We start from the raw sequence: 57,671 nt of genomic DNA, 5'->3' as shown, positions 1-57,671 counted from the left end.
AAAGCGTGCGCTCGATCTTCTGAAGCAGGTGCAGATCCCCGATCCGGAAGCGCGGCTGAAACAATATCCACACCAGCTCTCGGGTGGACAGCGGCAACGCGTGATGATCGCCATGGCGCTCGCGAACGATCCGGACGTGCTGATTGCCGACGAGCCGACGACGGCGCTCGATGTAACCGTGCAGGCGCAGATCCTGAACCTGATACGCGACCTGCAAAAGCAGCTCGGCATGGCGGTCATCCTGATCACCCACGACCTGACGGTCGTGCGCCAGTTCTCCGATTACGTCTATGTGATGCAGCATGGCGAGATGCGCGAGCACAATACGACCGAAGCACTGTTTGCCAATCCGCAGCATCCCTACACGCGGCATCTCCTGACGTCGGAGCCGCGCGGGCACGCAAAGCCGCTGCCGCCGAATTGCGACACGGTGCTCGAAGGCAAGTCCGTCAAGGTAGCCTTCATGCTGCGTCACGGCAGCTTCTTCAAACCCGACATGCGCGAACTCGTCGCCGTCGGCGGACTCAGTCTTCAGCTGCGCCGCCATGAGACGCTCGGCCTTGTCGGTGAATCCGGCTCGGGTAAGACCACCTTCGGCCAGGCGCTGCTGCGCTTGATCGATACCGATGGCGGCGAGATTTTCTTCGACGGGCAGCCGATCCACGGCCGGTCGCGCGCCCAAATGCGCCCCTTGCGCTCGCGCATGCAGATCGTCTTTCAGGATCCTTTCTCGTCGCTCAATCCGCGCATGACCATCGGCCAGATCATTTGCGAGGGGCTGATTGTCAACAATCTCGGCGCCAACAAGGCCGAGCGCCTGGACCGCGTCAAGGAAGCGCTCGTCAGTGCCGGCATGCCGGCCAATATTCTCTCGCGCTTCCCGCACGAGTTTTCCGGTGGCCAGCGCCAGCGCATCGCGATTGCCCGCGCCATCGCGCTCGAGCCGGAATTCATTCTGCTCGACGAGCCGACTTCGGCCCTCGACCTTTCCGTCCAGGCCCAGATCATCGACCTCCTGCGCAAGCTGCAGGACGAGCGGGGTCTGAGCTATCTCTTCATTTCCCACGACCTCAAGGTCGTCCGCGCCCTTTGCCATCGTGTGATCGTCATGCAGCACGGCAAGATCATGGAGGAAGGGCCGGTCGAAGAAGTCCTATCGCATCCCAAGACGGCCTACACCGAACGCCTTGTCAGAGCGGCGTTCGAGGTGGCTTCATAGCATTCAGGAGAATTTGACATGACAGGCACTCCCAAGATCACATTTATCGGAGCCGGTTCGACCGTCTTCATGAAGAATATCATCGGCGACGTCTTGCAGCGCCCGGCCCTGGCAGGAGCCAGGATCGCGCTGATGGACATCAATCCGCAGCGGCTGGATGAAAGCGCCATCGTTGCCCGCAAGCTCGCCTCGACGCTTGGCGCTCCGGCCACGGTCGAGACCTTTACCGATCAGCGCAAGGCGCTTGACGGTGCACATTTCGTCGTCGTCGCCTTCCAGATTGGCGGCTACGAGCCCTGCACGGTCACCGATTTCGAGGTTCCGAAGAAATATGGCCTGCGCCAGACGATCGCCGACACGCTCGGCGTCGGCGGCATCATGCGCGGCCTGCGCACGGTTCCGCATCTGTGGAAGATCTGCGAGGATATGCTTGCGGTCTGCCCGAATGCGATCATGCTGCAATATGTGAACCCGATGGCGATCAACACCTGGGCGATCGGCGAGAAGTACCCAACGATCAAGCAGGTCGGCCTTTGCCACTCCGTGCAGGGCACGGCGATGGAGCTGGCTCACGATCTCGACATTCCGTATGACGAGATCCGCTATCGTTCCGCCGGCATCAACCACATGGCCTTCTATCTCGAATTCGAGCACCGCCAGGCGGATGGTTCCTACCGCAATCTCTATCCGGATCTCGTGCGTGCCTATCGCGAAGGACGCGCACCGAAGCCCGGCTGGAACCCGCGCTGCCCGAACAAGGTGCGCTACGAGATGTTGACCCGGCTCGGCTACTTCGTCACCGAAAGCTCCGAGCATTTCGCTGAGTATACGCCCTACTTCATCAAGGAAGGCCGCGAGGACCTGATCGAGAAATTCGGTATTCCGCTCGACGAATATCCGAAGCGCTGCATCGAGCAGGTGGCGCGCTGGAAGAACCAGGCCGAGGAATATCGCACGGCGGAAAAGATCGAGGTCAAGCAGTCGAAGGAATATGCCTCTTCGATCATCAATTCGGTCTGGACCGGCGAACCCTCTGTCATCTACGGCAATGTCCGCAACAATGGCTGCATCACCTCGCTGCCTTATAATTGCGCAGCCGAAGTCGCCTGCCTGGTCGACGCCTCCGGCATCCAGCCGACCTATGTCGGCGACCTGCCGCCACAGCTGACGGCCTTGATCCGCACCAACATCAACGTGCAGGAACTGACGGTAAAGGCTCTGATGACAGAGAACCGCGAGCACATCTATCACGCCGCGATGATGGACCCACATACGGCAGCAGAACTCGATCTCGATCAGATCTGGTCGCTCGTCGACGAATTGCTGGCGGCCCATGGCGATTGGCTGCCGGAATGGGCACGCAGCAATCGCAAGGTTCAGGCCGCCTGAAGCCACTCTCCCGGCTTGCGGCTCAAAGGCCTCGCGGTGCTGCCGCGGGGCCTTCCATTTTTACCGCACCGGAGAAAATGAAAATCCAAAACGCAGGCGAATATTGCCCCCGATAACGGATGGCAAAGCACATTCGCCTGGGTTAGAAAACACACGCAGTTTGGAGGAGACGAACGACATGGCGAGCTCAGATACATTCACCACCGGAACCTTTGTCGGCCGCATCTGGCGCCCGGATGTGGAAGGTCCTGCCCTCGTCACCCTTCGCGATGGCACGCTCTATGACATCACCTCGAACGACGCGCCGACCATGCGCGACCTGCTGGAGAAGGACGATCCGGTCGCTTTCGTGCGCGCGCAAAAAGGCGAGGCCGGCGCAAAGCTTGATGATTTGCTGACTGCCAGAGCTGATGCCGCATCCGTCCATCTTCTCGCCCCCATCGATCTGCAGGCGATCAAGGCCTGCGGCGTGACCTTCGCCCGCTCGATGCTGGAGCGCGTCATCGAAGAGCGCGCAGCCGGCAATCCGGACCTTGCCGAAGCGATCCGCGGCAAGGTGACGGCGCTGATCGGCGACAGCCTGCGCAACTTGAAGGCGGGTTCGCCGGAGGCCGCCAAGGTCAAGGCAGCGCTGATCGAGGAAGGTGTCTGGTCGCAATATCTCGAAGTCGGCATTGGGCCGGATGCGGAAGTCTTTTCCAAATCGCAGGTCATGTCCTCCGTCGGGCAAGGTGCGGATGTCGGCCTGCATCCGATCTCCAAATGGAACAATCCCGAGCCGGAAATCGTGCTTGCCGTCGATAGCCAGGGCCGGGTCAAGGGCGCCACCCTCGGCAACGACGTCAACCTGCGCGACGTGGAAGGCCGTTCCGCCCTACTTCTCGGCAAGGCCAAGGACAACAACGCCTCCTGCTCGATCGGGCCTTTCATCCGCCTGTTCGATGAGACTTACTCTCTCGATGACGTTCGCAACGCCGATCTCGACCTCAAGGTCGAAGGTGAGGACGGCTATGTGCTGCATGGTCGCTCGTCGATGAAGGAGATCAGCCGTGATCCGCTAGATCTCGTCTCCCAGACGATCGGCCGTCATCACCAGTATCCCGATGGCTTCGTGCTCTTTATGGGAACGCTTTTCGCCCCTGTCGAGGATCGCGACACGCCCGGTCAGGGCTTTACCCACAAGGTCGGAGACATCGTTACTATCTCCAACGACAAGCTCGGAGCGCTGCGCAACCGCGTGCTGCTGTCGACTGAATGCGCGCCATGGACGTTCGGCGCCTCGCATCTGATGCGCAATCTCGCGCGGCGCGCATTGATTTGAAACGCCAGCCACCGAACGCGAGACTGGAAATATGCAGTTTCGCGTTCAACTCTGCGGCACCGATGGGTTCGCGATATTAAAATGAGGCGCCCACTGTTCGAAAGCAAGAGCACCTGGCCCCTCAATCTCAATGAGTGGACATCGACTGCGGCTGGTCGAGGCGGCTGCGAACGGCGGTCAGTTCCGAGGTCGTGTGGTTGAGGCGATCAGCGAGCACGCGCATGATCTCGACGGCCATTTCCGGGAAATCGCTGAGCAGCTTCAGGAAATGTTCCTTGCTGATTTTCAGCGCTTCAAGCCTTGAGGTCGCCTTCACAGTAGCAGTACGGGAGACATCGCAAAGGATTGCGATTTCCCCAACGATGGAGTTGATGTCGACTTCGGCAACCTTGATCTCGCCGGCTGGGCTATCGACGAGAATATCAGCAGTCCCTGAAAGAACAACATAGGCCGCGTCACCTTGATCGCCCTGATGAAACAGGGTTTGGCCAGCATTGTAGCTGACACGATCGGACGTGAACGCCAAAAGTTTCAATTTCGCGGGTGCGATGCGCGAAAAAATCGGCACCCGCTTCAGCATTTCAACTTCATCCTTCAGAAGCATGAGCTTCAATACCCCCAGTGTTCGGCCCCAGACGCCACTGTCGAGATAGGATATTACGATAACAGTTCTTTGAACATACCGTTTTTCTCTAAAAGATCAGTGGTGGAGCCGTTTTCAACGAGACTGCCGTGATCGAAAACCAGCACACGGTCGAACAATTCGGCAAAACTGGGATTGGAAAGAACCCAGATAATCGCCGGCGCATAGTCGCCGCTATGGAGTTCGCCCAAAATGGCCCTGGCAATCTGATCCTGAACACGATGGTCGAGCGCCGGCAGCGGGCGATTGCAGATGATGTAATCGGCACGTTTCAAAAGGGCGCGACCCAGATTGAGTTTCTGGCGCTGCACGTTTGTCAGGCGCTTGCCGCCCGAGCCGACGTCGAAATCCAGCCCGATCGACAGAACGCCGTCATGCATGCCGAGACGCCCGAACACATCATACATGATCTGGTGGATGCGCTCCGGCGCATTCGCCTGCTGATGCGCGATGCGACCGAACAGCACGTTATCCATCAGGGTCGCCGACGCAGTGAAGCGCTCCGGATCGTAGCGCTCGATGACCTTGGCAAGATCGGCTGGAATATTCTCGTAGAACTTCGCGCGCGCCTGCACGATCTTTTCCATGAGCACCTGCGTCAGAAGACCGAAGCGGTGACGCGGTTCGATATAGGAGAAGCTCAGGCGGATGATGGCCGCACGCTCGTCGTCGGTAGCTGCCTCATAGCCCTTGCCGTTCAGCTTCTGCAGCAGCGCCTCATAGGTCGGGATGTCCTCCGCCGTCATGAAGGTCAGCTGCTGGAAGAACGGATGGTCCGGCGGCAGGTCCGTGAAGAGTTCGACTGCGTTTTCGGCAATCTCCAGGCCCATATCGTACAAATCGGATACCAGACCGGTTTCGGCGAATATCTGCCGGAAATAGGGATGAGCCGCCAGCTTGCGATTGGTCATCTGCGGCCGTTTCAACGTACCGAAAAGCAGATTTTCACCGACCGTCGCCTGCGGATTGTAAGCATCGAACTCGAAGGGAACCACGAGATCCTCGAGCTTTTCCTCCTCAAGCCGGGACCGCAATGCCTGCCGCAGTTCGACGATGCGCGACGTCAGATCCTGGTGTGTGGCCGCATCGACATTCGAGCGCAAGGCCATGTCGAAAATATCCTGCGACATGGCGACGGCATCGAGAACCGGACGGATTGCGGAATAGATATCATCCGGCCCCGTTGCACCGGCGGCGGCATAATCCACCCAGTCGCTATTGAGATCAAATTCCGGATTGGCCGCACGACGCGCCTCGGCCATGCTCCATTTGACCTTTGCCGCCTCATCCTCGCTGTAGACGGGGGCAGCGAGCGGCGCATGCTTGAGACCATAGAGCAGATTGCTGCGCAAGGTACCGTGAAAGAAGAACGTTTCGGAGGAGGCGTAGGCGATGCGTCGCCCGATGAGGGATTCCGGCAGTTCCAGAATATCGTGGCCGTCGATCGAGATGCGGCCACTATCCGGCCAGGTCAGGCGACCGAATGCCTCTGCAAGATATTCGCCGCCCGCACCGCTGTCGCCAACGATCGCCACCCTTTCGCCGGGATGAATTTCAACCGAAACGTGATCCAGCACGCGCGCACCGCTGTCATCGACGATGGTGACGTTGGTTGCGACGAGAGAATGGGTTATGCGGGCCGCGGGTGCGGGCGAAACCGCCTGGATTTTCGGATCGATCAGATGGTCGACGCTGAACTGTTCGACCACCTGATTGTATTTTACCTGAACGTCCTGACGCGACTGATCCCAGTCGATCAGCTCCTTCAGCGGCCCTGGCAGATCCTTATAGGCATTGATGACGGCGACGAGCTGACCGATGTCCAGGCGACCCTGCAGTGCCAGGAAACCGCCGATCAGATAGAACAGAAACGGCGTCACCTGAGCAAGGAAGTTATTGATGAATTTGACCAGGAACTTCCACTGATAGAGATCGTAGCGGATCGAGAAGATCAATCCGAGCCGGTGCGCAATATCGGCGCGCTCCAGGTTTGTCGTATCGTTGGCATGGATGGTGCCGATGCCATCGACGATTTCGCCGACACGGCCGGAAAGCTCGCGTGCCGTCAGCTGCCGCTGGCGCCCGAGTTCCAGAAGCCGCTTGCGCATGCGCGGAATGACGATCGCCTGTACGGCGACAATTGCCGCGGCGATCATGCCGAGCCAGAAATTCTGCATGATGATGAAGACGAGCGCCGTCACCGCCTGGCCGCCGAGAAGCGCCGGCTGCACGAAGGCATCGCCGGTGAAGCCGCCCATCGGCTCCACCTCATCCTTGATCATGGTTGCGATTTCGGCGGGCTTGACCCGCTTGAAATGGGACGGCGGAAACCGCAACACGCGGTCGATCAGCTCGAATCGGATACGGCGGAGCATGCGCTCGCCGAGCCGCCCCTTGTAGGTATTGATATAGAGCTTGAAGAGGCCGTTGAGCACGACGAGTGCCAGAAATACCATGCTCAGTGCAACGAGCATCGACATGCGCGTCAGCTGCACGCCCTGAAAAATTTCGACATGGCCGATGAGCGGCACATTGAAGGCGATGTGCATGAAGGTCTGCGTGTCGCCGGGATGTTCGAAACCCTTGCCCTGGATAGGCCCGTTGACGATCTGCTTCGGCAAGTCGAAGGACAGGAAGTATGGGATCATCGAGGCCGCGACGACGAGCAGTATCCAGATCTGCTCCAGCCGAGTATTCGACCAAATGTAGCGTGCTAGGCTTTTTTCCATTGCTTACTGCAGGCTTTCAAATTCAACGCCCAGCACCGGCGTGATGCCGGCACCAATGTTGCAGAGATGCGGGAAGGTTTCGTTACGGATACGTGGCCCCATATGTGAAAAGGGACGCCGCCCGGTCCTTCGTCCACGCTCCTCCCGATTCATCTATTTTTCGATTTATATCACAAGATTGCGGGAATCCAGGAAGATAAAACGACAGGAGTCTCCAATATCAGCCGCACAGGTGTCTACCTGCCCTCACGCAGAATGGCAGATGTTCTGGCGGCACCGCCGAGATCTATATCCGGGTTGCCTGGCTTGGGGCACGATAGCGCCGTCTTCACGGCGTCGACCAGCATATCCGTCGTCAATCCTGCCTCCGGCAGAGCCAAGGCCAGCCCCAATCTCTCCAGCCGTTCGGCCCTGACGGACTGCTCCGTCTCGCCGCCGGCGGTGAAAGGAACCAGAATGGCGCGGCAGCCGGCCACCAGAAGATCACCGACCGTATTATAACCTGCCTGCGAAATCGAAAGCTCGGCGCCACGCAAAAGGGAGGGAAAATCCTTGCGGAAGCGAACGAGCTCGACATTGCCAGGCGCATCCATGGCGAGATCGGCGTAATCCTGCTCCGGCAGGTTCGGCCCGGCGATCAAGAGCCAGCGGCGATCTCTCGCCACGCGGCTTGCCGCTTCCAACGAGGCGCGGATGAGATCACGCCCGACAGCACCGCCGCCGGCCGAAACGACGATGTCGAAGGTTTCGACCGGTTTCGGCGGCAAAGCGGGTGCGACAAGACCTGTATAGATGATCTTGTCGGCGATTGCCTCGGTCAGGGGAAAGGTCTCCTCCAGCCGGACAAAATGCGGATCGCCGTGAACGAGCACGCCATCGAAGTGATCCCGCAGGAGGCCGACCGTCTCTTCGTCGCGCCCCGGTTTCTTCTGCTGCTGCAAGATATCGCGCACCGAGGTGTAGAGCCTCGGCTTCGGATCGGCTTCAGAAATGGCATCGAGCAGCGGCAGGAGCTCGAAACGCATCTGCCTGCGGCCGAAGGGAAAGGCCTCGATAACAACGACATCGGGTGCAGCCTTCCGGAAGGCCTCGAGAAGAAGATCCCGCCGGCGGGACAGAAACTCTTCGCCGACCGGGTTGCCTGACTGATCGGCGAGGCCGGAAAAACCGGCGCTACTGGCAACCACGGCAGGCAATGTCACCGAGGTAACATCCGCGCCGGGAAATCCGTTGACCGGCACGCCGCCTGTGACCACCGTCACCTGGCAGCCGTCTTTCGCCAGCGCGCTGGCAATGCGGCTGGCCCGCGCCAGATGGCCAATACCGAGCAGATGCTGAACGTAGAAAAAGACCCGCAAGGGCAGGCTATGCGAGGCTGTCACGCGGATTTCCGCCATTGATCTTCTTTCTGCCATTGCGCCTCGAACAGCCCGGTCAGCTGCCGGATGCTGGCGTGATAGTCGAAATGCTCGCGCACCCGCCTTTCGGCCGCCTCACCCAGCCTGTGGCGCTGCGCGGGGTTGCGAATGGCGGATTCCAGCGCCACGGCAAGTGCCTGCGGGTCCTCCGGGGGAACAACGAGACCGTTCATACCATCTTCGAGTAGTTCGGGGACGCCGGAAATATTGGTGGAGACGCAGACAAGACGCTGGCTCGAGGCCTCGACGAGCACGTTCGGCAGCCCGTCGCGATCGCCGTCGGCGGCCACTCGACAGGCGAGCGCGAAGATATCGGCCTGACGATAATGGGCGAGCACCTCTTCCTGTGCCAACGCGCCCTTCCAGGTGATGCGATCGGCAATCCCGAGCGTATCGGCCAAGGCTTTCAATTTCGTCAGACCGTCACCGCCGCCGATATGAGAGAAACGCCAGTTGAGGTCGTCGGGAAGCAATGCCAGCGCCTTCAGCAGCACGTCGTATCCCTTCTTCTCGACTGCACGACCGACACTGAGAAGGAAAGCGGGATCGGAAGCGTCGCTGCCATCGCGGCCAGAACGTTCGCCGGCGAAAGGATCGAAGCGATCGAGATCCAGACCGTGATAGCTCAGATAAACCTTGTCGCCCGCCCCGATCAGATCGTGCATATGCTCGAAACCGGTCCGCGTGCAGGTCACAGTCCAGCGGGCGCGGCCGAGTTTTTCCGAAAGCTCCCAGTCGGGCGACGTCCAGATGTCCTTGGCATGCGCCGAACACGTCCAGGGGATACCGGTCATGATGCTGGCATAGGATGTTACCGAGGCCGGCGTGTGGATAAAGTGCGCATGCAGCCATTCACCGCCGTCAGGCCATTCATGCGCCAGCACCAAGGCCTGACCGAAACGCCGCACTCGGTTCGGTGTGATATCCCGTTTGAGATCGGCCCAGAACTGCTTCAGGAGCGGCTTGAACCCGGGCTTGCCGATGCCGGCAAAGAAGGCGCGAAGCACTCTCAGCGGTTCGTCGTGCAGATATTCCGGCAGATAGACGACGCGCGCCTTGATCTCGTCATGGACAGGATGGCGCTTCTTATCAGTGGGTTTGCGCATCGAGATCAGCGTCAGGTCGAAGCCAGCCTTCTCCAGGCCGAGCAACTCCTGCGCGATGAAGGTTTCCGACAGGCGGGGATAGCCTTTCAGGACCACCAGTATTTTCTTCCGCATCGACAGGTTCCGGTGATCTACTCGGCAACGATCGATAGCGGCGTGTAGCGCTCGCGGTCATCGAACCATTCGCCGATGGTGTGCGAGATGTGCACGAGCCCCTCGAGGCGCATATTGCTGTTGCTCGCCGAGGGCGGCGCCCGGTTCGGCAGGCGCTTCAAGGCAGCTGCAAGCTGCTTCGGGTCGGCCGATTCTTCCGGCAGCAGCATGTCGACGAGGCCGAGCTCGCTTGCCCGCTGCGCGCGGATGAGCTGCTCCTCGCGTGGCCGCGTGCGCGGAATGATCAGCGCCGGCTTGTCGAAGGACAGAATTTCGCAGTAGGTGTTGTAACCACCCATAGCCACGACCGCCTTGGCACCGGCAATCAGCTCTTCCATCTTGTTGTCGAACTCGATGACCTGCAGACAGTTGATCTTGCTGGCGCGCTCCAAAAGCTGGCTGCGCTCCTTGGCCGGCATATAGGGGCCAAGCACGATCAACGTCTTCTGCGTGAGAGAACTGTCCTCCTCGAAAGCGGCGATGACGTCGCTCACGAGATCGGCGCCGTCGCCGCCGCCGCCTGTTGTCACCAGGATATAATCCTCGTCAGGCACATGTTCCGACTTCGTGCCCAGCGTGGAGACGCTGCGCTGCAGGAAGCCGACGAATTCCATCTTCCGGCGCACGCCGGAGGGAACATCGAGGCCGACGAGCGGATCGTGAAAATCCGGCGGACCATAGACCCAGACGCGATCGTAGAATTGATCGATCTTCTGCAGGACGTTGTTCTTCTTCCATTCGGCTTCCAGCAGGTGTGGCGCATCCATCACATCGCGCATGCCGAGAACAAGCGTGGTGCCCCGCGCCTTCAGATAGGTAAGCGTCTCTTCGACCTCGCCTTTCAGCCCCAACGGCTCCTTGTCGACAATGAAAACGTCGGGCTGGAAGGTTTCGGCCGTATGGCGAATGATCGATTGCCGCATCTTCAGCGTTTCCTGCAGCGCGACATGGCTCGCCATAGACGTGTATTCACCGTCGCGCAGCTTGATGACGCTCGGCACTTTGACGAAATCGACACGGGCGCGATAATCGAATGCCCCGGCGATCGTTGCGCCGGATATGATCAGCACGTTCAGGCCGCGATAGTCCTCAACAAGCGCATGGGCAATCGTTCTGCACCGCCTCAGATGGCCGAGACCGAACGTGTCATGGCTATACATGAGGATTCGAGCATCTTCTAAGCGCCGCTTCATAGGCAAAACCTCTGGGGGTGAAAGTTATACGCGGTATGTCGACAAAGGACATCCGCGGGCCGCTTCTCGAATTGCAATCCTGTCTTCGCCGTTCACCCTGCTATTTGTAGGGATCGGCGGCATCGCGCAAGCCGTCTCCTAAAAAGTTGAACGCCAGAATGATCAAAATCACCGGGATCATAGGAAAAAGGAGCCATGGATAGAAGGCGATGACGCTGACGCTCCTTGCCTCGGTCAGCAAAATACCCCAGCTCGTGATTGGCGGTCGAAGCCCCAACCCAAGGAAGCTAAGTGCGGTTTCGCCGAGAATCATGCTCGGAACGGAGATCGTTGCCGAAGCAATGAGATGCGACATGAAGCCGGGAACGAGATGCCGGCCGATGATGCGCGGCGTGCTGGCGCCCATCAATTGCGCAGCGAGAACATAATCCTCCTCGCGCAAGGACAAAAGCTTAGAGCGCACGGCGCGCGCAAGACCGGTCCAGTCGAGAATGCCGAGAATGATGGTGATACCGAAATAGACAATGATCGGGCTCCAGCTCACGGGCATGATCGCCGCCAGCGCCATCCACAACGGCAGGCTCGGTAGCGATTGCAGCACCTCGATCACGCGCTGGACGAGGAGATCGAAGAGGCCGCCGTGATAGCCCGCCAGACCGCCGATGACGATGCCGAGCACGAAGCTGACCGCAATGCCGATCAGCCCGATGGTCAGGGATATGCGTGCGCCATAGATGATGCGCGACAGCACGTCGCGGCCCAAACGGTCCGTCCCAAGCAGGTACATTTGTCCGCCGACCGCAGGACAGACCAGATGGACGTTCGAATCCACCAGGCCCCAGAAGCGATAGGCGTCGCCCCGACAGAAGAAGCGGATCGGCTGTACATCCGAGGGATTATCGGTATAGACCCGGCGGAGCGTATCAATATCGAGCGTCATCTTGCGGCCGTACACAAACGGTCCGACAAACTCTCCGTTGTTGAAGAAGTGCACCGCCTGCGGCGGCGAATGGATGTAATCGACGTTGCGGGTATGCAGCCCGTAGGGGGCGAGGAACTCGGCAATGACGATCATGCCGTAGGCCAGCAGCAGGAAAATGCCTGATGCAAGCGCAAGCTTGTGCTTCTTGAACTTCCACCACATCAGCTTCTTTTGCGAAGCCATATAATAGCGCTGCTGGCCGGCCGACATGGCCTCGAACTGATCCGGATCGAAATCCGCGCTCGAGACATAATGCTCCAGGGGGGCGCCGGGTTTTGGCAGGGATACGCTCACTTTGTGCTCCTGCCTTGCAAGCGGATGCGGGGGTCGAGAAAGCCAAGAGCGATGTCCGAGATCAGCACGCCGATGACGTTGAGGAAGGCGAGGAACATCAAGAACGAGCCGGCGAGATACATGTCCTGGCTCTGCAGTGCGCGGATCAACATCGGACCGGTCGTCTCCAGCGACAGTACGATTGCCGTGATCTCGGCGCCCGAAATGATCGACGGCAGGATGGAGCCAATATCGGCAACGAAAAAGTTCAGCGCCATGCGCAGCGGATATTTCACCAGCGCCTTCAGGGGATGCAGCCCCTTGGCCCGCGCAGTGACGACATATTGCTTCTGCATCTCGTCGAGCAGATTGGCGCGGAGGCGGCGGATCATGCCGGCCGTTCCGGCTGTGCCGACGATGATGACCGGGATCCAAAGGTGCGACAGGATCGAACGCGCCTTTTCCCAGCTCATCGGTTGCGAAAGATACTTTTGATCCATCAGATGCCCGATCGACACGCCGAACCAGACATTGGCGAAATACATCAGGATCAGTGCCAGCATGAAATTCGGAATGGCAATACCGAGCAGACCGAGGAAAGTCAGGCCGTAATCGCCCCAGCTATATTGATGGGTTGCCGAATAGATGCCGATCGGAAAAGCGATTAGCCAGGTCAAAAGGATTGTTGTCATCGACACGAGGATTGTCAGCCAGAGCCGGTCGCCGACGACATCGGATACCGGGAGCTGATATTCGAAGGAATAGCCGAAATCGCCATGCAGCATGCCCCCGGCCCAGTGCAGGTATTGAAGCGGCAACGGCTGGTCGAGCCCGTATTCGTGGCGAAGATTCTCCATATCCTGGAGATTGGCGGTGTCTCCCTGAGCGCGCAGTTCGGCGATCTGGCTGTCGAAGAAGTCTCCCGGCGGCAGCTGGATGATGGTGAAGACCAACATGGAGATGATGACCAGGGTCGGGATCATCACGGCGGTGCGCCAGAGGATATATTTAAGCATTCCGGCGATCCTCCTTCATCCAGAAGGTGTCCGGCATGTACACGCCGAGCAGGCAGGTCGGGTCGAAGCCGTACAACGCCTTTTCCGGTACATTCTGCATGCTGGCCGAATGCGCGATCGGCTGCAAAGTCGCGTTGACCAGACCGATGGAGAAGACTTGATCCGTATAGACCTTCAGCATCTTGTGCCAGATTTCGGCACGCTCGAAGGAGGAGGCGGCCTCTTCCCATTCGCCCAGCAGCTTGATCAGCTCGACGGCTTCCGGCACATCGGGAGCCACCCCCTGCGTCTGGCGCGAAAGATAATACATGCCCCAAAGCGGCCATTGCATCTGGTCGCTGGTCGTCGGCGCCAATTCGCCCGGATTCATGTCGGCCGTCGCCACGCCATTATCGAGGCCGTACCATAACGACATCAAAATGCGGCCGCCCATGGCGCGACTGCGGAAAACATCACGTTGGGATACGCGGATGAAAAGCGCGATGCCAATCTTGCGCCAGTGATCGGTCACCAACTCGAGCACGTCGGAATCGAGCGTACTTTCGCCAGGGGTCTCAACGGTAATCTCCATTCGCCGACCATCCGACAGCAAACGGACACCGTCTTCGTCCCGCTTGTCCAGGCCGACAGCATCCAACAGAGCGTTGGCCTGATCCGGATCGTGCTCGATCCAGGCGGAGGCATATTCAGGTTTGAAAAGCGGGCTGTCGGGCAACACCGTGTTGGCGCTTGCCGTGCCGAGACCGTAGAACACGGCCATGTTGATCTCGTGACGATCGATCGCAAGCGACAGCGCTCTGCGCACCCGAACATCGCGCAAGAGATCGCGCCAGACTGCATCGGCGCTATTCAGATTGGGGTACAGCGCAACGCGCGATCCGCGCGCCGCCTTCCAGAGATCGACCTTGATCTTGCTCGGATCGCGCCTTTCCGCCTCCTTCAGGAACGTATAGTCGTTGAAGTCTATGCCGGTCGCTTGAAGATCGCTTTCCCCCGCGCCGGTTTTGGCAGCGATGATCGCCGAAGAACTGATGTTCAGGATCATGCGGTCGATATAGGGCAGCTGCCGCCCGTTCTCGTCAACGCGATGGAAATAGGGGTTGCGTTCGAATACGAACTGCTCGGCCGGCGGCGCTGTCGTGTTTTTCCATGGGTCGAGTACCGGCAGTTTGGGATTTTCAGGCCTGTAGGAGCGACCCATCTTGATATGCAGATCCTGCCATTTCTTCACGCGGCTTTCCTTCATCAGCGAGGAAAGGCGAATGCTGTCCTGGTATTTCTTATGGAACTGCTTGAGATAATGTGCCGGCCCGGCTATGACGAGCGGCTGCGGGGCAGCCAGGATCGGCAAGAAATTCGGGTTGGGATCATCCCAGGAATAGCGCACCGTCAAGTCGTCGAGCAACTCGAAACGCGGCAGGCTACCGTGCGGGCGGAGCTCCAAAGCACCTCCACCGGGCGTTAGCTCCTTGTTGAGGATAACGTCTTCCCACCAATACCGGAAGTCATGGGCCGTAAACGGCTCTCCGTCGGACCATTTATGGCCCTCGCGCAGCTTGAAGGTGAACACCATATCGTTGACGGTGGAAAAGGATTCGAGAATATCCGGCTGAAGCGTCAGCGTGCTGTCGTAGCCAACCAGGCGGGCATAGCCATAGATGGTCATGAGGCGGATGTCGTTCTGGCTGCCGATGAGCGTGCGTACGGAGCCACCGTAACGGCCCGCCACGCGGCCCATGGCCGCGACGTTGATGACACGGGGGAACTTCGGCAGGCGTTTGGCGAGGTGCGGCATCTGGCCGGCCCTCAGCCAATCGGCGAGGTATTCCGGCTCATTGTCGACATCAGCCGCCAGAAGAGGCTGCGGCAAAACTGCGGAAGCCATCAGGCCAAGGAACGTACGCCGGCCGATCATTTGCGCAACTCCTGGGCATCGACACCCCGGCGCACGCGCACGAAATGTCCGCCGCCCAAATCCGCATAGGTAAGCTCGCCGTCGGCACCGTCCGAAAACTGCGGCCCCCATTTCTGCCGGGCAGCAGGGCCTTCGCTGTTCAGGGCGGAAAAATCCAGCGGTCGGTCGAGATCGGGAAACGGAACGGCGGCGAGCAGAGAACGCGTATACGGATGGACGGGGGCGCGCAGAATGACCTCCCGCGGAGCGATTTCGACGATGCGTCCTCGCGCCATGACGGCTATGCGGTCAGCCATGTAATCCACCACTGCGAGATTATGCGAAATGAACAGATAGGTCAGACCGAGCTCTTTCTGCAGATCCTTGAGAAGGTTCAGGATCTGCGCCTGAACCGACACATCGAGCGCCGAGACGGGCTCATCGAGGATCAGAAGCTTTGGTCCAAGCGCCAACGCGCGCGCAATTCCGATACGCTGCCGCTGGCCACCTGAAAAGCTGTGCGGATAGCGGCTCAGATAGTGCTTGTCGAGCCCGATCGCCTGCATCAGCGCCTTGACTTTCTCCTTGCGCTCGTCGCTGTCGCCACGCCCATGGATTTCCAAGGGTTCGCTGAGGATGTTGCGGATGGTCATGCGCGGAGAAAGCGAAGAGACCGGATCCTGGAACACCATCTGAATCTTCGTGCGCAGATCCATCAATTCGTCGCCCTTGACGGCAAGCACATCGATCTTGCCGCTGCCGTCGTCGAAGCTGACAGAACCGCTATCGGCAGTGACACCCCGCATCAGTATCTTGCTGACGGTGGTCTTGCCGCAGCCGCTTTCCCCGACCAGGCCAAGACATTCGCCGCGGCGAATATCGAAACTGACATCATCGACCGCACGGAACTTTGTGCCATCGCGCCGCCCAAACAGTCCGCCGGCCTTCGACGTGTAGGTCTTGGTCAGATTGCGCACACTGAGCAGGACATCGGGCGCGGCGCCCGCAGCCGGCACGCCGCTGCCGATAAGCTTCTTCTTGCCGGAAAAGGTGCCGAGATTGACCGGAACGTCCCGCAGGGACTTCAATCGCTCTCCCGGCTTCATATCGAAATGCGGCACCGCCGACATCAGCGCCTTCAGATAGCGATGCTGCGGCTGGCGAAAGATCGTCTCGACCGGGCCTGCTTCCATGATCTCGCCGTGATAGATGACCACGACTTCGTCGGCCATATTCGCGACAACACCGAGATCATGGGTGATCAGCAGCATCGCCATGTTGAACGTCTGCTGGAGATTGCGCAGCAGGCCGAGGATCTGCGCCTGAATGGTGACATCCAACGCGGTCGTCGGCTCGTCGGCAATCAGGAGCGCCGGGTTGCAGATCAGCGCCATGGCGATCATTGCACGCTGGCGCATGCCCCCGGAAAGCTCGAAAGGATACATGTCGAAAGTTCGAACCGGGTCCTGAAAGCCGACGAGATGCAGCATCTCTTCCGTCTTTTCACGCTGCTCGGCTCTGCTGGTACCTGCGCTATGAATGCGCAGCGCTTCGCTGATCTGGTTGCCGACCGTATGCAACGGCGACAGCGAGGTCATCGGCTCCTGGAAGATCTTTGCCATGCGTGCGCCGCGCAGCGCGCGGATAGCGACCCCGTCACGCGGCAGCTGGAGAATATCGGTGGTCTTGCCGTCGAGCGGATCGGTGAAGAGAATCCGTCCGGTCGCCTTCGCCGCCGCCGGAAGAATGCCCATGATCGACTGGCTGATGATCGATTTGCCGGAGCCGGATTCGCCGACGAGCGCCGTAACCTTGCCTGGAAGCACTCTCAAGCCGGCATTTTTGACGACGCGCAGACTATCCCCGTAGAGGGAAAACGAGACGTCTAGGTTCTCGATACGCAGTAGATCAGTCCCTGACGCCATACATATTACTTCCCGCTCACATGACCTTTGTGGCCTTATGCGGCACACTAACGTAGGCCATAACGGGTGTCTAGCTGGTCAAAGCAATGCGGAGACTGTAAAAAAACTGTCGCCTTTCCAGTGATATATCGGCTTATGCTGAAGCGTAAGGCATGTGCCGTCACGGAGCGAGGTTTTCGACTTGAAGACGGCCCTCGAACTTCTTGGCATCCCTGTGCAAGAGAATAACCTGTTCGGCCTCGGAGAGGCCGTCGGCCGCCGTCTCCTGAAAGATCTCCAGCGCGCTGCTGGCTGCTGCCGCGGCCTTCGGAGAGACGACTGTGAAGCGCTGGCGCACGCCGCGAAGCTTTTCTTCTCCCAGCGTCCCCCATTCGCAATCGGTGTAACTTGAGAAAGCCTGGCTCGCGACGACCTCCGTCGAATATTTCTTGGTCAGCGACTGCAGCCTCTCGACCTCGTTGACCGCCGCGCCAAAGGCCGAAAAGGTCAGCCGGTCCTTCAATCCGACATTGCCGAACATGACGTTGCCGACATGCAGGCCGATCCCGTAGCGCACCTCGCTCAGATTACGCGACTGGCGATCGCTGTTGAGCGCGGCAACGCGGCGCTGCGCCTCGAAAACAGCCGACAGCGCGGCTTCGCACGCGACCTTGGACGGGTCCTTGTGCCGGCCGCACGGATAGACCGCCAGAAAACCGTCGCCGAGAAAGCTCAAGATCTCGCCGCCATTGCGATTGAAAGGCGCAGCAATCGCATCGAAGAATTCGTTCAGCGTATCGATATAGGCTTGTCGCCCTTCCTTTTCGGCAAAAACTGTGGATTGCCGCATGTCGCCCATGACGAGCGCTGCTCGGATCGTCTCTCCATCGCCGCGGCGGATTTGGCCGTTCAGCACGCGCTTCCCGGCATCGCCGCCGAGATAGGTGGTCAGCATATTGTTGGCGAGCTTGCCGAGAACCGCCATCTTGGCGGCCATGGCGAGATGGTTCTGCATGCGCATCAACGCGCCGATCATATCCTCGCTGAAACCACCGATGTTGTCGGTGGACCAGGAGCCCATCATGCCCTGCATCGAACCGGCCCCGAATGTCTGCACGAAGGCCATGTAGTCGGTCACCTTCTCCTTGCGCAGGTCCTCGAAGATCGGAAACTCGACCGCGCCGTCACTGTCGATCCGGCGACGCAGGTGCTGAAGATTGTTGGAGAGAAGATAATAATAGGGGCTGCGCATGAAGCGTTCCGGCTGTTCGTTCCCGTGCCGGTAGCCCTCGATCGTCAGACCGCCACCCCGACGCCAAGTAAAACCGAGCGCGTCATAGAGCGGATGAAGCATGGAGAAGGTGAGATGCACGCGCTTGAGCGGCATCCCGGTGGCGGCCATGCGTTCGCAGAAACCGCGAACGACGGTTTCCAGGTTCTCGCCCGTTAGGGCGGCCTGCGTCAGCCATTCCGCAACTTTATCGATAAGAATATCAGAGACACCCGAATTGATTGCCATTATTCCCGCGGCCTATTCTGCAATGCTGGATGCCTCCACCCGCCTATGGCGTACCGTCGATTTCGCCAGCATCCATATCCGGGACTGCCAGCCCATCGTCAAAGACTGAAAGAAGCATCATGCGATGGCACCGACACGTTCCATTGCCACCTTGGATCGTGCAGGCACCCGAAATATCGACTGTATTTCCTCACACCCCGCACGTGAAATGCGGCAAAAGGACAGCCGCCGCAACCAACGACTCTCGTTTTGTTCTCATTGAGATAAGGCGCATATTCAACTGACACAATGGGCAAAAAGCAAATGGATCGATAAAATTGCGACTGCAGCCCTGCGCGTTGCAGATGAAATTATTCGCCCGCGGCAAGCGCGGGCGGCCGCTTTCCCCGCAACGCCATGGCTGCCATCGCATACCCCCCGCTCGCCCCATCGATGAAGTGCATATGGTCGCGCATGAGAGGCGTCGGAACGAAACAGGTCATCAGCGCACTGTCCTGCCGATGCAGACCGAAGCGACACACGCCTTCTGCCTCTGCCTGGCGTAAGCGTGCCTCGATACGTTCGAGATGTTCGGCATCGACATCGATGGTCATTTTCAGACCGTCATCGAACTTGCGGAAATCGGAATTCGCAGCGAGATCGCGCCGATAGGCCTTAGCATCGAAGAATGCTGCCCTCACGCGGAACTTGTCGAGGCTCCAGAGCAGGATGACCTGGGCGTCGATAAGAAGCTTGCGCCACCAACGGTTGGCCGGAGCGGCAAGAGCCCGGGCTTCGATATCGACACCATCGAACTTCAATGCTGGCGTCGGGCCTTCCACCGGTACGGGGTGGCTGTCGCGGCTCTGCTCTGCAGAGATGGCGATGATATCGGCGACCAATTGCTGAAACTGCGGACCGTTTCCAGCCTCGCCGGGGATGGCGATGATGGAGATGATCTCGCCATTTTGCGCCTTTATCGGATTCCAGCGGCAGGAAAGCCCTGTTAGATCGGGCTCCGCCTTTTCCGGCGGCGCTTCGACGATGAAGCGTCCTTCCTTCATCTGCCGTTCTGCCCAGCTCGTGCCGCCGCCCGAAAACATGGCGTAGGAAACATGGTCGTTTGGGTTAAAACGCGCGACCTGCACGTCGAACCCCTCGTCGCGGATGGCGGTCATCGGCACCAAGGCGGTGCGGAGATCGAGCTGCAGCTCTTCCATCACCCAGCCCCGCACCGCTGAAAGCGCCTGCCGCGCCCGCTCCTCGCCGGAGGGCGGGACTGCCACCAATGCGCCATCCCCGCCGAAGGCGAAGGGATAATCACCTCGATCCAAAGCGTTCAGCACGGCGGAAATCACGCTGGCGCCGGCCATGTTGACCGACTTGTAATGACCCGCGGCAATCGCCTTTGTCGAGCTGACGATGTCGGCGATCGCAATCAACCAGTCACCCGGCAGGGGCTGGTAGTTGGCGCTGTCGGTCACTCCCTCGAAACGAGTGAAGCCCGAAAGCTTGTGGAAGAAATCATCGTTGGACGGCTCGGCCATGATATCCTCCTTTGGTGCGCGCCGCGACAATCTATCCCTACAGCAAATGCCTCGAAAAGCCAGCGGGTGGTCGACGCCAGGATGCCCGCCGTGCTAGGCCCACGGCGGGAGAGGCATAGAACGCCAAGGATATTTCAAATACGATGAGCCGCCTGGATAGTTTCATTCGCCGCCTCAGCGCGCAACGCGACATTCTCAATGCCGTTGCCGATGAGGTGAGGACGCTCCACGGCCCGGTGCTGGAGCTTGGCCTCGGCAACGGCCGCACATTCGATCATCTGCGCGAACTCTTCCCCGATCATCGCATCGTCGCATTCGACCGGACGGTCAATGCCTATGGTCCTTCCATGCCGTCGGCCGAAAACCTTGTTCTCGGTGAGATCAAGGACACGGCGAGAACTTTCATTGGCGCCAACGCCTCGCTCGCCCATGCCGATATCGGCACCGGCTATGAAGACAAGGATGCGATAACATTGACCTGGCTGCCGGAAATCATGGCTGGCGTGCTGGCACCGGGCGGGCTTGCGATCAGCGGCCTCCCCCTCGACCATCCGGATCTCGCTGTGCTGCCGCTGCCCTCGAGCGTCAAGGACGGGCGCTATTTCATCTATCGGCGCAGATAGGTTCAGCGCAGGAAAAGAACATCGAACTGTTCGCCCGCCACCGGCAGTTCGACCACCTTCATGATCCGCTCGCCGCTTTCGAAGAAAGCGAGACATTCGCTATAGTGCCGGGCAAGATCGGTGATGAAGTCTTTGGTCTGATCCTTGCCGTAGAAGGCCGGGGTGAATTCCATATAAAGCGGCACTTTTCGAGCCATCAATGCGCCCATCGAACGGCAGGCAACCGGCTCGTACCCCTCGATGTCCATCCAGATCAGTCCGATATCGGCGGGATCGACGCCTGCCTGCAGGAGAATATCGCCAACCGGACGGACGGGGACCGAGATCTTCTCGTCGGTCGGGCTTTGCCGCAGCACGCTGCTTTTGCCATGGTTCTTGTGATTGAGATAGAAATCGAGCTGCCCCTCGCGATCGCCGGCGGCACAATTGACCGCACTCACCATTTCCTGCAGGCCATTATCGGCAATATTGACTGCCAGCAGGCGAAAATTGCGCGGGTCCGGCTCGACGCTGACTATGCGGTCATAGGCACCGCTGAGGGCAAAATAGCAGGTCTGCGTGCCGATATTGCCGCCAAGTTCCAGGAGCGCCGATCCCTTGCGCAACAGGCCGTGCTCGCGCAGGACGCTCAGCAGGCGATCGACATGGTCGCGCTCGAAATGCCCTTTGCGAAAAACCTTGCGGCCGATGTAGTCGGCCGGCGAGAAACTGAGGACGTGATCGCCGCAATCGACGGTCATCGCCTTCACGCGGGGACCTATGGCACTGATAAGAATATCCCGGCCGAGCCTGGTGTCGAACAGGCGCGTGGCGATCGCGTCCCGCTTGCGGCGAAAAGCTCGCTTCCAGTATTTTCTTGTGAGAATCTTGGCGTCAAACATGAGCGCCATCTCTACACCGGCGCCATTCCGTTGCAAACGGACAAGGGCGACGCCGCCGCCACTCTCCGAAAATCAGGCAAAATGGGCGCTCGCCTCTTTCGAAACGATATAGACCCGCAAGGGCTCACCCCGGCCTCTGACAGCAATCTCGCGGCTTTCGGTGTCGGCGATATCGGTTTCCGAAAGCTGCGCCACCGGCTCCGAAAAGACCAACGCGGCGTTGAATTCCTTGGCGACGCTTTCCAGACGGCTGGCAACATTGACGGTATCGCCAATTGCCGTCACGTTCTTGACGCTGCCATAGCCCATCGATCCCACGACGGCGAGGCCGGTGTGGATGCCGATGGCGATTTCGAGCGGGGCAGCCAAGTCATCAGCCAGCTCGGCACTGAGCTTGTCGATCTCGCGGATGATTGCGGCGGCCGCCTTCAGGGCCTGACGATTGGCCTCCTTCGGGGTTGCGCGAAGGCCGAAGAGCGCCATGGCGCCATCGCCGATGAACTTATCCATCCGGCCACCATTTTCTTCGATGATGCGGCCAACGATGGCGAAATAGCGGTTGAGCAGGAAAACGATGTCGAAGGGTAGCCGCGATTCCGTTAGCGAGGTGAAATGGCGTAGATCGCAGAAGAAGACGACGATCTCGCGCTCGCGGCCGGGACTTGCGGCCTGCGTGTAGACCGGGATCGTCGACTCGGCCATCGGCGTCAGCAGCGGCACCACGCTGACATTGCCGGTCGGACGCAGCTGGCAGGCAAGCCTGACATCCGGTGTGGCGCCGATACGGTTCAAGGTCTTCTGCTCCAACGGCTCGGGCGGCGGCAGGTTTTCCGCCCCCTCGACGATCTGCACGCGGCAGGTGGAGCATTGCCCCTTGCCTCCACAGACCGAATAATGCGGGATGCCGCCGAGACGGCTTGCCTCAAGCACGGTAAAGCCGCGCGGTGCATGCACGACTTCCCCGCCTGCGTAACGAACGGCGACCTGATATTGCCGTTCTCGCAGTCTGCGATGCGCTCGGAAGGCAAAAAGAACGGCGATCGACAGACTGAAGGCGCCATAGAATCCGGCGCGGTAAGGCCACAAGTCTTCCGCCATCCTACCGCCGGGCGCCGAGCCTGTTTCGCCAAAGCTTCGTACGTCGCTGTAATAGCCGCCTGGATAGCCGCGCTCATCCTCCTGGGCGACCTCATGCGCCACCGTCTTGCCCATTGCGGCAAAGCCGAGCAAAGCGAGAATCGGCAGGACGATGGCAAGCGACAGCATGACGGGCGCGATCGTCATATACCAGGGGCGGTAGCGCAGCCAGAAATGAACGCCGATGCATCCGTGAAGCCAAACGATCAGGAGGACGAACGACTGGCGCATCCCATTGAACGGCGAAGTCACCCACAAGGTGCGCACGACCGCCTTATAGGTGTCGTGATAGCCGTAGACCTCATGAACGATGCGTGTCGCAACGATATGGTCGATCAGCAGGAGGGGCACCAGCAGACCGGTAACGATCTGAAAAGCCTCGCCGGCGGGCATGACGAGCGTCCTGCGCTTGTAGAGCATTCGCAGCACGAGCAGGATATGCAGGATCAGCGCCCCATAGAGCAGCACGGTTCCGAGCGGATTGCGCCAAACCACCATGAACCAATGTTGCGCATGTTCGGCCATGCCGAGTGAGATCAGGCCGAGGGAATGGTTGGCCAAATGCATGATGACGAAAGCAAAAACGATAAGACCCGAGCCGAGACGCAGCTTTCGCACAAGGCGATCGGTCATGATTGGCTTTCTTGCCTCTATGGTCATCAAACCCAATGTATATTGCCCGTTCACAACTGATCCGAAAACGGTTATCGCCTATTCATCTACAGCGCCGCGCGTCAAATATGACGCGCAAAGGTCGCTGTAGCACTTTTAACCTGCTGCATAATTTTATCCTCAAATCGATCCCGATTTAAGGAATTATGCAGTAGCCGCAACGCCGCATGCTGTCGAGGATGCGGCTTTTTGAAGCAGGGATCTTATTGTCACGCAACCGGTCGGAATTCGGGCAATCCTTTCACGATTCGGGTTCCTGCCATCACTTAATCGTCAACCGTGTGACGACATCATGAAAATCGCCTTTTACGCTCCCTTGAAGTCGCCTGCCCATCCGGTCCCATCCGGTGACCGGCTGATGGCGCGCCAGATCATCGCAGCATTGAAGATGGCGGGCCATCAGGTTGACGTCGCTTCCGAATTGCGCAGCTTTACGCCCACTCCGGACGCCGGCCCACGCGTGAAGATCGCCCGGCAGGCGAAAAGTGAGGAGGAGCAATTGCTGAAGCAGTGGCAGCATACGGCATCACCGGATCTATGGTTCACCTATCATCCCTATTACAAGACACCCGATCTCATCGGCCCGTTCGTCGCCGGGAGGCTTAATATCCCCTATGTCACGGCCGAGGCTTCCTACTCCCGCCGTCATGACGAGACCGGCTGGCACGAGAACCAGCGCCTGATTGCCGATGCGGTAAGGCTTGCCGCCGTCAATCTGTGCTTCACCGAGCGCGACCGGATCGGTTTGGCCGATGCAATTCCCGAGGGCCGTTACGAGCGCTTCCCGCCCTTCATCGACACCGCGCCCTTTGCACGCTCCTTCGCCGATCCGCGACGGCTGATTACGGTGGCGATGCTACGCAGGGGCGACAAGTTCGATAGCTACGTCATGCTGGCAAGTGCGCTCGATCTCATCCGCGATCAGGATTGGACCCTGACCGTCATCGGTGACGGGCCGATGCGCGGCGAGGTAACGTCGCTGTTCTCCGCATTTGGCGAAGACCGCATCATCTGGCGCGGAGAGCGTTCTACCGCAGAGATCGCGCAAGAGCTGGCGACAGCCGGTCTCTACGTCTGGCCAGGATGCAACGAAGCCTATGGCCTCGCCTATCTCGAGGCGCAGGCAGCGGGCCTGCCCGTCGTCGCGCAGGCAACGGCCGGTGTGCCGGAAGTGGTGATGGCGGGCATGACAGGACTTCTAACACAGGAAGGCGATATCGAGGCCTATGCCGGGGCTATCGCCGAGCTTTTGAACGACGCGAGCCGGCATCGGGCCATGGCAGACGCAGCCTATGACTTCGTGCATCAGGAGCGTTCACTGCCCGCCGCATCGAAGCGGCTGGAAACTATTCTTCGAAAATATCTGGGAGACACCTATTATGAGCGATAGAGCCGACTGGCAGCCCCTGCGCGACGAGCTGCAGCGATGGAGCGCGGCCGGGCGAAAGGCGAAGCTATGGTTCCGCGACGACGACGCCATCGAGCCGACCCCTCCCCTCGACCGGCTTCTATCGCTTGCCAATCGTTTCGACGTGCCTATCGCGCTTGCGATCATTCCGCAACCGACGGGCAAGGCACTCGCCGAACGGCTGGCGGGCGAAAGCCGCGTCACCGCCACCGTGCATGGCTGGACCCACCAGAACTATGCGCCTGACGATACCAAGAAGCAGGAACTCGGCCTGCACCGGCCGCAGGCGGTCGTGCTCGACGAGCTGCATCGCGGTTTCGATAAGCTCGAAGCTCTTTATGGCAAGCAGTTCGTACCGCTGCTGGTGCCGCCGTGGAACCGGATCGACGATGCGCTGCTGCCGCATCTCGCGCCCTTCGGCTATCGCGCCGTCTCCGTCTTCGGATTGGCAAAACAGGGCCCTATCGGCTTGATCAATACGCATATCGATATCATGAGATGGCACGGGGTGCGTGGCGGTTTATCACATGCCGAAGTGATCGGACGTCTCGTGGAAGAGCTCCGGATCCGCTTCGACGGTCACGACGAACCGATCGGGGTGATGACGCACCATCTCGTCCATGACGATCTCGCCTGGGATTTCGTCGAGACACTGTTCGAGGAAACGGCCGACCATGCCGCCATCGAATGGCGGCCAGTCGGCAACTTCGTATACTAAAGCGCATCGCGCTCAGCTAAGTTCCTGAGCAAGCCCGATGAGGAGCCCTTCAGGCCCGCGGATATAGCAGAGGCGATATGCGTTGCCATACTGGACGACTTCGCCGACGAGCTGCGCACCGCGCTTGCGGAGCCTTTCAAGCGTCTCGTCGATGTCGTCGACGGCGAACATAACCCGGAGGTAGCCCAAAGCGTTGACCGGTGCATTCCGGTGGTCCGCAACGACAGCCGGCGCGAGAAAGCGGGAAAGCTCGAGCCGGCTGTGCCCATCCGGTGTGCGCATCATGGCAATCTCGACGCGCTGATCGCCGAGCCCGGTGATACGCCCGGCCCACTCTCCCTCAATCGTCGCCTGCCCTTCGAGCTCAAGGCCAAGCTCGCCAAAGAAATCGATCGCGCCGGAGAGGTCTTCGACGACGATTCCGACATTGTCCATCCGTTTGACGGCCATGCTTGCAACCTCCCGAAAGTCGTTCCAGTCTACGGGGTGCTGCCCGGTCTAACAATGGGTGCTTGCGGCCAAACGTACGTCAGAGCTGCAGCGATTGTCCGTCAAAGGCGAAGAACGCTTCGGGGAAGCTCTTCTGCGCATCGTGCTGCATGTCATCCAGTTCTCGATCAGTTCGGCCAGGCGCATGATGGAACATGGCAAGCCGCTTGGCACCGGCCTTCTTGGCAAGCTTGATGCCCTCCTGCCATGTAGAATGGCCAAAACCGAGATATTTCTGCATCTCCGCTTCGAGATAGGTCGCATCGTAGATGGCAAGATCTGCATCCGCCATCAGTTCAAGCGCCGCCTCATCGAGTTTGCCTGCCACGTGCTCGGTGTCATAGACCATGGCGATCACCCGACCCGCCCATTCGATGCGATAGCCGATACAGCCGCCGGGATGGTTCAGCCTCGTCGTATGGATGACGATGCCCGGATGCGGCTTCAACGTATCGCCGGCGGCGAAATCGCGGAAATTCATCGTCGCACGACAGATGTCGGGTTCAACAGGAAACCATGGCGGCCGCATGAACTGGCCGATCAGCTGCCGCGTCGTCGTCTTGCCGGCCAGATGGCCCGACCAGAGATCGACGCTGACGCGCGGATCGTAGATCGCGTTGAAGAAAGGCAGCCCGATGATGTGGTCGTAGTGGGAGTGAGTGAAGAAGAGATCGATATCGTGGACCCCCTCCTTGGCAAGCGAACCGGCCGCTTCGCGCAAACCCGTTCCGGCGTCGAATAAGATATGCCTGCCCGCATGCCGTAATTCTATGCACGACGTATTACCGCCGTACCGCTCAAATTCCGGTCCCGATACAGGGATGCTTCCCCGCACGCCCCAAAATTTCAGCTCAAAACTATCGTTGTTCATGGAAGTTTTTACACCATTCCCCTTTCGGTCAAAAAAAGCACACTTTTGCTATCGTGCGAAGCCAGCAATTTCTAAAAGTCGTGCAGTGGTAAAAACTGGATCTCATCGGTCGGCCGACACAGATCGCTGAACGGATTGCCGCCAACGGATCGCACAGATCTAATATAGGTATGAAATGGCAGAATAGATAAGAGGCGGGAATTTGCGTGTGACGCCGGCGACCCAAATTATATTAGCGCTTAATGAAAAGCGAATCTTGGGTAGAGCCAAGAAGATTTGGGAGAAACTTGCGCGCCTTTATCTTACAGCGTCGCGGCCGACCGTGCGGCCTGTTCGTAATAGCCGGACAATGCCCTGAGATGCGAGGCGATATCGGAGAGGTCATCTTGCGAGAGACCCGATACTTTCGTCGCCTCGACAAGCAGCCGCTCGCGAATTTCGGTATAGCGCTTCAGCGCGTCCAGGCCCTTGTCGGTGACCCGGATAGTCTTTTCCTTGCCGGCCTTGCCGCTTTTGACAAGGCCTGCCGCCTCGAGCTTCTTGATGGCGTAATTGGCAACATGCGTGTCCTCGATGTCGAGGACGAGGCAGAGATCGGCAAGCGTTTTCGGCCGGTCGCGATGCCGCACGGAATGGATGATCAGGATCTCGATCGGCGAAAGGCCAGGTACGCCGGCCGCCGCCATGCAGCGCACCAGCCATCGATTGAAGGCATGCGAAAAGAGGATCGACCCATATTCCAGCTCCGACAGGGCCGGCGAGCTACCACCGGCCAGATGGGCCGACGATACGATCAATTCACGCCGTTCGCTATTTTCTTCGGACGTCACCTGAAACTCCTTCGAACCCGGATCAAGGCCCTGCAGACCAACAGGCCGAGTGGGCGATTGCCGCTCGGCTCCAACATTAGATTCCTATTCGTCCCGCTTCCCGTAGCCGCCGCCGGTGGGAGTGACGACGGTAAAGGCCTCGCCCGCTTCGAGCACGGTATGGGCCGAGCCGATCAGCTCTTCGATCCTGCCATCGTTGCGACGGACATAGTTGCGGCCGGTCTGGCCGGCTTCGCCGCCCTTGACGCCGAAGGGCGCTACGCGCCGATGTCCCGACAGGATCGCGAATTCCAGCTTTTCGCGCGTGCGGATGGTGCGCTGCGTACCGTTGCCGGCATTCCACTTACCGCGTCCGCCTGAATTCGGACGAATGTGGAAATCCTCCAGAACGACCGGGAACCGCGTCTCGAGGATTTCGGGATCCGTCAGGCGCGAATTGGTCATGTGCGTGTGGACGGCATCGGCGCCGTTGAAGCCCGGTCCTGCCGGTGCGCCGGAGCAGATCGTCTCGTAATATTGATAGGCATCGTTGCCGAAGGTCAGGTTGTTCATCGTTCCTTGGGCTGCAGCGAGCGCCTCGACCGCGCCGAACAGGCAGTTGGTCACGGCCTGGCTGACTTCGACATTGCCGGCAACGACGGCGGCCGGATATTCCGGCGTCAGCATCGTACCTTCGGGGATGATGATGCGGATCGGCCTCAGGCATCCGGCATTCATCGGAATATCGGCCTCGACAAGCACACGGAAGACATAGAGCACGGCCGCCCGCGTCACCGGCTGTGGCGCGTTGAAATTATCCGGGCGTTGCGCCGAGGTGCCGGTGAAATCGACCGTTGCCTCGCGCTTGTCCTTGTCGATCGAAATCTTGACGACGATCTTGCAGCCCTGATCCATCTCATAGCTGAATTCGCCATCCGACAGACGGTCGAGGACGCGGCGCACGCTTTCGGCGGCGTTGTCCTGAACGTGACCCATATAGGCGTCGACGACATCTTCGCCGAAGTGAAAAATCATCTTCTTCAGCTCGGCGACACCCTTTTCATTGGCGGCAACCTGGGCCTTGAGATCGTTGATGTTCTGCGCCAGCGTGCGCACCGGATAACGCGCACCTGTCAGCAGTTTGGTAAGTTCTGCCTCACAGAATCGGCCGCGATCGAGCAGCTTAAAATTGTCGATATAGACGCCTTCTTCCTCGATATGGGTGGCAAGCGGCGACATCGATCCCGGCGAAATGCCGCCGATATCGGCATGGTGGCCGCGGCTAGCGACCCAGAAACGTATCTTCTCACCGGCATCATCGAAGACTGGGGTGCAAACCGTCAAGTCGGGCAGATGCGTGCCCCCATTATACGGCGCGTTGATGAGGAAGACGTCGCCCGGATGAATGACGGCGTTCTCGCGGATCGCGGTTGCGACGGATGCATCCATCGAGCCCAGATGAACCGGCATATGCGGCGCGTTGGCGACCAGATTGCCTTCGGCATCGAAGACGGCGCAGGAGAAATCCAGCCGCTCCTTTATGTTGACCGAATAGGCCGTGTTCTGCAGCGTCATGCCCATCTGCTCGGCGATCGACATGAAGAGATTGTTGAAGATCTCCAGCATGACGGGATCGGCCTTGGTGCCGATGGCACTGCGCTCCGGCAGCGCCTTGATGCGCGTGAGGACGATATGATCCCTTGCGGTCAGTTGCGCCTGCCAGCCGTCTTCGATGACGATCGTCTGGTTCGGTTCGATGACGATGGCCGGGCCGGTCACGGTCTGGCCGGGCTTGATCGCCTGGCGCAGAACGACGGCCGCATCGTGACTTTCACCGTTCGAATAGAAGGCGGTGCGCCTTGCCGCCTCAGCTTCACCTTCGGCTATCGTCTCCAGCTCGACTGCGATATCGGCGGCAGCACCGCCGATCGTTTCGATCTCGACGGCTTCCACCACTAAAGGCTTATCCTCGGCAACGAAGCCGAAGCGGCGCTTGTGCAGCGTCTCGAACTGACTGCGCAGCCGCGCGGGAGCGTCAATCTTAGGAAAGGTCGTCTCGACCGCCAGCAGCGTATCGGTGCCGGCGTAGCGGATATGTGCGCGCTGGACAGTCTTGATCTTGGCCGTTGCGACGCCTTGGGCTTCCAACTCGGGCACGCATTCGCCGCGCAGTTCGCTGCCAAGCGCTGCGATAGCTGCTGGTGCAGCGTCATCGAGGGAAACACCGAGCGCCTTCTGGCGCGTTGCGCGGATATCGGCAAGCCCCATGCCATAGGCGGAGAGAAGACCGGACATCGGATGCAGAAGGATGCTCTTCATCCCAAGCGCATCTGCGACCAGGCAGGCATGTTGCCCGCCGGCACCGCCGAAGCAGTTGAGCGCATAGCGCGTCACGTCATAGCCGCGCTGCACCGAGATTTTCTTGATCGCCTCGACCATGTTGGCAACCGCGATGCGGATGAAACCGTCGGCGACATCTTCCGGGCTGCGACCATCGCCGATCTCAGCTGCGAGTGCTGCGAACTTGGCGCGCACCGTCTCGACATCGAGCGGCTGATCCTGGTTCGGTCCGAAGATGGAGGGGAAGAATTCCGGCAGCAGCTTACCGGCCATGACATTGGCGTCGGTGACGGCCAGCGGGCCGCCGTTGCGGTAGCAGGCAGGCCCAGGAAAGGCGCCGGCCGAATCCGGGCCGACACGGAAACGATCGCCATCGAAATGCAGGATCGAGCCGCCGCCGGCCGCAACGGTATGGATCAACATCATCGGCGCACGGACGCGGACACCCGCCACTTCCGTTTCAAAGGCGCGCTCATATTCACCATCGAAATGCGCCACATCCGTCGAGGTGCCGCCCATGTCGAAGCCGATGACATTGGCAAAGCCCGCCTGTTCGCCGGTCTTGGCAAGGCCGACCACGCCACCGGCCGGACCTGAAAGGATCGCATCCTTGCCCTGGAACATGTCTGCGGCCGTCAATCCGCCCGACGACATCATGAACATGACGCGCGCGCCGGTGCGCTCGACATCAAGCTCATCGCAGACCTGACGGATATAGCGACCGAGCACCGGCGAGAGATAGGCGTCGATGACAGCCGTATCGCCGCGGCCGACGAGCTTGATCAGCGGTGAGACCTCATGGCTTACTGAGACCTGTTCGAAGCCGATCGATCGTGCGATCCGGGCGACTGCCGCCTCATGCGCCGGAAATTTATAGGCATGCATGAAAACAATGGCGACGGAGCGATAACCCCTAGCAAGAAGGTCGCGCAGCGCAGCTTCTGCAGCCTTTTCATCCAGAGCCAGTTCGACGGTGCCGTCGGCAAGCACGCGCTCCTCGATCTCGACAACATCTTCGTAAAGCGCTTCCGGCTTGACGATCTCGGTCGCGAAGATCTTCTTGCGCTCCTGGTAGCCGATGCGCAGCGCGTCGCGGAAACCCTTCGTCGTCACCAGCGCAAGGCGCTCACCCTTGCGCTCGAGCAGCGCATTGGTGGCGACCGTCGTGCCCATGCGGACCTCGCCGATCGCACCTTCAGGAACCGGCTCGCTCTTGCCGAGACCGAGATGCAGGCGGATGCCGTGGACGGCTGCGTCGCGATAGGCCTCGGGATTTTCCGAGAGGACCTTGCGGGCGTGGAGAGCGCCGGACGGATCACGCCCGACGACATCGGTAAAGGTACCGCCGCGATCGATCCAGAAATCCCAACGATCCGAAATCTTATCCGACAAATCCGCCTCCAGCAGCATTACACCAACAACGATGACAATATATCGATAAATCGTCAACGTTTTGTCGTCAACATGAATCGATGCTCATCGCCGTTAACAATTTTTGCCATCATAACGCTTGCAGCGAACCCGACCTAATCCTCGAAGCGGCTCGTTCCCTCGCGATCGTAATCATATCGCCTTGCTAGCGGAAACGGCGGCAGCCAGGATTCGCGGCGGACGGTCCAGAGTTCGTAGGTCGGCCTTAGCTGATCAGGGGCATCGAGAGACCCGAGATTCACTTCGATTTCGTCCGCGCTTCGCGAGAAAACGGACGAGCCGCAGTGAGGGCAGAAAAAGCGGCCGGCATAGTCGCGTGTTTCACCTTCGATCGTCACCGCATCCTCGGGAAAGATCGCGGAGGCATGGAAAAGCGCGCCGTGATGCTTGCGGCAGTCGAGACAATGGCAAATGCCGACCCGATAGGGGCGCCCCGAGGCCACGATCCGCACCTTGCCGCACAGGCAGCCGCCGGTAAATCGATCCATCTTGCACCTCCTCAAAAACAGGCAGGCGGACTGTCTACGATAAAAGGAACAGTCGCCGCGACCGTAGGCGGCTAGAAGCATAGGGTTTCATTATAAGGCCGCGCTCGATTCGAGCGCAGCCGGAGTGGATGCGCTAATGTAGTCCACCGACGCCGAGCAGACGCTCGACCGCACCATGATCCGCAGCTAGCGCCTCGGGCGTCCCCTTCCAGGCAAGCCGACCGCGCTCCAGAATGATAACATCGCTGGCAAAATCGAGCGCGCTCTGGATGCGCTGCTCGACGAGTAGGATCGTCATGTCGCCCGACTTGGCGAGCTTGGCGAAGGCCGTCATCAACTCCTCGCAGATGACGGGCGCAAGCCCCTCCAGCGGCTCATCCAGCAGCAGGACGGAGGGGCGGCCGAGGATGGTGCGGGCCGTCGACAGCATCTGTTGCTCGCCGCCGGAAAGCTGACCGCCTAAATTTTTGCGGCGTTCCTTCAGGCGCGGGAACATATCGTAGGCTTCCTGCAGGGCGGTCTTCGGCCGGCCCTTGAGCCCGACGGAGAGATTTTCCTCCACCGTCAGCGTCGGAAAAACGTCGCGCGTCTGCGGCACGTAGCCGAGGCCCTGATGGGCGCGGCGGGCGCTCGGCAGGCTGGCGATGTCGGCCGAACCTAGCCGGATGCGGCCATCATAGCGCCGGGTCTGCCCGGCGAGCGTGGCAAGCAGCGTGCTCTTGCCCATGCCGTTGCGGCCGAGCACGGCAAGCCGGCCGCCGGCCGGCACGGAAAAGGAAACCCCTTCCAGCACCCGCGTCGGACCATAGCCGGCCGACAAGTTTTCGACTTCAAGCGGCGTGGCCGGCATTGGCGTAGCTCCCAAGATAGGCTTCGCGCACCCGCGCGTCCTGCGTCACGTCTTTCGGCGAACCATCGAATATGATCGTGCCGGCGGCGAGCACGACCACGCGCTTGGCAAAACGGAAAACGAGGTCCATGTCATGCTCGATCATCAGCACGGCAAGATCAGCGGGGAGATCGGCCAGCGCCTGTTCGATGCGGCCCGTATCGCTTTGCGGCACGCCGGCGGCAGGCTCGTCGAGCAGAAGCACCTTCGGCTTCAGGGCCATGGCAACGGCAATTTCCAGGAGCCGCTGTTGGCCGTAAGCAATCTCACTGACCTTGCGATGCGCGAGGGATGCGAGACCAAGCGTGCCGAGCAGCTCCTCCGTCTCGGCCATGACATCGCGCATCGCGAGGAAATTGCCGAACATGCGACTGGAGCGACCCGTTCGCTGCAGCACGGCCATGCCGACATGCTCGGCCGGCGTCATATCCTGAAACAGCCGCGTCACCTGGAACGAGCGTACGAGGCCGCGCCTGACACGGCCGATGGCATCGACCTTGTTGACGCTCTGACCGCCGATGCGGACCTCGCCGGAATCCGCTTGCAGATTGCCCGTGACGAGATTGACGAAACTGGTCTTGCCCGCGCCGTTCGGGCCGATGAGAGCCACACGATCTCCCGGCGCCATCGACAGGCTGACATTGTTCGTCACCGTCAGGCCGCCGAACGCCTTCTTCAGATTGCTAACCTCGAAAATCGCACTCATGCCCGCGCCTCCCGGCGACGGGCAACATAGGCGGCGGCCGTACCGTAGATACCCTTCGGCGCGAAGAGAACGACGAGGATCAACAGCGCACCGACAATCGTCAGCCAGTGGAAGGGATTGGCGGCAGAGACGTAATCCTCGAACAGCATGAAGATCAGCGTGCCGACGAGCGCACCGAACAGCGAACCTGTCCCGCCGAGCACGAGCATGACGAGCGCCTCGGCCGATTGTGTGAAAGAAAGGCTGTCGAGGCCGACGACCTGCGTCGAGATAGCAGTCAGGGCGCCACCGATGCCGGCAACGGCACCGGAAATGACATACATCTTGGTGAGAGCCACCTTGGGCGAGGCTCCCATGGCGCGGATGCGCAAGGGATCCTGGCGGATACCGCGGCAGAGCATGCCGAAGGGCGAACGAACGAGAAAGCGCAAAAGCACGAGCACGATCAGAAGCAGTGCCACGCCGTAGAGGTAGGCCGTGTGCCCATAGAGATCGAACTCGAAAACACCAAACAAAGGATCGGCTGAAATGCCCGACAGGCCGTCGCTTCCGCCTGTCCAGCTCGATGCCTTGTTGGCGAATTCGTGGAAGAGATAAATCAGCGCGATCGATAGCACGAGCTGCGGCAGGCCATGAGCTCTCAAAATGACGATGGAGCAAATCAACCCGGCAACCGCGCCGCCGGCGATGCCGGCAAGCGTCATCAGCAGCGGGTCGTTGATGCCGTAATGGGCGGATGCGATGCCGGCAGCGTAGGCGCCGGCACCGAACAGCGCTGCATGGCCGAGGGTCGCCACGCCGCAATAGCCGGTGACAAGATCGAGCGACAGCACGAGAAGCGCGATCGCGATCAGCCGCGTGAGAAGAGCGAGGTTGTCCGGAAACAACAGGTAGCCGGCGGCAGCCAACAGGACGATGACCGCTACCGCGATCAGATCCTGCCCGAATGTACGATGTCTGGTCACGATCGGTGCGGCCTCTCTTTCAAGGGTCAAAGCCATGTTACTTCATTCTCCCTGCAAAGCCGCGCGGGAAGACGCAGATGATGGCGATGACGGCCAGATAGAAGAAGAATTCCCCGTATTCCGGCATGAGATAGCGGCCTGTTGTGTCGATGCAGCCAAGGATGAGACAGGCAAGCAGCGCGCCGGAAATCGAGCCCGCGCCGCCGACGGAGACGACAACCAAGAAGGTCACCATGTAGCGCAGAGCATAGTAGGGTTCGACCGGCAGCAGTTCGGCACCCACCACGCCGCCGAAGGCGGCAAGCCCAACGGCAACGGCGAAACTGACGGCGTAGACCACTTCCGTTCTGACACCGAGAGCCGCCGCCATTGCGGCGTTATCGACGGAAGCGCGCAACTTCACGCCGAAGGAGGTCTTCTCGATCGTGTACCACAATGCCAAAGCAACGATGAGGCCGCAGACGATCGCGAAGATGCGATGGGTGCCAATGGTACGGAAGCCAAGGTCGACGGAGCCTTGCAGGCTGCCTGGCAAGGGAATGGTCTTCAAGGTCGGACCGAAGACGTAGTTGGCGATACCGATGATGCAGAAGGTGATGCCGATCGTCATCAGAACCTGCGTCAACTCAGGCGCACCATAGATGCGCCGATAAAGCAGCCGTTCGATCGGGATGGAAATGATGACCGTGCCGACCACGGCCAGCAATACGGCGGCGGCATAGCCAAGACCAAGATCATGTGCGGCATAAGAGGCGATATAGCCGCCGATCATGGCAAAGGCGCCATGGGCCAGATTGACGACGCGCATCAACCCCATAGTGACGGAAAGCCCGATGGAAATGACGAACAGCACCATGCCGTAAGCGAGGGCATCGACTGCTATGCTGAGCACGGTTTGCATTGAAATTGCTGGTCCGGTTGTTGTTGCGCGGCCGCTGTCGTCACATCCCTTACCGGAGGCTTCCGATCAAGGATGGAGCTTCAGGAGCGCTTACTTCGCGGCAGCAAGGCCTGGATCGCCCTGCTTCTCGAAGGTCTGGATTTCCTTGTTGTAGTATTTGCCGTCATCGCCCTTGGCGACTTCACGCAGATAGATGTTCTGCGTGATGTGCCGGCTTTCCGCATCGATGGTCACCGGGCCGCGCGGGCTAACCCAGGACAGACCCTTTACGGCGTCGACGGCCTTTTGCGCATCCTGCTTGCCGCCGGTCGCCTCGATCATCTTGTAGATGACATGCATGCCGTCGAAAGCACCGACGGCCGGGAAGGTCAGCTCGGCCGGATTGCCGATCGCCTTGCCGGCGGCTGCGACGAAAGCCTTGTTTTCGGGCGAGTCATGCGAGATCGCATAGTGGAAGGTCGTCTGCATGCCGAGTGCGGCGTCGCCAAGTGCCGGTAGATCGGATTCCTGCGTGAGGTCGCCGGGTGCAAAAAGCTTGATGCCGGCGGATTTCAGGCCGTTTTCGTTATAGGCCTTGACGAAGCCGAGCGTCGTCGGGCCTGACGGCAGGAAAGCGAAGACGCCTTGGGCGCCGGAATCCTTGATGCGCTGCATGATGGGGCTGAAGTCGTTTGTCGACAGCGGCATGCGGATCGCCTGGACCACTTCGCCGCCCTGCTTCTCGAAACCGGCCTTGAAGGCATTTTCAGCATCGACACCCGGACCGTAATCGCTGACGACGGAGATGACCTTCTTGACGCCGGCATCATAGGCAACCTTGGCGATCGGCGTCGAGGTTTGCCAGGTGGTGAAGGAGGTCCGCACGACGAGCGGGCTCTTGGTGACGATGGCCGAAGTCGCGGCGTTGAAGATCACCATCGGCACATTGGCTTGCTTGAGGATCGGCGTCACGGCCATCGCATCCGGGGTAAAGTAGAAGCCGGCGAGATACTGGACCTTCTCCTTGACGACGAGTTCCTGGGCCAGCGCCTTCGACTGGGCGGGATCGGCCTGAGGCACGTCGCGGTAGATCACTTCCACCTCGTCATTGCCAACCTTTTTGCCGTTGATTGCCATATAGGCATCGATACCAGCCTTGAAATTCTTGCCCTGTAGTGCAAACGGCCCCGAGAAAGGTCCGATGACGCCGACCTTGATGGTATCGGCATAGGCAGTGCCGCCAAGGGCAGCGGCCGCGATGGCGGCCAAGATAAACCGTTTCATTCTTTCTCCTCCCGGCAGCCCGGATTCCGAGCCGCATCCAATCTTCAAACCTCGACCATCGCCAATTTCTCATACGAAATGGTGATGTAAAATGAAATAAATGCTTCGATCCATAATTCAAAGGTTATGATTCTAACCCAAGTCTCGTTCAGGATGCCGTCCCCAAGCGTTTGATCATCCCGAGCAGTTGCAGCGCCTGACGTAGCGACGTAGCCGTTGCCACCACCATCTGCGGCAACAGAAGCCACTCCAGCGTCCAGGCAGTCCCCGAACGCTCCTGCTCGTGAACGAGCGCCTGATGGATACCGGACAGTTGCACGGCATTGAATCGCGCCAGCGTCACCAGCGTCTCCGCCGCCACCGGATTCTGCTTGTGCGGCATAGCGGAGGAGCCGCCGCCGCCGGCAAGCTCGATCTCATCTCCGGCCTGCGCCAGAAGTGCGACGTCCTGACCGATCTTGCCGAGGCTGCCGGAGATCATCGACAACATCCCCGCCAGTTCGGCGATCCGTCCGCGCTGGCTCTGCCATTGCGGCTCATCCGTCAGACCGAGCGCCTGCGCCAGGGAAGCCCGGACATCATCCGCCTTGGACCCAAACTTTTCCAGCGTTCCCGCCGCGCCGCCGAACTGCAGCGCGAAGGTCTCCAGCGTCAGCCGGTCCCGATATTGATCGAGAGGATGGCGCCAGGCGCGCAGCCGGTCGGACACAGTGATCGGGATTGCGGCCTGCATGCGGGTACGGCCCATGAGCCTGTTCGAACCGAACTGATCGTCGAGCTTTTGAAGCCCTGCCGAGACGGCAAAAAGACGACCGCTCAACAGGAAGACGATCGCCTTCAGCCGCAGCATCAGGCTGGTGTCGATGACGTCCTGGCTGGTTGCGCCGAAATGGACATGTTTGCCTGCATCCTCGCCGACCGCCTCACGCAACTGCCTGATAAGCTCAGGAACGACGACGCCATCCGATGCCGTTGCCGTCTTCAGGCTTGGCAGGTCAGGCTCGAAATCCGTGCAGACCTCCGCGATCCGCCCAGCCGCCGCTTGCGGGATCAGCCCATGCTGCGCCTCGACCTGCGCAAGCGCAGCTTCGAAAGATAGCATGGCGCGGATATCGGCCTTGGCCGAGAAATAGGCCGCAATCTCCTCGTCGCCGAGGAGGCCGGACAGGAATGGATGATCGAAGGGAGAAACGCTCATGGCCTATATATCGAGGAAAACCGTTTCCTTGTCGCCCTGCAAATGGATATCGAAGGTGTAGACGGAGCCTTCCTTTGCGGCAATCAGCGTTGCGAGGCGATCCCTATGTTCGATGCGTGCGAGCAAGGGGTCCTCGGCGTTGGCCGCAGTCTCTTCCGGAAAATACATGCGTGTATGCAGGCCGATGTTGATGCCGCGTGCGACGATCCAGACGGTGATGTGCGGCGCCATCTTGCGGCCGTCCTTGAAGGGAACACGGCCAGGCTTGATGGTCTCGAAGCGGAAGACGCCGTCGGTGGAATTGGTCGGGCAACGCCCCCAGCCGGTAAAGTTCGGATCGGCCGTGCCGCGCAGCTCCGACGGGCTGTTGTAAAGCCCGGCGCTATCGGCTTGCCAGATTTCGAGAACAGCATCCTTGACCGGCGCTCCCGCGCCATCGATCACTCTTCCCGTCACCGTGATGCGCTCGCCGAGCGTCTTGTCGTTGACCATGACGGAGCCGAGATCGGTCTCATAGACGCCGCCGATTTCGCTGTAGTTCGGTGTCAGGCCGATATGGACGTAAGGGCCTGCCGTCTGCGACGGCGTTTCCTTCAGATAGCCGAGATCCTGTACCATCAATTGCCCTCCAGCCGGTTTTCGAACAGGGTCGAACGGCGACCGCGCAGCACGATATCGAATTTATAGGCACGGGCATCCATCGGGATCGTGTTGCCCCAATCGAGCGGCGCGATCAGTTGTTCGATCGCCTGTTTGTCGGGGATCGTTCCGACGATCGGACATTTCCAGATCATCGGGTCGCCCTCGAAATACATTTGCGTGATCAGCCGCTGCGCAAAACCATGGCCGAAAACGGAGAAGTGGATATGTGCCGGCCGCCAGTCATTGACGCCGTTCGGCCAGGGATAGGCGCCGGGACGGATGGTGCGGAAGGCATAGCCCCCCTCCCCATCGGTGATGGCGCGGCCGCAGCCCCCGAAATTCGGATCGACGGCGGCGAGATAGGTTTCCTTCTTGTGGCGATAGCGCCCGCCGGCATTGGCTTGCCAGAATTCAAGCAGGACGCCCGGAACTGGCCGGCCGCGCTCGTCGAGCACGCGACCATGAACAATGATCCGCTCGCCGATCGCGCTCTCGCCAGGCTTGGCGAAATTATGGATCAGGTCGTTGTCGAGCTCGTTCAGTATGGAATGGCCAAAGACCGGTCCGGTGATCTCCGAGATCGTCCCATCGAGCGAGAGCAAGGCGCGCTGTGGAGAGCGCAAAACGGAGGTCTTGTATCCCGGCGCGAAGGCCGGCGGATGCCAGGCGCGATCCCGCGCAAAAAATGCGCCCGTTTCGGGCTTGCTGTTGCTTCTATCGGACATGTCTGCCTCGTTTTATGCCGCCTGTTCGGCGTCCATCTGTTCGAAAACCTGCTTGGCTATCTTGATCGCGTGGTTTGCGGCCGGCACGCCCGCATAGATCGCCACATGCAGGAGCGCCTCGCAAATATCGTCGCGCGTCGCGCCGGTATTGCGCGTTGCGCGCACATGCATGGCCACCTCATCATCCTGACCGAGCGCTGCCAGAAGCGCGATCGTCACGATCGAGCGCTCCCGCCGACTGAGAGTCGGGCGCGACCAGACATGCCCCCAGGCCGCTTCGGTGATCAACTCCTGGAACGGTTGATCGAAATCGGTCGAACACTGCTGGGCCCGATCGACATGGCTGTCGCCGAGCACGGCGCGACGCGTCGCCATGCCCTGTAGATAACGCTCGGACGGCGCGGTAGGGTCATTCATCAGGCTTGTTCTCCACGCAGGACGACGTCGATGAAGGCACGGATGACTTCGGTCAACGCCTCGGGTTGTTCGACGCAGGGAATATGGCCGGCGTCCTTGATCACTTTATAACGCGCATTCGGAATGAGCTTTGCCGTCGACAGCACCAGTTCCGGTGGGGTCGAGCCATCTTGATCACCGACGATGCAGATGGTGGGCACGGCGATCTTGGCCGCGGCTTCAGTCAAATCGGCATCGCGAAGGGCAGCGCAGGTCGCGGCATAGCCTGCGACCGGCTGGCGGATCAGCATGTTGCAATAGCCGGCGAAGGCGATGTTTTCCGGACGGCGGAAGGCTGGCGTGAACCAGCGCTCCATGATGGAATCGACGATGGATTCAATGCCATGTACTTCGACCTGCGCGATGCGGGCATTCCAGCTCTCGGCCGTGCCGATCTTGTGGGCGGTATCGCAAAGGATCAGCGCCCGCACCAGATCCGGACGGCGCTGATAGAGCGACTGGGCGACCAGCCCGCCGACCGACAGCCCACAGATAATGGCATTCTTGACCGAGAGGAAATCGAGCAGGCCGGCAAGGTCGGTGGCGTGATCCTCGATGGAATAGGGCATCTGGCCGAGATCGGAGAGCCCATGGCCGCGCTTGTCGTAGAGCACGATGGCGAAATCGCCGGCGAGCCGCACGATCACATCCCGCCAGATCCGGAAATCGGTGCCGAGCGAATTGGCAAAGACAAGCACCGGCTTGTCGGCCGGACCGCCGATGATCTGATAGTGGATCGTGACGTCGTTAATGCGGGCAAACTGCACTGGAAATCTCCTCGGACGCGAGATTGGATGTATAATCCGGTTAGGTAAAATGATATTTCTTTGCTCTACGATAACTCCAGGGTTATGAGTGAGCATGCTCGACGCACGCATCAAGTTCCGCCATCTGCAGACTTTTGTCGAGGTTGCGCGCCAGAAAAGCGTGATCAAGGCGGCTGGCCTGTTGAATATCAGCCAGCCGGCGGTGACGAAGACCATCCGCGAACTCGAAGAAGCGCTCGGCGTTGCTGTCTTCGAGCGCGACGGGCGTGGCATCCGCATCACCCGCTACGGCGATGTTTTTCTCCGCCATGCCGGCGCCGCTCTGACGGCACTTCGCCAGGGCCTCGATTCCGTCTCACAGGAGCGTTCCGGTGAAGCGCCGCCGATCCGCGTCGGTGCGTTGCCGACGGTCTCGACACGCATCATGCCGCGAGCGATGGACCTGTTTCTCAGGGAGGAGACTTGGAGCCGCATCAAGATCGTGACAGGCGAAAACGCGGTGCTTCTGGAGCAGTTGCGGATCGGCGATCTCGACCTAGTCGTCGGCCGATTGGCAAGCCCCGACAAGATGACCGGCTTTTCCTTCGAGCATCTCTACTCCGAACAGGTCGTCTTCGCCGTCCGGGCCGGCCATACGCTGCTTTCCGCCCAGCAATCGCTGTTTTCCGATCTCAACCGCTACACGATCCTGATGCCGACGCGCGGCTCGATCATCCGCCCTTTTGTCGAGAGCTTCCTGATTGCCAACGGCGCCGGCGGACTGCCCAACCAGATCGAGACCGTCTCCGATTCCTTCGGCCGCGCCTTCGTGCGATCGAGCGATGCCATTTGGATCATCTCAGCCGGCGTCGTTGCCGGGGATGTCGATGATGGCCTGCTGGCGCTTCTGCCGATCGATACCAGCGAGACGAAAGGACCGGTCGGCTTGACCATGCGCACCGACGCCATTCCAAACCTGCCACTGTCGATCCTGATGCAGACAATCCGGGAAGCGGCAAGCGAGGTCGCCAAGAAGCTTTAATCTCGCCTAGAACGGCAGGCCCACATAATTCTCAGCGAGCGCGGTCGATGCGGCGCGCGAATGGGTGAGATAATCGAGCTCGGCTTCCTGGATCTTCTGGTCGAAATCGCTGGTATCGGGAAAGCGATGCATCATCGTCGTCATCCACCAGGAGAAGCGCACCGCCTTCCAGACGCGAGCGAGCGCGCGGGCGGAATAGGCTTCCAATCCGGCATTCGAGCGATCCTGATAATGCTCGGCAAGGCCCGAAAACAGATAATACACATCGCTTGCCGCCAGATTGAGCCCCTTGGCTCCGGTCGGCGGCACGATGTGAGCGGCGTCGCCGACAAGGAAGAGACGGCCGAAGCACATGGGTTCGGCGACGAAGGAGCGCAGCGGCGCGATCGATTTTTCGAAGGATGGTGCGGTGATCAGAGCCTCGGCATGATGGGCCGGCAGGCGGCAGCGCAGCTCGTCCCAGAAGCGATCGTCGCTCCAGTCCTCGACCTTCTCGTCGAGCGGACACTGAATGTAATAGCGGCTGCGTGTCATCGATCGCATGGAGCATAGAGCGAAACCACGGGGATGGTTGGCATAGATCAGCTCGTGATTGACGGGTGCCACCTCCGCCAGCACGCCAAGCCAGCCGAAGGGATAGACCTTCTCGAAATTGCGGATCGCCTTTTGCGGAAGCGATTTGCGGCTGACGCCGTGAAAGCCGTCGCAGCCGGCGATGAAATCGCAATCGATGCGATGCGAAATGCCGTCCTTCTCGTAAGTCAGATAGGGCGTATCGCCATCGAAGCCATGCGGTTGGACGTTGGCGGTGCTGTAGATGGTTGGAGCACCGCTTTCCTTGCGGCGGGCCATCAGATCGCGGGTCATCTCCGTCTGACCGTAAATGACGACCCGCTTGCCCCCGGTGAGACCATGAAGGTCGATGCGATGATCGCGGCCGTCGAAGGCAAGCGAGAAGCCATCATGTGGCAAGCCCTCGGCATGCAAACGTTCGCTTGCCTTCGCCTGATCCAGCAACCGGACGGTGCCTTCCTCAAGAACGCCGGCGCGGACGCGGCCGAGAATGTAATCCTTGCCGACGCGATCGAGAATGACATTGTCGATACCGGCCTCCGTCAGCAATTGGCCGAGCAGCAGGCCGGACGGCCCCGAACCGATAATGGCGACTTGAGTGCGCATCGTCTCCTCCCATGCGTATTTCTTGCTTCAAGTCTCTTCGGCTCGAGGCAAGTCCGCAATGGACATTTCGGTCATGAAATTGCACAAATCGAGCATGGCAAGGGAGGAGAGCCGCGATGAAGACCGTGCCGACCTATGAGCTTTATGGCGAAAATACCGGCCGGAAGCCGGATTTCTGGCTGCATTGCGAGACAATTCCCTCTCGCAGCAGTCTTCATCACTGGGAAATCCGTGCGCACCGGCACGAGAGCTTCTTTCAAATCTTGTACATCGATGCCGGTTCCGGTGACGCCATCTTTGACGGAACTCCCCATCCCATCACGCCACCCGCCGTCATTACCGTTCCGCCACGGCTCAATCACGGATTCCGCTTTTCGCGAGATATAGACGGCTTCGTCATCACGGTGTTGCTCTCGCATCTGAAGGCATCCCCGGGCGATCGCAGCCGGCTCGGAACATGGCTTGCCGAGCCGCATCTGACTTCGCTCGACACTCAAAACGAAGACGCGGCGTATGTCGCCAAGACGCTAAAACGCCTGGGCGAAGAATTTGCCAGCCATCGTAACGGCCGCAACGATCTGCTCGATGCCTATCTGACCTCGGCCTTGCTGCTGACGGCGCGCATAGCTCAAAAGGCCGATGAAGGATCGACGCTCAGCGACGAGAACGAGCGCCGCATGGAGATGCTGCAGGGTCTCATCCAGCGCCACTTCCGTTCGCACAAGCCGGCCGCCTTCTATGCCGAGAGCCTCGGCATCTCGCCGGCCCATCTCAGCCGCATCGTCCGCAGCAAAACCGGGCGCGGCGCGCATGAGTTCATTACACGCAAGCTGCTGGATGAGGCCAAGCGCGAACTGGTCTTCACCTTCGCGACCGTCCAGGAAATCAGCTATCGCCTCGGCTTTGCCGACCCCGCCTATTTCTCCCGCTTCTTCGTCAAGCAGACGGGACAGACCCCGCGCGCCTGGCGGATGGGAGAACGGGTGAGGCTGGGAATGTGATGGTTACGGCAGCACCAGCCGCAAAGCCCTCTGCGTTTCCTTCAGCAGCGGCAGAAACCGCTCCGCCATATCGGACGCAGGGACATAAGCGGCCGGCGCGCCAATATTGATCGCCGCTACCGTCTGACCGCGATCGTTTTCCACCGGCACGGCAATCGAGCAAAGGCCGATTTCCAGTTCCTGGTCTATAACCGCATAGCCCTGCTCTCTGACCCGACGAAACTCGGCCATCAGCTCCTGAGGATCGGTTTTTGTATTCGGAGTATTCGCCTTGAGGTCGCTCCGCTCGAGCACCGAACGGGCCTCGCTTTCCGGCAAGGCGGCAAGCAGGACGCGGCCCATTGAGGCGCAGAAGGCCGGAAGCCGGCTGCCGGGCGTCAGGTTGATCGACATCACCCGGCGCTGCGAGGCACGGGCAATGTAGACGACCTCCGTGCCGTCGAGAACCGAGGCTGAAGCATTCTGCCCGGCGCGCTCGGCAAGCTGATCGAGATGCGGCTGGATGATGGTCGGCAGCGGCGTCGCGGCCAGATAGGCATGACCGAGCCTGAGGATCTTCGGCGTCAGCGTGAAGAACTTGCCGTCATAGACGGCATAACCGAGTTCGGAGAGCGTCAGCAACGAACGGCGCACCGTGGCGCGATCGAGGCCGGTCAGCTTCGATGCCTCGGCAATCGTCAGACGCTGCCGCGTCTCGCCGAAGGCTTCGATGACTTTCAATCCCTTGGCAAAGCCGCTGACGAAATCCGTTTCGCGCATATCAGCCTCCGATCTCTCACTCATTTTGTGCGATATATGAACAAAAATCAAATAACGCACAAAATGATTGCCGTCCAGACCATGCTGATCTATTCGAAAGGAAGAGGACGGGTCGTCTCAATCCGCCCGCATGGCAAGTGGGAGTTTCGGCATGGACAAGACAATTGCGAGCACGGCAGCCGCCGTCTCCGACATCGGCGATGGCGCGACCGTCATGATCGGCGGCTTTGGCGGCTCCGGCGCGCCGATCGAACTCATTCACGCACTGATCGACAAAGGCCCGAAGAACCTGACCGTCATCAACAACAATGCCGGCAACGGGCGTATCGGCATCGCTGCGATGATCGACGCGGGCATGGTCAGGAAGATGATCTGCTCCTTCCCGCGTTCATCCGATCCACGCGCATTCACGGACCGTTACCTGGCCGGAGAAATCGAGCTGGAGCTGGTGCCTCAGGGGACTCTTGCCGAACGCATCCGCGCCGGCGGCGCCGGCATTCCAGCCTTTTACACCCCGACTGCCTACGGCACCGAGCTTGCCAACGGCAAGGTCATCGCAGAATTCGACGGCCGCCACTATGTTCAGGAGCGCTGGCTCAAGGCCGATTTCGCCATCGTCAAAGCTGAAGTCGGCGATGTGCAGGGCAATCTCATCTACAACAAGGCTGGCCGCAATTTTAATCCACTGATGTGCATGGCCGCGGCCAAGACGATCGCGCAGGTCTCGAAAATCGTTGCCGCCGGCGAGCTCGATCCCGAACACATTGTTACCCCCGGCATCTTCGTCAACGGCGTCGTTGAGGTCGCCGATCCGCAGCAGGAAGAAAATCTCATTCGAGCCGGAGTGGCCTACGTATGACCATCGACACACGCGAAGACATCAAGCTCTCCAACGCACAGATCGCTTGGCGCGCAGCTCAGGATATCGAAGATGGCGCCTATGTTAACCTCGGCATCGGTTTTCCGGAAATGGTCGCCCGCTACCAGCCCCCAGGCCGTCAGGCGATCTTCCACACTGAAAACGGCATCCTGAATTTCGGCGAGCCGCCGGCGGAAGGCGAAGAAGATTGGGATCTGATCAACGCCGGCAAGAAGGCTGTCACGCTGAAGCCCGGCGCTTCCTTCTTCCATCACGCCGATAGCTTTGCCATGGTGCGCGGCGGCCATCTGGATGTCGCGATCCTCGGCGCCTACCAGGTCGCGCAGAATGGCGATCTCGCCAATTGGCGCGTCGGCTCCAAGGGTGTGCCTGCCGTCGGCGGCGCCATGGATCTGGTCCATGGCGCCAAGCAGGTTTTCGTCATCACCGAACATGTGACGAAGGACGGCAAGCCGAAACTGGTGGAGGCCTGCACCTTTCCTCTGACCGGCGTCGGCTGCATCACCCGCATCTATACGAGCCATGCGGTCATCGACATTGGCAAGCAAGGTTTCGTCGTCCGTGAAAAGCTCGCTGCGATGACTATGGACGAACTGCAGGCGATGACCGGCGCCCCGCTCCACATAGATCGTCCCGTTGCCGACCTCGTCGTGCCGAAGCTCTGAAGCCGGTTGCCATCTTTCAGAGTCGCGCGCGATGCTTTAAGCTTATAATATTTCGCAGGCCGCTTTTGCGCAACATGCCGTTGGGAGAAGACCATGACCGAAGCCTTCATCTGTGACTATATCCGCACGCCGATCGGCCGCTTTGGCGGGTCGCTCTCCTCGGTTCGTGCCGATGATCTCGGTGCCGCGCCGCTGAAGGCGTTGATCGAGCGCAACGGCTCGGTCGATTGGGAAGCCATCGACGACGTGATCTATGGATGCGCCAACCAGGCGGGCGAGGACAATCGCAACGTCGCGCGCATGGCAAGCCTGCTGGCCGGCCTGCCGATTTCGGTGCCCGGCACGACGATCAACCGGCTTTGCGGCTCGGGCATGGATGCCGTCATCGCGGCTGCCCGCGCCATCCGCGCCGGCGAGGCTGATTTGATGATCGCCGGCGGCGTTGAGAGCATGTCGCGCGCGCCATTCGTCATTCCCAAGGCCGAAAGCGCCTTTTCGCGCAATGCCGAGATCTACGACACTACCATCGGCTGGCGCTTCATCAATCCTGTCATGAAGAAGCAGTATGGCGTCGACTCCATGCCGGAAACCGGCGAGAACGTCGCGGAAGATTACAAGATCAGCCGCGAAGATCAGGACGCCTTTGCCGTTCGCTCGCAGGCAAAGGCTGCCGCAGCGCAGGATAACGGCAGGCTTGCCAAGGAAATCGCACCGGTGACGATCCCGCACCGCAAGGGCGAGCCCGTGATCGTCGGCAAGGACGAACATCCGCGCGCAACCACCATGGAAGCGCTTGCCAAGCTCGGCACCCCCTTCAAGAAGGAAGGCGGCACGGTGACGGCCGGCAACGCCTCTGGCGTCAATGACGGCGCGGCCGCGCTCATCATTGCGTCTGAAGCAGCAGCTAAAAAATATGGCCTTACGCCGATTGCTCGCATCGTTGGCGGGGCGGCCGCCGGTGTCCCTCCGCGTATCATGGGCATCGGCCCCGTACCGGCTTCGCGCAAGCTCATGGCCCGCCTCGGCATGCGCCAAGAGCAGTTCGACGTCATCGAATTGAACGAAGCCTTCGCCTCGCAAGGGCTTGCTGTGCTGCGCGAACTCGGCATCGCCGATGACGACGCGCGCGTCAACCGCAATGGCGGCGCCATTGCGCTTGGCCATCCGCTTGGCATGTCGGGCGCGCGCATCGCCGGCACGGCTGCCCTGGAGCTCAAGGAAACCGGCGGGCGCTATTCGCTTTCCACTATGTGCATCGGCGTCGGCCAGGGCATTGCCATAGCGCTAGAACGGGTCTGATCGTTCCGATCAGCCCATGGTCCGCAGCCCGATGCGCGGCGGACCATGCCCGCTGCTGAGTGCGCGATATTAGCCCGCGACGGCGGCGATCAGCGATGATCTGGAACGGTAAAGGCTTTGGCGCGTTTTCCCGCTGCTCAGTGGGATCAGTCCATGCCGTCACGCCAGAACGTCTTAAAAGCATTTCCGCCAAGCGCCGTTATCATTCTCATTGCCATCACCCTGTTGCTGTCGATTGCGCAATCCGCCTTCGCAGCCGAGGGGCAGAAAGCCAGCCACCCTTCGGAAGGGCTGTTTCTGGTCCAGATCATTCTGCTTGTCGTATCGGGCAGGCTGCTTGGCGAATTGATGGTGCGCATCGGTCAGCCATCGATCATGGGCCAGATCATCGCCGGCATCATTCTCGGCCCCTCCCTTTTCGGCCTGATCTTCCCGCATGCGCGAGCGAGCCTTTTTCCTTCAGACGGCGCACAAAAGAGCATGACCGACGCGATCGGCCAGCTCGGCATTCTCTTTCTCCTGCTGCTTGCCGGCATGGAAACCGATCTGGGTCTTGCAAAACGCTTGCGCAAATCTGCGGCCGGCGTCTCGCTAACCGGTATCGTCATCCCGTTTGCTGCGGGATTTGCCTTGGGCGAACTCATTCCCGACGCCTTGCTTCCCGATCCTCAAAAGCGGCTGGTAACCTCCCTCTTCCTGGGCACTGCGCTTTCCATTTCCTCCGTGAAGATCGTCGCTTCCGTAGTTCGCGAGATGGACTTCATGCGCCGGAACATCGGCCAACTCATCGTCGCCTCCGCCATCATCGATGACACGATCGGATGGGTCATCATTGCCATAACGTTCGGCTTGGCCGAAAAAGGCACGGTCGATCTGACGACGCTCGCGACCAGCGTCGTCGGCACATTGGCCTTCATGGCCGTCAGCTTCACCGTCGGCAGACGGGCGGTCTTCGAAATCATCCGCTGGACCAACGACAATTTCCGTAGCGACCTGCCCGTGCTCAGCGCCATCATCGCAATCATGGGCACGATGGCGATCATCACCAATTTCATCGGGGTCCATACCGTGCTCGGCGCGTTCGTCGCCGGCATTCTGGTCGGTGAATCGCCCATTCTCACACGTCAGATCGATGTGCAGCTTCGGGCTTTGACGACGGCTCTGTTCATGCCGGTCTTTTTTGGACTGACCGGTCTGCAAACCGATCTCACCGTGCTGGCCGATCCTTCCATCCTGCTGCTGACGGCTGCTGTCGTGGTCATAGCGAGCGTCGGCAAGTTCGGAGGCGCTTTTGCCGCCGCCAGGTTCGGCGGCTATTCGGCATCGGAGGCTCTGGCGCTCGGCTGCGGCATGAATGCACGGGGATCGACGGAGGTGATCGTCGCGACCATAGGCCTCTCGGTCGGCGTGCTGGACGAAAAACTCTTTTCCGTCATCGTCGCCATGGCCGTCATCACCACCATGGCGATGCCGCCGACGCTTCGGTGGGCGCTTGCCCGCCTGCCACTGCGTGAGGAGGAGCGCAATCGTCTGGAGCGCGAACAGTTCGAACGCGAGAGCTTCCTCGGAAATTTTGAGCGCATCCTGCTGGCTGTCGACGGTTCGCAAAGCAGCCGCCTGGCAACCTGGATAGCCGCTTTCTTCGCGGTGACACGCAAGATGCCCGTCACGGTGATGGATGCGCGCGGAGCCGATGAAACTCCAGACACGCCCGGTGCTATGGGAGCCTTGCATCCAGCGTCGCACGCCAAGGCAATCGCCGAAGATCTGCGCCAATACGCCACTGATCTGCTTGCGTCGGCGCCACCGGAGCAGAACCTGGCCGGCGAAGGCGATATCCATGTGACAATCCGAGAAAAGAGCGACAAGCTCGAAACCGTACTCGAAGACGTCTCCGATACAGGCCACGATCTTCTCCTGGCGGGCATCGAACCCTCCTTGGGAGACGATGGTCGCTTCGGCCCGTCGCTACAGGTCATGACATCGGCGTTCCAGGGAACTCCGGCGATCATCACGGCACGCGGCCCGCTTCCAAAGCATCCGGGAGATCTGCGGATACTGCTTCCCGTCAGTGGCACCGAGCGCTCCATCCGCGCCGCCGAATTCGGGCTCGCGATCGCAAAGGCGGCAAACGCCCATTGCGCGCTGTTATTAATCGTCGAGCCGCGCCGCGCCAGCGCTATTCCGCGTATCAGCGACCGAGGCAATGACCATCGGGATATTTTGAATAAGGTCGGCGCCATTGCAGATTATTATGGCGTGCAGATCGAAAAGGTCGTTCAGCAAGGACCTTCGCCGGAGCTCTCGATCCTGCGGCATGCGCGCAGCGGCGGATATAATCTGATCGTGCTCGGCGTAAGCAAAAGAGCCAGTGGCAGCCTTTCCTACGGAAGCGTCGCCGACACGGTGCTGCAGACCGCCGACAGATCCTGCATTTTCATCGAAACAGATCTGGCCTCCTCCTCGCAGGCAATTCGCGAATAGGCCGACCATCAGCCGTGAGACGGATCAGGAGAATCAATAAAACACATCAACGCTATTCATTTTTCCTATGCTACCTCCTAGTCCATATTGGCCGGCAATATGATTTGACCGAGCGCACCGATGTCCGACCTTGCCCTTTCGCGTGACCACGAAGAAGCCGATACGCGGGAGGGATGGAAGGTCGTCGCCGCGACCCATGTGCTGACGGCCGTGACCTTCGGCGCCGCCTATTCCTTCTCCGCCACCTTGCCGGGGCTTGCCGCGGAGTTTAGCGCCTCTCGCGGCGAGATTGCCCTCGTCTTCTCCATCTCCGCATGCCTCTTCTATTCCCTGGGCGCGATTGCCGGGCCGCTCGCCGACAGATGGTCGCCTCGCAGCCTGGTTCTTCTGGGACTTGCTGCCATGATCCTCGGCTATATCGGCGCCAGCCGCGCGGGATCGCTCGTGTCACTCTATATCTGGTACGGCTTCGGCGTTGGCCTGGGGATCGGCCTCTCCTACGTTCCAGCCCTTGGCGCCGTGCAATCCTGGTTTATCCGCAGACGCAGCCAGGCCTCGGGCATCGCGACCGCTGGAATTGGCCTTGGCACCCTGGTGCTGCCCTTTGCGATCGGCCAGGCGCTTCCCTTCATCGGCTGGCGAGGCTGCTTCACCGCGCTTGCGTGTCTATTTGCCGTGTTCGGATTGCCGGCCGCAATGCTCATCCGCAAAAGGCGTGACAATCCGGATCCATCCCGGGGTCGAGCGGACAAGCATGCAAATGCTGCCATATGGCGGGACGGACGTTTCTATCTTTTCTATGCCGTGCTTGTTCTGTCGTCGTTTTGCACTTTCATTCCCTATGTCCATATCGTTGCAGCAGCCCAGGACATGGGTCTCTCGCTGCAAGACGGAACCACTCTTGTTGGCCTTATTGGCGTCGGCAACGTGGTCGGGCGCTTTTTCCTGGCCGGGCTCGGCGATCGCTTCGGCCGGCGCCGGCTGTTGGCGTCTCTGACATTTGCCGTCGCCGCGTCCTTTGCTCTCTGGGCATCGGCATCAGGCATGACCCAGCTGACGTTGTTCGCACTGACGTTCGGCATGAGCTATGGCGGCTGCGTCGGCCTTTATCCCGCTGTGGCGGCCGATCTGTTCGGGACGCGCAATATCGGCGCCGTCATCGGATATCTCTATACGGCGGTCGGTATCGCAGCCTTGATCGGGCCGACGGCAGCCGGTTTTATTTTCGACCATACCGGCAGCTATTCCGGCCCGATTATCGCAAGCGGCCTCGCCGCTTTTGCGGCTGGGTTCATGGCACTGCGCCTTGGGCACGAATAGCATCATTGGTGGCGGTGATTGTCAGAGTTGGGCTGCGATGGCGGCCTTGTCGATGATTGACCAGACGTGCCGAATCCGTCCATCCAGAAACTCATAAAAGACATTCTCAGCGAATTGGACCCTTCTGCCGTTCACCGCCATGCCGAACAACAGCCCCGTCGGTCTGCAATCAAATTGCAGGCGACATGCGACACGCGGCGGCTCGCAGATGAGCAGAGCGATATCGAAATGAAGATCGGGGATGGCGCGAAAATCACCTTCGAGCATTTGCCGATAGCCCGACAACCCCACATGGGCGCCATTATAGCACACGTCTTCATGGACGAATTTGCGCAGGCTCGGCCAATCCTGCCCGTTGAGACAGGCAATGTACCCTCGATAGATCTCGGAAAGGTCGGTGCTTGCCATTCTCATCACCCTCGGCTGGGTGACAGCCGGTTTCTCAGGCAGTCGCCTGCAGACGGCGGTGGCCGGCATTCATCATTGCAATCGGATGCTTGAGCGCCGGTGCCGGTCGGCCGATATGGTATCCCTGAACGGCGTCGATGCCAAAGGATTTGACGAGATTGAGCTGCTCTTCGTCTTCCACGCCTTCCACCAGGATGCGGTGACCGCGATTACGCACCAGGCCGATAATATCCTCGAGCAGAATCTTGGCGCCGTCGTTGTTTGCCGCATCATGCAGGAAGGATTTGTCGATCTTGACGGTTTCGAACTCCATCAGGCGAAGCCATGACAACCCGGCAAAGCCTGTGCCGAAATCATCCAGCCAGAATTTGATGCCGAGCTTCTTCAGATCCTGGATGCTGTCGAGCACATCCGGGCGTATCTCCATGTCGACGCCCTCAGTGATTTCGAACGCAACCCTGTGGCCGGAGACGCCCGTTTCCGCCAGAATGGCGGCGACCTGCGCAGCGAAGCCTGGGGCCCGCAGCTGGATCGGGGAAACATTGATGCTGACGGTGTCGACAATGTCGCGTGTGAGCAAATCGCAGCATGCTCTTCTGATTGCCCAGTAACCGAGCTCGATGATGGCACCCGTACGCTCGGCGACAGGAATAAAGACAGCCGGCGAAGAATTCGACCCATCGAGCAGCTGCAGACGCATCAGAGCCTCATAGGCGCCGATCTCTCCGGTCCTGAGATATTGAATCGGTTGATAGACCAGCGAAACGAGATTTTGCTGAATGGCGATCTTCAGGATGGCCGCGATGTTTTCGCTTGCGTCGCCGCCGGGCAGCTCGTTCGGGTCGAAGATCCGTGCGCAATTGCGGCCGCTCGCCTTTGCGGAATAGAGCGCGCGGTCGGCCTCATTGATCACATTCTCCAGCTTTGCACCAGCGAGATCTCTGGTAATGGTCGCGCCGACACTGACAGTGACATGCCGGAAACCGTCCAGGCGCTGGGCGTGAACGATATCGAGAGCTTCGATCCCCTGGCAGATCGCCTCCGCCAGCGCCAGCGCATCCGAGCTGCTCTCCAGATCGAGAATAACGATGAATTCCTCGCCGCCATAACGCCCGACCGTCGCCCCTAGTGGCGCGACGATATTCGACAGCGCGTTGGCAACCGTGACGAGACAGTGATCGCCCTCCTGATGGCCATAATAGTCATTGTACTTCTTGAAGAAGTCGACATCGACTAGAAGAATGGCAAAGGGAGCGCGCTTTTCGCGCCAACGATCCCAAAACTGCTTCAGCCTTATATCGGCGGCTCTCCTATTTTCCATTCCAGTCAGGGAATCGGTAATGGAAAGCCGCAGAAGCGCCTCGCCGCGCTCCGTTGCCTGCTGCTGCTGCAATTCCGCTTCTCGCGCATTGAGGAAGACGTTGAAACGTTCCTTGTTCAATTTCCAGTTCACATAGGAGGTGAACACGAAGCAGCAGAGATAGAAGGTCGTAAAAGCCAGGCAATAGGCGGCGCTGTAGTGAAATTCCGTCAGCGATAGCAGGAAGAAGGCAAAGATCAGCCCCGACGAGGCAAGTGCAAGACCGAACTCGAGACTGAAGAACAGGTTAACGCCCATCATGAAGATGGCACCGAACGCGGCGTAATAAGAGAATGCCTCCGCATTCGTCGTCTGCAATGCCGGCAGCAGCCACACGACATATCCGAGAACGACAGCGGCCGCACAGGTCGCCTCCAGCTCGCCGGCACGACGCAGGCGGGAAAACTGGATTTCCAGCACCAGAAGCGAAAACCCGCCGATCAGAAACCGTGCAGGGATCGTCACATGCGAGACATCCGGAATGAAGACCAGATCCGTGATGAGGAAAAGGACATAGACGGGCACGGCAAGCCACAGACCGCTGCGAGCCAGGGCGCGCCGCGCATCATTGCTATAGGCTTTGTAGAGCACACGCAGCTCATCGGGATGATCCGTGCCCAGAGCAGCGCTCCGGCCAAGTTCGCTTCCTCCCGACAATTGACGCATGCTCATCATCACCCGAGTTAGCCGAGACTTCATGTCCACCGCGTTACCTTTGCGTCGCTCGAATGAACCAATCGCTCGCTTCACCACGGCGGCCAATTTGATCCGTTTGATAACGACAGCGTTGACGCAGCGACATTAACAAAACCATAGCGCTCAATTTTTATCTGAGATATGGTTTGCGGAGTGTTCACGGAATGATTTAAAATTGAAACAATTTCAAACCGCTCTAGATGGCTTCAGCCTCGTTACCACTCAGTCCATCTCGGAACATACGAGATCGTCCGGTAACAACATTGCAACCGACCAAATAAAGGAGGGCGAGGCCGAACTCGCCCTCATTCTCTCGCTTACGCAACAGGCGTTCGAAGCAAACGCGCCCGTTCCAGGCACCATGAAAGCCTTGACGGAGCGTCTGCAGGCGCTGAAAAACAAGACGACACCCCTGACCTGGGCGCATCTGGCCTCGGTGGCGCAGGGGCACCCCGTGTCGTCCTACCTGCTGCAGGACCCTCTGACGCGATGGTCTTTCGAAAAGCCGCGCGGCTATAGCGGGGACGCGTATCTGCTGGATTTCATCTATGAACATCCAGCCGTTGCCGCACAGGTGGCGGAAGCTTCGGCGCTGGGCGCAGAAGTTTACGATTTCACCCGGCGCGCAGCATCCGCCGTCGCCGTGCGCGAAAGGCGCGAGATCCTGGCAGCCCATGTCGATGCGGTGGCGGAGGCGACGGATGGCGCCGAAGTCCTGGCAATCGCGGCCGGCCATCTTCGCGAAGCCGAGCTCTCCCAAGCTCTGCAGAGCGGCAGGCTCAAGCGCTGGGTCGCACTTGATCAGGATCCGGTCAGCGTCGGGACGGTGGCCTCGGCCTTCCATGGCAGCTGCATTGAAGCGATCAACGGCTCCGTTCGCACCATTTTGGGACGCGCGCAGAAGCTCGGCACGTTCGACTTCATCTATGCAGCCGGCCTTTACGATTATCTGGCCGAAAGCGTAGCCGTGCGTCTGACGGAGCGCTGCCTGCAGATGCTGAAGCCCGGCGGCAAGTTCCTGCTTGCAAACTTCGCCAAGGATATCGGTGTCGAAGGTTACATGGAAACCTTCATGAACTGGCCGCTGATCTGGCGAACGGATGAGGATGTCCAGTCGATCATCGACAAGGTCAAGCACCCGATCGCGGATGTTTCTCTGACACGCGGCGAAAACGGCGGCGTCATATACGCCGTTCTGACCGTATAGCCGACCGCAAGCGTGATAGCCGGCTAAGCCGCGCTGCGGCTTGGCCGGCAAAGTCGCAGCAGCGCAAGCACCAGAACATTGACCAAGATGATTGCTGCGATAGCGGTAGGCGCTGCTGTATCTGGCGCCAATATCTGTTGACGCAACAAATAACCCGATACCAGAAACGGCGTATTCCAGATCAATGCGCCGCAGAATGTCGCGATGGCAAAGCCTGGCGCCGGTATGGCAAGCACGCCTGCCGGCAAAGCCATATAGGCGCGAACGACAGGCACAAGCTGACCGAAGAACGTGGCCCGCACGGGATGACCATGATAATTGCGCTTCAGGCGCAGATACCACTCTTCTTTAATCTCCAGACGCCGGACCATCTTCAGCACGAAGAGGTCGCCACGCTTGGGTCCCAGCCAACGGCCTATTCCATACCAGAACAGCGAACCTGCCATTGAACCGGCAGCGGTAACGGCGATCACTGCGGGCAGATCAACCGGGTGGGCGATGCCCAGCATGCCCAGCATCAAAAACAAGCCGATCGAAGGCAGGATGGGGACAAGCTTCTCGATTGCGGAACACAATGCAAGGCCGAACAGCCCCCATGCCGCCAGATCGGGCAGAGCATCCAATAGATAGGAGGAGCCGCTCATGTGGCGGCAGCCGGAGAATTTATCGGCCTGCGGCGGACGATCTTATAGACCCTGGCAGGCGGAAAATTGCGCAGCACCTGGCCCTGCAGCGTTGCCTTGAAACCAAACCGGTCAAGCAGGCGATGCGGTATCGGACAGCGCAGGCCATAGGTGAACTGATAGAGCGCGCCGCCCTCGCGCAGTCTCGCCGAGACCGCGGTCAAAATGGCAATGACCGTCTTCGGCGACATGTTGAGCAGCGGCAATCCGCTAATAGCACAGCCAAACTGCTCTCCTTCCGGCAAGCCGTAAGCATCAAGCCGCGCGGCATCGGCGCAGATGACACGGGCATCAGGAAACCGCTGGCGAAGCAGGCTGGCAAAACTATCAGCGGATTCAATCAGCGTAATGTCGCTTTCGCATATGCCGCGTGCGAGAAGGGCTCGTGTGAACACTCCCGTGCCCGGGCCAAGCTCGAGAACCGGTCTCGCCGAAGGACCGATTTCGCTTGTGATCAGATCGGCCAGTACCGGGCCGGAGGGGGCGATCGCTCCCACCATGCGCGGATTGGTCAATAGAGTTCGCAGAAATAGTGATGTGTTTGACATGTGTTCCCGCCAATAGGGCCTCAGGAGATTCGCCTGCACGACAAGCTTTTCCTAGGAGGAGCCGATTGCGAGAACATTGCATCGGGAGCCGATAGACTATTCGGCCATCGGAAAGCTCAGTCTGAAGGCCGCGCCACCCGTCGGTCCGCCGAGGACACAAACCTTTCCACCATGGAGCCTGGCAATTTCCTGGACGAGGTTCAGCCCGAGGCCGAATCCCTTAGTGCGTCCCTGGAGACGATGAAACGGCTCGAAGATACGGTCCCGTTCTTCCTCCGGGATACCGCTTCCTTCGTCGCTTACGGTGATACCGGTGGCGCGGCTGACATGGACGGTGATCCTGCCACGGCGACCGCCATGGTGGATCGCGTTCTGTACGAGGTTGGTAACGGCCCGCTCGATGGCCATGCGATCGCCAAGGACTTCCACGGCCTCCTCGTCCTTGATGAAGCAGGGTTCATAATTGGCGGCGATCGCGAGCGGCGCTAGTTCTGAAACGACGTGTTCAGCGACCTCCACGAGATCGACCGAAACCGGCTCGAAGCGGTGATTGAGGCGCTGAAGATCGAGGAACTGCTCGGCAAGCGTCGCAAGGCGGACGGTATCTTCGAAGAGCCGCTCCTTCAAAGGGCCTGCCGGCAGGCCATCGAGACGTGCCTGCAGGATCGCAACCGGGGTCCGCCATTCATGGGCAAGATGGGAGAAAAGACGCTTCTGCCGCTCATAGCCTTCGTCCAGCCGCCTTAATGCATCATTGACGGCTTCGACAAGCGGCAGGATTTCACGCGGGACATCGTCGACCGGCAGCCGCGTCCCCTGGCGATTGATATCGATCTGCCCGGCGCGGGCAACGGCGGAATCCAGCGACGAAAAAGCGCGGCGAACCACCAGCGGTGCTGCAATCATCGTTGCGATCGCCGTAACGATCAACAGCGGCAGAAGGGCGCTGAAGAAGACGATGCCGACCGCACCAAGGATGCGGACCGTCGACACGGTACCGTCCACGCCCGTCAGGACCTGGATCTCGCCGGCCGGAGACGACACCCATTGCAGCCGTGCGGCGGGCACGGTGCTGCCACCGAGATTGCTGCCGAAACGAGCCTGTCCGATGCCGTCGAGCGCAGCGCCGAACGCTGCATAGGCCGCAGGCACGTTTCCGTCCTTGATCGTGGCGCCGCTGCGATCGCGCACGACGAACCAGAGGCCTGGCAGGTTCTCGCGCCGCACCAGAAGCGCCGATGTTTCTTTCAGTGCAAGGGCGCCATTCTGATCGCGGCCAATCGACTGGGAGATGGCATCGATGGTCTCGTCTTCCGGCTGAAGCGAGATAAAGCTGCCGGTCGCCCACAAGGCGGCGACGATCAGCACCGCAAGCAACGACAAGAAGATCGCCTGCAGGAATGACAGGCGCGATACGAGACGCCATCGCAGGGAAGGCTGGCTTGTGCTCATGATTTCAATCTCATCAGATAGCCGATGCCGCGAACGGGATGAATC

50 protein-coding genes (2 of these 50 running past the window's edge) are annotated in these 57,671 nt (G+C 60.0%); 14 read left to right on the top strand and 36 right to left on the bottom strand.

Features of this window, described 5'->3' with window-relative positions:
* From FHX05_RS19675 to FHX05_RS19665, 3 genes are all read left to right on the top strand, one after another.
* Nucleotides 1-1,219: the 3' portion of an ABC transporter ATP-binding protein gene (locus tag FHX05_RS19675; RefSeq protein ID WP_183873956.1), read on the top strand. It extends 452 nt beyond the left edge of the window; only the last 1,219 of its 1,671 coding nucleotides appear in the window; its start codon lies beyond the left edge, outside the window; it ends in the stop codon at nucleotides 1,217-1,219.
* Nucleotides 1,220-1,237: 18 nt separating this feature from the next.
* The gene (locus FHX05_RS19670; RefSeq protein ID WP_183873954.1) at nucleotides 1,238-2,608 is read left to right on the top strand and encodes an alpha-glucosidase/alpha-galactosidase; all 1,371 of its coding nucleotides are present in this window, start codon (nucleotides 1,238-1,240) and stop codon (nucleotides 2,606-2,608) included.
* Nucleotides 2,609-2,786: 178 nt separating this feature from the next.
* On the top strand, nucleotides 2,787-3,929 hold the full coding sequence (locus FHX05_RS19665; protein ID WP_183873952.1) for a fumarylacetoacetate hydrolase family protein: 1,143 nt from the start codon (nucleotides 2,787-2,789) through the stop codon (nucleotides 3,927-3,929).
* A 127-nt stretch (nucleotides 3,930-4,056) separates the two neighbouring features.
* Here the strand turns inward: FHX05_RS19665 and FHX05_RS19660 are convergent, their stop codons facing one another.
* The 11 genes from FHX05_RS19660 to FHX05_RS19610 all read right to left on the bottom strand — a co-directional run bounded on the left by FHX05_RS19660 (nucleotide 4,057) and on the right by FHX05_RS19610 (nucleotide 20,285).
* The gene (locus FHX05_RS19660; protein WP_112609139.1) at nucleotides 4,057-4,533 is read right to left on the bottom strand and encodes a cyclic nucleotide-binding domain-containing protein; all 477 of its coding nucleotides are present in this window, start codon (nucleotides 4,531-4,533) and stop codon (nucleotides 4,057-4,059) included.
* Between the two features lie 53 nt (nucleotides 4,534-4,586).
* On the bottom strand, nucleotides 4,587-7,301 hold the full coding sequence (locus tag FHX05_RS19655; RefSeq protein WP_112335843.1) for an ABC transporter ATP-binding protein: 2,715 nt from the start codon (nucleotides 7,299-7,301) through the stop codon (nucleotides 4,587-4,589).
* Nucleotides 7,302-7,537: 236 nt separating this feature from the next.
* Nucleotides 7,538-8,698 (bottom strand): glycosyltransferase, encoded by a 1,161-nt coding sequence (locus FHX05_RS19650; RefSeq protein ID WP_183874462.1) that lies wholly within the window; start codon nucleotides 8,696-8,698, stop codon nucleotides 7,538-7,540.
* The gene (locus tag FHX05_RS19645) at nucleotides 8,680-9,945 is read right to left on the bottom strand and encodes a glycosyltransferase family 4 protein (protein ID WP_183874460.1); all 1,266 of its coding nucleotides are present in this window, start codon (nucleotides 9,943-9,945) and stop codon (nucleotides 8,680-8,682) included. Before FHX05_RS19645 ends, FHX05_RS19650 begins: the two co-directional genes overlap by 19 nt.
* 11 nt (nucleotides 9,946-9,956) lie before the next feature.
* On the bottom strand, nucleotides 9,957-11,171 hold the full coding sequence (locus FHX05_RS19640; protein ID WP_112335846.1) for a glycosyltransferase family protein: 1,215 nt from the start codon (nucleotides 11,169-11,171) through the stop codon (nucleotides 9,957-9,959).
* Between the two features lie 100 nt (nucleotides 11,172-11,271).
* Nucleotides 11,272-12,447 carry an ABC transporter permease gene (locus tag FHX05_RS19635; protein ID WP_112335847.1) on the bottom strand — a complete coding sequence of 392 codons (1,176 nt, stop codon included), beginning with the start codon at nucleotides 12,445-12,447 and terminating at the stop codon, nucleotides 11,272-11,274.
* Nucleotides 12,444-13,442, bottom strand: coding sequence for an ABC transporter permease (locus FHX05_RS19630; RefSeq protein ID WP_015343453.1), 999 nt, complete (start codon nucleotides 13,440-13,442; stop codon nucleotides 12,444-12,446). Before FHX05_RS19630 ends, FHX05_RS19635 begins: the two co-directional genes overlap by 4 nt.
* Nucleotides 13,435-15,357, bottom strand: a complete 1,923-nt coding sequence (locus FHX05_RS19625; protein WP_112608711.1) for an ABC transporter substrate-binding protein — start codon at nucleotides 15,355-15,357, stop codon at nucleotides 13,435-13,437. The genes FHX05_RS19630 and FHX05_RS19625 overlap by 8 nt, the downstream gene beginning before the upstream one ends.
* Nucleotides 15,354-17,261 (bottom strand): ABC transporter ATP-binding protein, encoded by a 1,908-nt coding sequence (locus tag FHX05_RS19620; protein WP_183873950.1) that lies wholly within the window; start codon nucleotides 17,259-17,261, stop codon nucleotides 15,354-15,356. Before FHX05_RS19620 ends, FHX05_RS19625 begins: the two co-directional genes overlap by 4 nt.
* 160 nt (nucleotides 17,262-17,421) lie before the next feature.
* A complete protein-coding gene (locus FHX05_RS19615) occupies nucleotides 17,422-18,759 on the bottom strand; it encodes an adenylate/guanylate cyclase domain-containing protein (protein WP_183711483.1) in 1,338 nt (445 codons plus the stop codon).
* Nucleotides 18,760-19,109: 350 nt separating this feature from the next.
* Entirely contained in the window at nucleotides 19,110-20,285 is a 1,176-nt protein-coding gene (locus FHX05_RS19610; protein ID WP_183873948.1) for a DUF3095 domain-containing protein, read from the bottom strand.
* A 143-nt stretch (nucleotides 20,286-20,428) separates the two neighbouring features.
* On the opposite strand from FHX05_RS19610, the gene FHX05_RS19605 reads away from it, so the two are divergent.
* Nucleotides 20,429-20,908, top strand: coding sequence for a class I SAM-dependent methyltransferase (locus tag FHX05_RS19605; RefSeq protein WP_183873946.1), 480 nt, complete (start codon nucleotides 20,429-20,431; stop codon nucleotides 20,906-20,908).
* 2 nt (nucleotides 20,909-20,910) lie between these two features.
* On the opposite strand, the gene FHX05_RS19600 is transcribed toward FHX05_RS19605, so the two are convergent.
* On the bottom strand, nucleotides 20,911-21,789 hold the full coding sequence (locus FHX05_RS19600) for an FkbM family methyltransferase (RefSeq protein ID WP_183873944.1): 879 nt from the start codon (nucleotides 21,787-21,789) through the stop codon (nucleotides 20,911-20,913).
* A gap of 72 nt (nucleotides 21,790-21,861) precedes the next feature.
* Nucleotides 21,862-23,586 (bottom strand): adenylate/guanylate cyclase domain-containing protein, encoded by a 1,725-nt coding sequence (locus FHX05_RS19595; protein WP_183711824.1) that lies wholly within the window; start codon nucleotides 23,584-23,586, stop codon nucleotides 21,862-21,864.
* Between the two features lie 304 nt (nucleotides 23,587-23,890).
* On the opposite strand from FHX05_RS19595, the gene FHX05_RS19590 reads away from it, so the two are divergent.
* Complete coding sequence (locus FHX05_RS19590; RefSeq protein ID WP_183873942.1) at nucleotides 23,891-24,988, top strand: glycosyltransferase family 4 protein; 1,098 nt, start codon at nucleotides 23,891-23,893, stop codon at nucleotides 24,986-24,988.
* Nucleotides 24,978-25,724, top strand: coding sequence for a polysaccharide deacetylase family protein (locus tag FHX05_RS19585; protein WP_183711473.1), 747 nt, complete (start codon nucleotides 24,978-24,980; stop codon nucleotides 25,722-25,724). Before FHX05_RS19590 ends, FHX05_RS19585 begins: the two co-directional genes overlap by 11 nt.
* A 12-nt stretch (nucleotides 25,725-25,736) precedes the next feature.
* On the opposite strand, the gene FHX05_RS19580 is transcribed toward FHX05_RS19585, so the two are convergent.
* The 15 genes from FHX05_RS19580 to pcaD form a co-directional block, all read right to left on the bottom strand.
* Nucleotides 25,737-26,174: a VOC family protein gene (locus FHX05_RS19580; RefSeq protein ID WP_183873940.1), complete on the bottom strand. Its 438-nt coding sequence runs from the start codon at nucleotides 26,172-26,174 to the stop codon at nucleotides 25,737-25,739.
* 79 nt (nucleotides 26,175-26,253) lie between these two features.
* Nucleotides 26,254-27,084, bottom strand: coding sequence for an MBL fold metallo-hydrolase (locus FHX05_RS19575; RefSeq protein ID WP_183873938.1), 831 nt, complete (start codon nucleotides 27,082-27,084; stop codon nucleotides 26,254-26,256).
* Between the two features lie 302 nt (nucleotides 27,085-27,386).
* The gene (locus tag FHX05_RS19570) at nucleotides 27,387-27,914 is read right to left on the bottom strand and encodes a winged helix DNA-binding protein (protein WP_183873936.1); all 528 of its coding nucleotides are present in this window, start codon (nucleotides 27,912-27,914) and stop codon (nucleotides 27,387-27,389) included.
* Nucleotides 27,915-27,998: 84 nt separating this feature from the next.
* A complete protein-coding gene (locus tag FHX05_RS19565) occupies nucleotides 27,999-31,643 on the bottom strand; it encodes a hydantoinase B/oxoprolinase family protein (RefSeq protein ID WP_183874458.1) in 3,645 nt (1,214 codons plus the stop codon).
* 116 nt (nucleotides 31,644-31,759) lie between these two features.
* Complete coding sequence (locus FHX05_RS19560; RefSeq protein WP_183873934.1) at nucleotides 31,760-32,152, bottom strand: GFA family protein; 393 nt, start codon at nucleotides 32,150-32,152, stop codon at nucleotides 31,760-31,762.
* A 133-nt stretch (nucleotides 32,153-32,285) separates the two neighbouring features.
* Nucleotides 32,286-33,002, bottom strand: a complete 717-nt coding sequence (locus FHX05_RS19555; protein WP_183873932.1) for an ABC transporter ATP-binding protein — start codon at nucleotides 33,000-33,002, stop codon at nucleotides 32,286-32,288.
* The gene (locus tag FHX05_RS19550; protein ID WP_112398774.1) at nucleotides 32,983-33,747 is read right to left on the bottom strand and encodes an ABC transporter ATP-binding protein; all 765 of its coding nucleotides are present in this window, start codon (nucleotides 33,745-33,747) and stop codon (nucleotides 32,983-32,985) included. The genes FHX05_RS19555 and FHX05_RS19550 overlap by 20 nt, the downstream gene beginning before the upstream one ends.
* A complete protein-coding gene (locus FHX05_RS19545) occupies nucleotides 33,744-34,748 on the bottom strand; it encodes a branched-chain amino acid ABC transporter permease (protein WP_183873930.1) in 1,005 nt (334 codons plus the stop codon). The genes FHX05_RS19550 and FHX05_RS19545 overlap by 4 nt, the downstream gene beginning before the upstream one ends.
* 1 nt (nucleotide 34,749) lies before the next feature.
* Nucleotides 34,750-35,613, bottom strand: a complete 864-nt coding sequence (locus tag FHX05_RS19540; RefSeq protein WP_112335864.1) for a branched-chain amino acid ABC transporter permease — start codon at nucleotides 35,611-35,613, stop codon at nucleotides 34,750-34,752.
* 90 nt (nucleotides 35,614-35,703) lie between these two features.
* On the bottom strand, nucleotides 35,704-36,876 hold the full coding sequence (locus FHX05_RS19535) for an ABC transporter substrate-binding protein (protein WP_183873928.1): 1,173 nt from the start codon (nucleotides 36,874-36,876) through the stop codon (nucleotides 35,704-35,706).
* A 148-nt stretch (nucleotides 36,877-37,024) separates the two neighbouring features.
* Complete coding sequence (locus FHX05_RS19530; protein ID WP_183873926.1) at nucleotides 37,025-38,074, bottom strand: 3-carboxy-cis,cis-muconate cycloisomerase; 1,050 nt, start codon at nucleotides 38,072-38,074, stop codon at nucleotides 37,025-37,027.
* 3 nt (nucleotides 38,075-38,077) lie between these two features.
* Nucleotides 38,078-38,692: a protocatechuate 3,4-dioxygenase subunit alpha gene (gene pcaG / locus FHX05_RS19525; protein ID WP_183873924.1), complete on the bottom strand. Its 615-nt coding sequence runs from the start codon at nucleotides 38,690-38,692 to the stop codon at nucleotides 38,078-38,080.
* A complete protein-coding gene (pcaH, locus tag FHX05_RS19520) occupies nucleotides 38,692-39,441 on the bottom strand; it encodes a protocatechuate 3,4-dioxygenase subunit beta (protein WP_183873922.1) in 750 nt (249 codons plus the stop codon). Before pcaH ends, pcaG begins: the two co-directional genes overlap by 1 nt.
* A gap of 12 nt (nucleotides 39,442-39,453) precedes the next feature.
* On the bottom strand, nucleotides 39,454-39,858 hold the full coding sequence (gene pcaC, locus FHX05_RS19515; protein ID WP_183873920.1) for a 4-carboxymuconolactone decarboxylase: 405 nt from the start codon (nucleotides 39,856-39,858) through the stop codon (nucleotides 39,454-39,456).
* Nucleotides 39,858-40,664 carry a 3-oxoadipate enol-lactonase gene (pcaD, locus tag FHX05_RS19510; RefSeq protein ID WP_183873918.1) on the bottom strand — a complete coding sequence of 269 codons (807 nt, stop codon included), beginning with the start codon at nucleotides 40,662-40,664 and terminating at the stop codon, nucleotides 39,858-39,860. Before pcaD ends, pcaC begins: the two co-directional genes overlap by 1 nt.
* 94 nt (nucleotides 40,665-40,758) lie before the next feature.
* Between pcaD and pcaQ the strand changes: the two genes are divergently transcribed.
* Nucleotides 40,759-41,685: a pca operon transcription factor PcaQ gene (pcaQ, locus tag FHX05_RS19505; RefSeq protein ID WP_183873916.1), complete on the top strand. Its 927-nt coding sequence runs from the start codon at nucleotides 40,759-40,761 to the stop codon at nucleotides 41,683-41,685.
* 6 nt (nucleotides 41,686-41,691) lie between these two features.
* Here the strand turns inward: pcaQ and pobA are convergent, their stop codons facing one another.
* Nucleotides 41,692-42,864, bottom strand: coding sequence for a 4-hydroxybenzoate 3-monooxygenase (pobA, locus tag FHX05_RS19500; protein ID WP_183873914.1), 1,173 nt, complete (start codon nucleotides 42,862-42,864; stop codon nucleotides 41,692-41,694).
* A 116-nt stretch (nucleotides 42,865-42,980) separates the two neighbouring features.
* Between pobA and FHX05_RS19495 the strand changes: the two genes are divergently transcribed.
* Complete coding sequence (locus FHX05_RS19495) at nucleotides 42,981-43,865, top strand: helix-turn-helix domain-containing protein (protein ID WP_183873912.1); 885 nt, start codon at nucleotides 42,981-42,983, stop codon at nucleotides 43,863-43,865.
* Nucleotides 43,866-43,868: 3 nt separating this feature from the next.
* On the opposite strand, the gene FHX05_RS19490 is transcribed toward FHX05_RS19495, so the two are convergent.
* Nucleotides 43,869-44,624, bottom strand: a complete 756-nt coding sequence (locus tag FHX05_RS19490) for an IclR family transcriptional regulator (RefSeq protein WP_112608667.1) — start codon at nucleotides 44,622-44,624, stop codon at nucleotides 43,869-43,871.
* A 151-nt stretch (nucleotides 44,625-44,775) separates the two neighbouring features.
* On the opposite strand from FHX05_RS19490, the gene FHX05_RS19485 reads away from it, so the two are divergent.
* The 5 genes from FHX05_RS19485 to FHX05_RS19465 all read left to right on the top strand — a co-directional run bounded on the left by FHX05_RS19485 (nucleotide 44,776) and on the right by FHX05_RS19465 (nucleotide 51,272).
* Nucleotides 44,776-45,483: a 3-oxoacid CoA-transferase subunit A gene (locus tag FHX05_RS19485; RefSeq protein WP_112608665.1), complete on the top strand. Its 708-nt coding sequence runs from the start codon at nucleotides 44,776-44,778 to the stop codon at nucleotides 45,481-45,483.
* Nucleotides 45,480-46,169: a CoA transferase subunit B gene (locus FHX05_RS19480; protein WP_183873910.1), complete on the top strand. Its 690-nt coding sequence runs from the start codon at nucleotides 45,480-45,482 to the stop codon at nucleotides 46,167-46,169. The genes FHX05_RS19485 and FHX05_RS19480 overlap by 4 nt, the downstream gene beginning before the upstream one ends.
* Before the next feature lie 93 nt (nucleotides 46,170-46,262).
* Nucleotides 46,263-47,468, top strand: a complete 1,206-nt coding sequence (pcaF, locus tag FHX05_RS19475) for a 3-oxoadipyl-CoA thiolase (RefSeq protein ID WP_183873908.1) — start codon at nucleotides 46,263-46,265, stop codon at nucleotides 47,466-47,468.
* 153 nt (nucleotides 47,469-47,621) lie between these two features.
* Nucleotides 47,622-49,952 (top strand): cation:proton antiporter, encoded by a 2,331-nt coding sequence (locus FHX05_RS19470; RefSeq protein ID WP_183873906.1) that lies wholly within the window; start codon nucleotides 47,622-47,624, stop codon nucleotides 49,950-49,952.
* A 120-nt stretch (nucleotides 49,953-50,072) separates the two neighbouring features.
* Complete coding sequence (locus FHX05_RS19465) at nucleotides 50,073-51,272, top strand: MFS transporter (RefSeq protein WP_183873903.1); 1,200 nt, start codon at nucleotides 50,073-50,075, stop codon at nucleotides 51,270-51,272.
* Nucleotides 51,273-51,293: 21 nt separating this feature from the next.
* Here FHX05_RS19465 and FHX05_RS19460 read toward each other — a convergent pair whose 3' ends face one another.
* Together FHX05_RS19460 and FHX05_RS19455 are read right to left on the bottom strand one after the other, a co-directional pair.
* Entirely contained in the window at nucleotides 51,294-51,680 is a 387-nt protein-coding gene (locus FHX05_RS19460) for an ester cyclase (RefSeq protein ID WP_112608655.1), read from the bottom strand.
* 34 nt (nucleotides 51,681-51,714) lie between these two features.
* Nucleotides 51,715-53,715 (bottom strand): GGDEF domain-containing phosphodiesterase, encoded by a 2,001-nt coding sequence (locus tag FHX05_RS19455; protein ID WP_112335881.1) that lies wholly within the window; start codon nucleotides 53,713-53,715, stop codon nucleotides 51,715-51,717.
* Between the two features lie 196 nt (nucleotides 53,716-53,911).
* On the opposite strand from FHX05_RS19455, the gene FHX05_RS19450 reads away from it, so the two are divergent.
* Entirely contained in the window at nucleotides 53,912-54,943 is a 1,032-nt protein-coding gene (locus tag FHX05_RS19450; RefSeq protein WP_112335882.1) for a class I SAM-dependent methyltransferase, read from the top strand.
* Nucleotides 54,944-54,966: 23 nt separating this feature from the next.
* Here FHX05_RS19450 and FHX05_RS19445 read toward each other — a convergent pair whose 3' ends face one another.
* From FHX05_RS19445 to FHX05_RS19430, 4 genes are all read right to left on the bottom strand, one after another.
* Nucleotides 54,967-55,587 carry a DedA family protein gene (locus FHX05_RS19445; RefSeq protein ID WP_183873901.1) on the bottom strand — a complete coding sequence of 207 codons (621 nt, stop codon included), beginning with the start codon at nucleotides 55,585-55,587 and terminating at the stop codon, nucleotides 54,967-54,969.
* Nucleotides 55,584-56,174 carry a methyltransferase domain-containing protein gene (locus FHX05_RS19440; RefSeq protein WP_210294938.1) on the bottom strand — a complete coding sequence of 197 codons (591 nt, stop codon included), beginning with the start codon at nucleotides 56,172-56,174 and terminating at the stop codon, nucleotides 55,584-55,586. Before FHX05_RS19440 ends, FHX05_RS19445 begins: the two co-directional genes overlap by 4 nt.
* Nucleotides 56,175-56,270: 96 nt before the next feature.
* Nucleotides 56,271-57,626, bottom strand: coding sequence for a HAMP domain-containing sensor histidine kinase (locus FHX05_RS19435; protein WP_183873897.1), 1,356 nt, complete (start codon nucleotides 57,624-57,626; stop codon nucleotides 56,271-56,273).
* On the bottom strand, nucleotides 57,623-57,671 hold the final stretch of the coding sequence (locus tag FHX05_RS19430; RefSeq protein ID WP_183873895.1) for a response regulator transcription factor. The gene runs 626 nt beyond the window's last position; only the last 49 of its 675 coding nucleotides appear in the window; the start codon falls outside the window, past its right edge; its stop codon occupies nucleotides 57,623-57,625. Before FHX05_RS19430 ends, FHX05_RS19435 begins: the two co-directional genes overlap by 4 nt.

This window comes from Rhizobium sp. BK491, from assembly GCF_014194925.1.
Lineage (GTDB): Bacteria > Pseudomonadota > Alphaproteobacteria > Rhizobiales > Rhizobiaceae > Rhizobium.
This window is presented reverse-complemented; position numbering and strand designations above follow the sequence as displayed.

Excerpts from the sequence above, each read along its gene's own strand:
- FHX05_RS19670 (WP_183873954.1), top strand. The coding sequence starts at position 1,238 with ATGACAGGCACTCCCAAGATCACATTTATCGGAGCCGGTTCGACCGTC.
- FHX05_RS19665 (WP_183873952.1), top strand. The coding sequence starts at position 2,787 with ATGGCGAGCTCAGATACATTCACCACCGGAACCTTTGTCGGCCGCATC.
- FHX05_RS19660 (WP_112609139.1), bottom strand. The coding sequence starts at position 4,533 with ATGCTTCTGAAGGATGAAGTTGAAATGCTGAAGCGGGTGCCGATTTTT.
- FHX05_RS19655 (WP_112335843.1), bottom strand. The coding sequence starts at position 7,301 with ATGGAAAAAAGCCTAGCACGCTACATTTGGTCGAATACTCGGCTGGAG.
- FHX05_RS19650 (WP_183874462.1), bottom strand. The coding sequence starts at position 8,698 with ATGGCGGAAATCCGCGTGACAGCCTCGCATAGCCTGCCCTTGCGGGTC.
- FHX05_RS19640 (WP_112335846.1), bottom strand. The coding sequence starts at position 11,171 with ATGAAGCGGCGCTTAGAAGATGCTCGAATCCTCATGTATAGCCATGAC.
- FHX05_RS19630 (WP_015343453.1), bottom strand. The coding sequence starts at position 13,442 with ATGCTTAAATATATCCTCTGGCGCACCGCCGTGATGATCCCGACCCTG.
- FHX05_RS19625 (WP_112608711.1), bottom strand. The coding sequence starts at position 15,357 with ATGATCGGCCGGCGTACGTTCCTTGGCCTGATGGCTTCCGCAGTTTTG.
- FHX05_RS19620 (WP_183873950.1), bottom strand. The coding sequence starts at position 17,261 with ATGGCGTCAGGGACTGATCTACTGCGTATCGAGAACCTAGACGTCTCG.
- FHX05_RS19615 (WP_183711483.1), bottom strand. The coding sequence starts at position 18,759 with ATGGCAATCAATTCGGGTGTCTCTGATATTCTTATCGATAAAGTTGCG.
- FHX05_RS19610 (WP_183873948.1), bottom strand. The coding sequence starts at position 20,285 with ATGGCCGAGCCGTCCAACGATGATTTCTTCCACAAGCTTTCGGGCTTC.
- FHX05_RS19605 (WP_183873946.1), top strand. The coding sequence starts at position 20,429 with ATGAGCCGCCTGGATAGTTTCATTCGCCGCCTCAGCGCGCAACGCGAC.
- FHX05_RS19600 (WP_183873944.1), bottom strand. The coding sequence starts at position 21,789 with ATGTTTGACGCCAAGATTCTCACAAGAAAATACTGGAAGCGAGCTTTT.
- FHX05_RS19595 (WP_183711824.1), bottom strand. The coding sequence starts at position 23,586 with ATGACCATAGAGGCAAGAAAGCCAATCATGACCGATCGCCTTGTGCGA.
- FHX05_RS19590 (WP_183873942.1), top strand. The coding sequence starts at position 23,891 with ATGAAAATCGCCTTTTACGCTCCCTTGAAGTCGCCTGCCCATCCGGTC.
- FHX05_RS19585 (WP_183711473.1), top strand. The coding sequence starts at position 24,978 with ATGAGCGATAGAGCCGACTGGCAGCCCCTGCGCGACGAGCTGCAGCGA.
- FHX05_RS19580 (WP_183873940.1), bottom strand. The coding sequence starts at position 26,174 with ATGGCCGTCAAACGGATGGACAATGTCGGAATCGTCGTCGAAGACCTC.
- FHX05_RS19575 (WP_183873938.1), bottom strand. The coding sequence starts at position 27,084 with ATGAACAACGATAGTTTTGAGCTGAAATTTTGGGGCGTGCGGGGAAGC.
- FHX05_RS19565 (WP_183874458.1), bottom strand. The coding sequence starts at position 31,643 with ATGCTGCTGGAGGCGGATTTGTCGGATAAGATTTCGGATCGTTGGGAT.
- FHX05_RS19560 (WP_183873934.1), bottom strand. The coding sequence starts at position 32,152 with ATGGATCGATTTACCGGCGGCTGCCTGTGCGGCAAGGTGCGGATCGTG.
- FHX05_RS19555 (WP_183873932.1), bottom strand. The coding sequence starts at position 33,002 with ATGCCGGCCACGCCGCTTGAAGTCGAAAACTTGTCGGCCGGCTATGGT.
- FHX05_RS19550 (WP_112398774.1), bottom strand. The coding sequence starts at position 33,747 with ATGAGTGCGATTTTCGAGGTTAGCAATCTGAAGAAGGCGTTCGGCGGC.
- FHX05_RS19545 (WP_183873930.1), bottom strand. The coding sequence starts at position 34,748 with ATGGCTTTGACCCTTGAAAGAGAGGCCGCACCGATCGTGACCAGACAT.
- FHX05_RS19540 (WP_112335864.1), bottom strand. The coding sequence starts at position 35,613 with ATGCAAACCGTGCTCAGCATAGCAGTCGATGCCCTCGCTTACGGCATG.
- FHX05_RS19535 (WP_183873928.1), bottom strand. The coding sequence starts at position 36,876 with ATGAAACGGTTTATCTTGGCCGCCATCGCGGCCGCTGCCCTTGGCGGC.
- FHX05_RS19530 (WP_183873926.1), bottom strand. The coding sequence starts at position 38,074 with ATGAGCGTTTCTCCCTTCGATCATCCATTCCTGTCCGGCCTCCTCGGC.
- pcaG (WP_183873924.1), bottom strand. The coding sequence starts at position 38,692 with ATGGTACAGGATCTCGGCTATCTGAAGGAAACGCCGTCGCAGACGGCA.
- pcaH (WP_183873922.1), bottom strand. The coding sequence starts at position 39,441 with ATGTCCGATAGAAGCAACAGCAAGCCCGAAACGGGCGCATTTTTTGCG.
- pcaC (WP_183873920.1), bottom strand. The coding sequence starts at position 39,858 with ATGAATGACCCTACCGCGCCGTCCGAGCGTTATCTACAGGGCATGGCG.
- pcaQ (WP_183873916.1), top strand. The coding sequence starts at position 40,759 with ATGCTCGACGCACGCATCAAGTTCCGCCATCTGCAGACTTTTGTCGAG.
- pobA (WP_183873914.1), bottom strand. The coding sequence starts at position 42,864 with ATGCGCACTCAAGTCGCCATTATCGGTTCGGGGCCGTCCGGCCTGCTG.
- FHX05_RS19495 (WP_183873912.1), top strand. The coding sequence starts at position 42,981 with ATGAAGACCGTGCCGACCTATGAGCTTTATGGCGAAAATACCGGCCGG.
- FHX05_RS19490 (WP_112608667.1), bottom strand. The coding sequence starts at position 44,624 with ATGCGCGAAACGGATTTCGTCAGCGGCTTTGCCAAGGGATTGAAAGTC.
- FHX05_RS19485 (WP_112608665.1), top strand. The coding sequence starts at position 44,776 with ATGGACAAGACAATTGCGAGCACGGCAGCCGCCGTCTCCGACATCGGC.
- FHX05_RS19480 (WP_183873910.1), top strand. The coding sequence starts at position 45,480 with ATGACCATCGACACACGCGAAGACATCAAGCTCTCCAACGCACAGATC.
- pcaF (WP_183873908.1), top strand. The coding sequence starts at position 46,263 with ATGACCGAAGCCTTCATCTGTGACTATATCCGCACGCCGATCGGCCGC.
- FHX05_RS19470 (WP_183873906.1), top strand. The coding sequence starts at position 47,622 with ATGCCGTCACGCCAGAACGTCTTAAAAGCATTTCCGCCAAGCGCCGTT.
- FHX05_RS19465 (WP_183873903.1), top strand. The coding sequence starts at position 50,073 with ATGTCCGACCTTGCCCTTTCGCGTGACCACGAAGAAGCCGATACGCGG.
- FHX05_RS19460 (WP_112608655.1), bottom strand. The coding sequence starts at position 51,680 with ATGGCAAGCACCGACCTTTCCGAGATCTATCGAGGGTACATTGCCTGT.
- FHX05_RS19455 (WP_112335881.1), bottom strand. The coding sequence starts at position 53,715 with ATGATGAGCATGCGTCAATTGTCGGGAGGAAGCGAACTTGGCCGGAGC.
- FHX05_RS19445 (WP_183873901.1), bottom strand. The coding sequence starts at position 55,587 with ATGAGCGGCTCCTCCTATCTATTGGATGCTCTGCCCGATCTGGCGGCA.
- FHX05_RS19440 (WP_210294938.1), bottom strand. The coding sequence starts at position 56,174 with ATGTCAAACACATCACTATTTCTGCGAACTCTATTGACCAATCCGCGC.
- FHX05_RS19435 (WP_183873897.1), bottom strand. The coding sequence starts at position 57,626 with ATGAGCACAAGCCAGCCTTCCCTGCGATGGCGTCTCGTATCGCGCCTG.